Here is a 57,671-nt window from a genome sequence, read left to right as displayed (position 1 = left end):
AGTCGGTGCCGCACATGAAGGTCGATTTCCACGCGCTCGATGTCGACTACGCCGCGTTCTCCGGCCACAAGATGCTCGGTCCCTCGGGAGTGGGCGTGCTGTACGGCAAGGCTGCACTCCTCGAGGCGATGCCTCCGTTCATCACCGGCGGTTCGATGATCGAGACCGTCACCATGGAGAAGACGACGTTCGCCGCGCCCCCACAACGATTCGAGGCCGGGGTTCCGATGACCTCGCAGGTCGTCGGACTCGGGGCAGCTGTGCGGTACCTCGAAGACATCGGTATCGATGTCATCGCTGCTCACGAAAAGGCCTTGGTCGCAGCAACTCTCGCCGAGTTCGCAAAGATCGACGGTGTTCGTGTGATCGGGCCGACCGAGAACGTCGACCGCGGTTCGGCAGTGTCGTTCGTGGTCGACGGCATTCACGCCCACGACCTCGGACAGATTCTGGACGACGAGGGCGTCGCCATTCGCGTCGGGCATCACTGCGCGTGGCCCCTGCATCGTCGGTTCGGTGTGGCTGCGACAGCGCGCGCCTCGTTTGCGCTGTACAACACGGTCGAGGAAGTGCTGGTTCTCGCACAGGCGATTCGCCGCGCACAGTCGTTCTTCGGCACTACCGACCACGGCGCGGGAGGTCAGCAGTAGATGCGGATGGAACAGATGTATCAGGAAGTGATCCTCGATCACTACAAGCACCCGCACGGCCGTGGACTGCGCGCGCCTTTCGGCGCGGAGGTACACCACGTCAACCCCACCTGCGGCGACGAGGTGACTCTGCGTGTCCAGATCGAGAACGGCACCGTCGCAGACGTCTCGTACGACGGCCAGGGCTGCTCGATCAGTCAGGCGGCGACATCGGTGCTCACCGATCAGGTCGTCGGGCTGACCGTCGCCGAAGCCCTGAAGACGGTCGACTCGTTCAGCGAGATGGTGGGCAGCAGAGGTACCGTCGAGGGTGACGAGGATGTCATCGGTGATGGAATCGCATTCGCCGGTGTGGCCAAATACCCGGCCCGCGTGAAGTGCGCCCTGCTGGGATGGATGGCTTTCAAGGACGCGGTTGTTCAAGTAGTGGATGCAGATTCGACAGCCACGACGGGCGAGACCGCCCAGTCGGCATTTTCCGGAGGACAGTGATCATGACGGATACAACAGATACGACGCAGGCCGTGACAACGACATCGGAGACCACACCGGCGACTCTGACGGCCGACGAGATCAAGGTGCTCGAGGACCTCGAAGAGGCCATGCGTGACGTCGTCGACCCCGAGCTCGGTATCAACGTCGTCGACCTGGGGCTGGTGTACGACATCAAGATCGACGCCGACGACATCGTCACGGTCGACATGACGCTCACCTCGGCAGCATGCCCGTTGACCGATGTCATCGAGGATCAAGCTCGCGGCGCGCTCGTGCGCAGTGGACTGGCCGCCGACCTGAAGATCAACTGGGTCTGGATGCCGCCGTGGGGCCCGGACAAGATCACCGACGACGGTCGCGAGCAGCTCAGGGCCCTCGGCTTCACCGTCTGACGTACGGACGAGTCGGCCCCCTCACGCGCCTTTCGCTTCGTCGGCTGTGGAGTCGGCGGACTTGGCCGGGGTCGACTTCTTGGCCGCTGCCTTCTTTGCCGGGGCCTTTTTCGCAGCTGCTTTCTTGGCCGGTGCCTTCTTCGCCGGAGCCGACGTGGCTGACCCCGACTTCGCGTTCTTGCCTGCCGCCTCGACGCTGCGCTGCAAGGCCGCCACGAGATCCACGACCTCGGCGTCCTCACCGTCGTCGTCTTTTTCCGTCTCGGTGTGAATGACCTTCTCACCGCCGTTGGCGAGCGTCTCGTCGATCAGCTTGCGCAGCTCGATCTGATAGTCGTCGGTGTACTCGGTGGGATCGAATTCCGAGGACATGCTTTCCACCAGTGACGTCGCCATCTTCACTTCCTGCGGACGCGCGGACGGCGCGTCCTCGAGCGAAGGAAATTCTGCGGCCCTAACTTCGTCCGGCCACAGCAGTGTCTGGATCACCAACACGTTCTCGCGCACGCGCAGCGCGGCCAGACGGGTCTTCTGTCGCAGAGTGAAATGCACCAGCGCGGTGCGCTCGGTTTCTTCGAGAGTCTCGCGCAGCAGGACATATGCCTTCGGCGACGCGGAGTCCGGCTCGAGGAAATAGCTCTTGTCGTAGAGGATCGGATCGATCTGCTCGGTCGGCACGAATTCGAGAACCGGAATTTCGTGCTTCTCCGCCGCAGGCAGCTTGTCGAAGTCGTCGTCGGTCAGAATCACGCGTTCGCCGTCGGGGGAGTCGTAGGCCTTGTCGATGTCGGCGAACTGCACCGACTTGCCGCATTCCTGACAGATCCGGTCGTACTTGATACGACCGCCGTCCTTCGCGTGCACCTGATGGAACCGAATGTCGTGCTGCTCGGTGGCCGAGTAGACCTTCACCGGAACATTGACCAGACCGAAGGCGATCGAGCCCTTCCAAATGCTGCGCATCTGTCCATGATCGCCGACCGGGCGCCCGTGTGTCGACCGTTGGCGAGAAACTCAGCCGCGGCCCGGTGTGCGCACTATCGTCCGCGCGATCGCGAGCCTGGCGGACGCCGGGAGCGTCGGAAACATTTTCAGCATCGCGGTCATCGTCCCCAGGGCGTCGTCGTGGCCGGACAGGTACGAGCGCTGCAGTTCGACCGGGAGCGAGAAGAAGCTGGAGAAGAACTGGGGGACCATCTCGGGTTCGAGAGCCAGTGCCGTGCGCAGGCCGAGGTTGCGAAGCTTCTGGACCGTCCAGACGTGCACCGGGCGGATCGGGCGCGATCGACCGCCGCCTCGAAATCTCTCGACGAGGTGATCCGCCGATGCCAGCGACGCCGCCACGCTGTACCCCGTGGCGGGATGCATCAGATTCGAGCGAGACCCGAACAACACCGGACCGCCTCGCCCGGTGTGCAGTCGCGACCGAGGCGGCGGTTCGACCGAGAACCGCACTCTCTCGACATCCTCGTGGCCGGTCGGTTCCAGATTCCGGTGGGCCAGACGGTGGTGCAGCCGTGATCGAAGCACTGCGAGTTCCAGCGGTGGTCGGCCGACCAAACAGGTCTCTTCGAGCAGGATCCGATCCTCGTCGAGCGCCACGGCGTACAGAAAACTCGGTGCTTCACCGGGCCGAGCGTCGTTGTCGGTGCGCCAGTCCATGAACCAGGCGTCGGATCCTTCGAGGATCGGCTCGGCGCGGTGACGTTCGACGACGATGCCGTATGCCGTCTGCTGTGCGAGGTCGCGCGAGTCGAGCGTGCCTCGGGCGTCGACGACGTGACCAGCATCGACGATGGTGCCGTCGGCGGTCGTCACGCGGGAACCGGTGACGTCCGCGGCCGTCCCCGCCAGCACTCGCACGCGATCGAGGGACAAGGTCGCTTGCAGTGCAGGTGTGTCCAGCACGCAGTACGTCCGGTCGATGATCCGATGGCGATCGGTCCATACCCCCGGCTTCTGCGCAGTCGAGGCGACAGCCGTCTCGGGCAACCACGACGGCAACTCGTCTGCCCAGGCGGAATACGTCGGCGTCCACGTGCGCGACGGGTGTGGATCGAGTGCAAGCACATCGAGTCCGGCCTCGGCACATCGATGGGCGACGGCCCGCCCCGCGGGACCGAGTCCGACCACCGCGACGTCGGCCGAGTAATCGTTCACATTCCGCCGGTGGCGAGCAAACCACCGTCCACGCGCACAGTCTCGCCGGTGATCCAGGAGGACGCGTCCGACACCAGGAAGGCCACCAGGGCCGCTACGTCCTCCGGGTTTCCGAGGCGCTTCATCGGGTAGCCGGCCGCTGCCGCGTCTTCTCCGTTGGCAACGAGAGCCTCGGCGAACTTCGTCTTCACCACGCCCGGTGCCACGGCATTGACGCGAATCTTCGGACCGAGCTGCCAGGCGAGCTCCTCGGTGAGGCGGATCAGAGCGGCTTTGGATGCGCCGTACGCGGCGATCACGCCGGTGGAGCGGATGCCGGCCACGCTGGCGATGTTGACGATCGCCCCGCCGTGCTCGCCCATCCAGGCATGGAACGCCTGCTGGACGAAGCCGAGAGTACCCACGACGTTCGTCTCGAAAATCTTGCTCACGCCCGCCAGGTCGGCATCCATCAGCGAGCCGTAGACGGGATTGATGCCGGTGTTGTTGACCAGGATGTCCAGCGAACCGAAGGTCTCCACAGTGCTCGCCACCGCGTTGCGTCGGTGCTCCGGATCGCCCGCATTACCGTCGATTGCGAGCACGGAATCGCCGAGTTCTGCTGCCGCCGCAACGAGAGGTTCACGCTTGCGTGCGGTGATGGCGACGTTCGCGCCGCGAGCGAGCAGTTCCGCGGCGATGGCCTTGCCGATGCCTCGGCTGCCGCCGGTGACGAGTGCGGTGCGCCCGGTGAGGTCGGGGATCGGCGCGCTGGAAGAGCTGACTGTTTCGGGGGCGTCGGTCATCGATCAGACGTTACCGGTGTCACCGTCGTTCCTGGGTGAGGGCACGTGAATGCTGAGCTAAAATGGGGGTTTGCTGTGCCGTTCGGCGGCGCACCTGAAGTTCGCCCGTCGGTCGACGGGCAACGATCTTGTTCGGCAATCGCTAGGAGCTCACGCGTGATCACCGCCACCGACCTGGAAGTTCGTGCCGGTGTGCGGACCCTTCTGTCCACCGAGGGGCCCGCGCTCCGCGTACAGGCGGGCGACCGCATCGGATTGGTGGGTCGTAACGGCGCAGGCAAGACCACCACTCTGCGCATCCTGGCAGGCGAGGGAGAGCCGTACGCGGGCGAGGTCGTGCGCACCGGAGAGCTCGGCTACCTTCCTCAGGATCCCAAAGAAGGCGACCTCGACGTGCTGGCCAAGGATCGAGTGCTCTCGGCCCGGGGCCTCGACACTCTCTTGCACAGTATGGAGAAGCAGCAGGCGCTGATGGCCGAAGTGGCCGACGAGGCGCTCCTCGACAAGGCCGTACGCAAGTACGGCGAACTCGAAGAGCGTTTCGCCTCGCTCGGCGGCTACGAAGCCGAGAGCGAAGCGGCCCGCATCTGCAACAGCCTCGGCTTGGCCGACCGCATCCTCGGCCAACCGCTACGGACCCTGTCCGGTGGTCAGCGCCGACGCGTCGAATTGGCTCGCATTCTGTTCGCCGCGTCCGACGGCAGTGGCGGACGCTCGAACACCACATTGCTGCTCGACGAGCCCACCAACCACCTCGACGCCGATTCCATCACCTGGTTGCGCGGATTTCTGCAGAGCCACGAGGGCGGACTCATCGTGATCAGTCACGACGTCGAACTGCTCGGAGACGTGGTGAACAGGGTGTGGTTCCTCGACGCCGTGCGCGGCGAGGCCGACATCTACAACATGAACTGGAAGAAGTACCTCGACGCCCGCGCCACGGACGAGCAGCGCCGCCGCCGTGAGCGCGCCAACGCGGAGAAGAAAGCCGGGGCGCTGCGCGTGCAGGCCGCCAAGATGGGGGCGAAGGCCACGAAGGCCGTCGCGGCCCAGAACATGGCGAAGCGAGCGGACAAGCTGATGGCCAACCTCGATGCCGAACGGGTATCCGACAAGGTCGCGCACATTCGCTTCCCCGAGCCGGCCCCGTGCGGCAAGACGCCGCTGATGGCAAAGAACCTGACCAAGATGTACGGGTCGCTGGAGATCTTCGCCGGCGTCGATCTGGCTATCGACCGGGGCAGCCGCGTCGTGGTGCTCGGGCTCAACGGTGCAGGCAAGACGACGCTGCTCCGGATCCTCGCGGGCACCGAGAAGGCCGACACCGGCGAGATCGAACCCGGCCACGGCATGCGCGTCGGATATTTTGCACAGGAACACGACACCCTCGACGACCACGCGTCGGTCTGGGAGAACATCCGGCACGCGGCACCGGACACCGGCGAGCAGGAACTGCGGTCGCTCCTCGGAGCCTTCATGTTCACCGGCCCGCAACTCGATCAGCCTGCAGGAACATTGTCCGGCGGTGAGAAGACCCGCCTGGCACTCGCCGGGTTGGTGTCCTCCGCGGCGAACGTGCTGCTGCTGGACGAACCGACCAACAACCTCGACCCGATCTCCCGTGAACAGGTCCTCGACGCGCTCCGCAGCTACAAGGGCGCCGTCGTACTGGTGACCCACGATCCCGGTGCCGCCGAAGCGCTCTCACCCGAACGAGTGATTCTGCTCCCCGACGGCACCGAGGACCACTGGTCCCAGGAATACCTGGAACTGATCCAGCTCGCATGAACGGGCGGGGTCAGTCCTGCCGCCGGACCGATTCCTCGACCAGATCCAGGATCGCCGCGAGGTTGGACCTACCGTGGCCGGACGCGATCCGCGCCACCAGGCCGTCCAGCACGAGATCCAGGTAGTCGGCGAGGACGTCGTTGGGTACGTCGTCGCGCAGTCTTCCTGCGGTCTTCTGACGCTCGAGTCGCCCGAGTGTCGCGTCGGTCAGCTCTGCAGACCGTTCGGCCCAGCTGGTCCGGAAGTCCGCGTCCGTGCGCAGTCGTCGGGTGATCTCGAGCCGTGTTCCGAGCCACTCGAATTGTTCTGGTTGCGCCAGCATGTCTCGCATCACCTGCACCAGACCCTGGGTGGCCGCGACCTCGGCCATGCGTCGAGCATCTTCCTGCGCCAGCGCGAGGAAGAGTCCGTCCTTGTCCTTGAAGTGGTGGAATATGGCTCCGCGCGACAGGCCGGTGGCCTCTTCGAGACGCCGTACTGTCGCGCCCTCGTAACCGAACTCGCCGAAGCACTTACGCGCGCCGTCGAGAATTTCGCTTCGACGGGCAGCCAGGTGGTCTTCGCTGACCTTGGGCACGTGTGGGTTTCCTACTTTCGATGAGGGCCTCGACCGATACGGCGATGGGCCCGGAAACACGTTGTCGGTTCCGGGCCCATCGCCGTTCGAGGCATACGTCAGACGACGCGCACTCAGCCTCTGATCATGTTGCGCAGCACGTACTGCAGGATGCCGCCGTTGCGGTAGTAGTCCGCTTCACCCGGGGTGTCGATGCGAACCACGGCCTCGAACTCGACCTTCGAGCCGTCTTCCTTGGTGGCGATGACGGTCATCGTCTTCGGGGTGGTGCCCTCGTTCAGCTTCGCGACTCCGACGATGTCGAAGGTCTCGGTGCCGTCCAGCGTGAGCGACGAAGCGCTCTCACCGGCCGGGAACTGCAGGGGAACGACGCCCATGCCGATGAGGTTGGAGCGGTGGATGCGCTCGAACGACTCGGTGATGACGGCCTTGACGCCGAGGAGCGAGGTGCCCTTGGCCGCCCAGTCGCGCGACGATCCGCTGCCGTACTCCTTGCCGCCCAGCACGACCAGCGGGATGCCGGCCTTCTGGTAGTTCTGCGACGCGTCGTAGATGAAGGACTGCGGTCCACCGTCCTGCGTGAAGTCGCGGGTGTAGCCGCCCGAGACGTCGTCGAGGAGCTGGTTCTTGAGGCGAATGTTCGCGAATGTTCCGCGAATCATGACCTCGTGGTTTCCGCGACGCGAACCGAGCGAGTTGTAGTCCTTGCGCTCGACACCGTGCGAATCCAGGTACTGCGCGGCAGGCGTGCCTGCCTTGATGGGACCTGCCGGGCTGATGTGGTCGGTGGTGACCGAATCGCCGAGCAGAGCCAACACGCGTGCACCCGTGATGTCCTCGACGGGAGCCGGGTCCATCGTCATGCCGTCGAAGTACGGAGGCTTACGCACGTAGGTGGACTTGGGATCCCACTCGAACGTGTCACCCTCGGGGGTCGACAGGTTCTGCCAGCGGCTGTCACCGGCGAAGATGGTCTCGTAGGACTTGCTGAACATGTCCCGGCTGATCGAGGACTGGATGGTCGATTCGATCTCCTCGGCGGACGGCCAGATGTCCTTCAGGAACACGGGGTTGCCCTCGTGATCCTCGCCGAGAGCGTCGGTCTCGAAATCGAAGTCCATCGTGCCCGCCAGGCCGTAGGCGATGACCAGCGGCGGCGAAGCCAGGTAGTTCATCTTCACGTCGGGGGAGATGCGGCCTTCGAAGTTGCGGTTGCCCGACAGCACTGCGGTGACCGAGAGGTCGTTGTCGTTGATCGCCTTCGAGATCGGCTCGAGCAGCGGACCGGTGTTACCGATACACGTGGTGCAGCCGTAACCGCCGAGGTAGTAGCCGAGCTTCTCGAGGTACGGCCACAGGCCGGCCTTCTCGTAGTAGTCGGTGACGACCTGCGAGCCGGGCGCCATGTTGGTCTTGACCCAGGGCTTGGTGGACAGCCCCTTCTCCACGGCATTGCGGGCGAGCAGTGCTGCGCCGAGCATGACCGACGGGTTCGAGGTGTTGGTGCAGGAGGTGATTCCTGCAACCACGACGGCGCCGTGATCGAGCACGAATTCGCCTGCCTCGTCGGTGGTGACGCGGACCGGCTTGCTCGGACGACCCTCGGAACCGTATGCGGCAGAACGCACGTCTACGGAATCTTCTTCGGCGAAGCTCAGCGAAGCGGAGTCGCTCGCCGGGAACGATTCGTCGAGGGCCTCGTCGAGCTTGCTGTCACCCTCGTGCTTCGGGTGGTTCTCCTCGACGTAGTTGTGAATGTCCTTGCGGAACGCAACCTTGGACTCGGACAACAGGATTCGGTCCTGCGGACGCTTCGGGCCTGCGATGGACGGAACGACCGTGTTGAGGTCGAGCTCGATGTACTCGGAGTACACGGCCTCGTTCTTCGGGTCGTGCCACATGCCCTGTTCCTTGGCGTACGCCTCGACGAGCGCGAGCTGCTCATCGCTGCGGCCGGTGAGGCGCAGGTAGTTGATCGTCTCTTCGTCGATCGGGAAAATTGCTGCGGTGGAACCGAACTCGGGGCTCATGTTGCCCAGGGTGGCGCGGTTCGCGAGCGGAACCTCGGCCACACCCTCACCGTAGAACTCGACGAACTTGCCGACGACGCCGTGCTTGCGCAGCATCTCGGTCGCAGTGAGCACCACGTCGGTCGCGGTGACGCCGGGCTGGATCTCACCGGAGAGCTTGAAACCGACGACGCGGGGGATGAGCATCGAGACGGGCTGGCCGAGCATGGCCGCCTCGGCTTCGATACCGCCGACGCCCCAGCCCAAGACACCGAGGCCGTTGACCATCGTGGTGTGCGAGTCGGTGCCGACGCAGGTGTCGGGGTAGGCCTGGCCCTTGCGGGTCATGATGGTCGGTGCCAGGTACTCGATGTTGACCTGGTGCACGATGCCCATGCCCGGGGGGACGACCTTGAAGTCGTCGAACGCGCCCTGTCCCCAACGCAGGAACTGGTAGCGCTCGCCGTTGCGCTCGTACTCGAGGTCGACGTTGCGCTCGAGAGCATCGGCGCGGCCGAAGACGTCGAGGATGACCGAGTGGTCGATGACCATGTCGGCGGGGGAGAGGGGGTTGACTTTGTTGGGGTCGCCGCCCAGGGTGGTGACGGCTTCACGCATCGTGGCGAGGTCGACGATGCACGGAACGCCGGTGAAGTCCTGCATGATAACGCGCGCAGGGGTGAACTGGATTTCGAAGCTCGGCTCCGCGGACGGATCCCACGAGGCAATCGAACGAATGTGGTCGGCGGTGATGTTGGCACCGTCCTCGGTGCGAAGGAGGTTCTCCGCGAGGACCTTCAGCGCATAGGGCAATTTCTCGGCACCGGGCAAGGCCGACAGTCGGAAGATCTCGTACGAGTTCTCTCCGACTTCGAGGGTGCCCTTTGCACCGAATGAATCATTACTTGCGGTCACTTCAGCTCCACTCGTCTATGAGGCACACCGCCGACGGGGCTGTGTCGACGGTTGAAGCGAGGCGCTGACTGCGGGCCTCGGCCTCGAATCTCGGGAGCGAGAGTTCGAGGCGGACGCACGGTCAGTGTCTCGATGGAAGTCTAACAGTACGCTTGTCCTGTGAAAACCTGCGGTCGAGTTCTCGGTGGGTGTCGAGAGACCGATCCACACGACGATCCTCACGTAGTGCTCCCGGCTGCGCAATGAAGGGCGACCTCAGTAGTTGCGCCGGACCTGCGGGCCTACCAGGTACGGGCGCGACGGTGACGTAGGGTTCGACCCGACTGGTTCCTACCGACTGGACGAGAGATGCCTGAGCCGATTCACGCCGTTTCCCCACTTGCCACCGATATACCGGCAGGTCTGGACGTCGACAGCATCGTCGCCACGGTCCGCGAGTCCGGCGTCAGTGCCCCCGCCGACGAGGAAGCCGGGTTGTCCGCAGCCGTCGCGCGCGCCGAGGACCACGGCATCGATCTGAGCGTCGTGATCGTGCCGACCGAACCTCGCCACGACTCGCAACTTCGAGATCTCGCCACCGCTGTCGGAGCACGCGAGGGTGGCACGGTTCTGGTGCTCAGCCCCGGGCAAGTGGGTACGTTCAGCGACTCGATCAGTCGGGTGACCCTCGAAGCAGGTCAGGACCGTACCTACACCGGCAACCACGTCGTCGCTGCCGACAACTTCGTCGACACCCTCGTCGAGGATCAGGCACCGTGGGGTCTGCTCACGGGCGGCCTGGTTGTCGTGGTCGCCGCGGTCGCGGCTTTGACTGCTGTCGTCAAGGTCCGCAGATATCGCTCGCGTTCGGAGTCGAACGACCGCGCGCACAGCGAGTCCGTCGCCGACTGAACACGCTCGTCCGGGGGTCGTTCGACTGACCGACGCCCGCACCGTTCGACCCGGTCCCGATCGTGACCGTGAGGTCGTCCGAAAAAGTCGGAAAAATTGTTTCCGGTAAACCCCGAGTTCACGGCGTTGTGCCTGGTGGAATTACCAATGTGTCATTTGTGACTGGAGTTTCTTTAGGGTGCGAAGTGTCGTACGGTGCCATTGGCACTGCTGGGGAAGGAGTGTCGCAGAAGGCGGTTGTCATCCGTGGGGAACTCGGGAGGCCACTGCTTCGGGTGTGACTGACGTGGTTCGCACCTGTCGTATTGCTGCGTGTTTCTTTCCCGCCCGGCGAGAACGCTCACCGTCACCTGCGATCGGGGTGGAGGACGGAGAGCACCTCGACGGCACTTCGGTTCGATGCGAACCCGAGTGAATGCCGGACCCGAGGGAGACATTTGTGAGCCGACGTCAAGTCCGCGGAACTCACCGCCGTGCACTCGTCCGTACCCGATTCGTGCTGGTGGGCGCAGGCCTCGTTGTCGCGTTGATGGCGACCCTTCCCGGGGTTGCCGCCGCGGTACCACCGCCACCGCCCAACCCCTCGGACACCGACCTCGCCGCCGCGGGCAGCGCCGTCGACTCGAGCCTGGGTCAGGTAGGTCAGCTGATCGACGCGATCGCCTCGGCCAACCAACAGCTCGCCCAACTCGACGACGAGGTCGCGTCGAAGCGAGAAGGCGTCAACAAGGCCCTGGTCGATCTGCAGAATGCACGTGACGCGGCCGACGTCGCTGCCGCACTCGTCGGCGCCGCGCAGCAGGCTCTCGTCGATGCAGGCACCCAGATCCAGGCAGCCCAGACCAAGTTCGACGAGTTCGCCAAATCCAGCTACACACAGGGCTCGGGCGTTGCCTCGATGGCGTCGTTCCTGGGGTCAAGCGGACCGGACGACGTCCTGGACCGCGCCCAGGTCCTGAAGGTTCTCTCCAACAGTCAGAACGCAGTACTCGACGGCTTGCAGCGGGCCCGTACCGAGCAGGCGAACCGCGATTCGGCGGCCCGTGAGTCCAAGCAGCAGGCCGACGCGGCCGCCTCGGAAGCCGAGTCCAAGAAGGCGGAGGCCGAGCAGGCCATCGCCGAGGCGCAGGCAGCGCTGCAGGCAGAGGCCGACCGGAAGGCCACGATCGAATCGCAGCGTGACTCGGCGCAGACCGAACTCGATGCCGCCCGCAGCAACGTCGCCGGTCTGCAGGATCAGCGAGCCGCGTACGGCGACTGGGAGTCGCAGAAGGCGGCCGAGGATGCGGCCATCGCCGCCGCCACGGCCGCAGCGAAGGAAGCTGCTGTACAGGCAGCTGCGCGAGTATCGGCAAACCTGGCGGCGCAGCAGCGGGCGGCGGCCATTGCCGAGGGCCAGCGTTCGCATGTGGACGTGGACGACGATTCGAGCGCATCGACCGACTCGGACAGCTCGACCGCGACCACCCCCACCACGCCGAAGACACCCACCACACCGAAGACACCCACCACACCGAAGACGTCCACGACCCCGTCGGTCACCGGAAGCGCAGCCGTCGAGTTGGCGATCGACCGCGGAATGAGCCAACTCGGCGTGCCGTACTCCTGGGGCGGCGGCGACGAGAACGGACCGACCAAAGGCATCAGGGACGGCGGAGTCGCAGACAGCTACGGCGACTACAACAAGGTCGGCTTCGACTGCTCGGGGCTGATGATCTACGCCTTCGCAGGACTGGGTATCTCGCTGCCGCACTACACCGGCTACCAGTACACAGCGGGCAAGCAGGTGCCGTCTTCGGAGATGAAGCGTGGCGACATGATCTTCTACGGACCCAACGCCAGCCAACACGTTGCGCTCTACCTCGGCGACGGCAAGATGCTCGAGGCCCCGAAATCGGGTTCGGTGGTCAAGGTGTCCGACGTGCGATACAGCGGAATGACGCCGTACGCCGTGCGCATGGTGTCCTGAGCGCGATCCGGCGCGCCTCTCCGGGCTCTCGAGTCGTTCCGCAGGCTCAACTCCGGCCTCGCGTCGGGGGTGCCTTTCGGCGCGCATACCGATCACCTGGAATAGTTGATTGCGGCGGTACGAAACGAGCCCGACGACGATCGACTGAAAGCGGTGAATTCTTGGTGACATCACGTGACGGCCGGATTTCGAACGACGAGGGGTCGACGCGAGTCGAGTCTCCGACTCCGAATCCACCGGGTGTGGAGCCGAAGCGGGTGGACAGTCCGGCCCTGGCCGAGGACGTCCAGCTCCTCGAGAAGGCCGTGTACGAGGTCAAGCGCGTGATCGTCGGTCAGGACCGGCTGGTCGAACGCATCCTGGTGGGGTTGCTCGCCCGCGGCCACGTGTTGCTCGAGGGCGTCCCCGGGGTCGCCAAGACCCTTGCCGTCGAGACCTTCGCACGGGTGGTGGGTGGATCGTTCTCGCGAGTTCAGTTCACTCCCGACCTGGTGCCGACGGACCTCGTCGGCACCCGCATCTACCGTCAGGGCCGTGAGGAGTTCGACACCGAGCTCGGACCCGTCGTGGCCAACTTCGTGCTGGCCGACGAGATCAACCGTGCGCCGGCGAAGGTGCAGTCCGCTCTGCTCGAGGTCATGGCAGAACGCCACGTGACCATCGGCGGCAAGACGTTCCCGATGCCCGATCCGTTTCTGGTGATGGCAACACAGAACCCCATCGAGAACGAGGGTGTGTATCCCCTCCCCGAAGCTCAGCGCGACCGATTCCTGTTCAAGATCGTCGTCGACTACCCGACGGTCGAGGAGGAACGCGAGATCGTCTACCGCATGGGCATCAAGGCCCCCGAGCCCAAGCAGATCCTCGACCCTGTCGAGTTGGTTCGCCTGCAGAATCTGGCCAGCTCGGTGTTCGTGCACCACGCGCTCGTCGACTACGTGGTGCGGGTCATCGCTGCTACCCGAACGCCCGAGCAGTTCGGTATGGACGACGTGGCCAGCTGGATCGCCTACGGTGCATCGCCTCGTGCGACGCTCGGCATCATCGCGGCCTCCCGCGCACTGGCGCTGCTCCGGGGTCGCGACTACGTCGTTCCCCAGGACGTTCTCGAGGTCATTCCCGACGTGCTCCGGCACCGTCTCGTGCTGTCCTACGACGCTTTGGCCGACGAGGTGACCCCCGAGACGGTCATCTCCCGGGTGCTGCAGACCGTCGGGTTGCCGCAGGTGTCGCCGCAGGCGGTACCGGTGCCGCAGAGCAACGGAGCGGGTCCGGACGGGCCGCACTTCGACGGACGTCAGCCGCAGGGGCCGTACCCGACCCAGGGGCAGTTTACGGCCCCAGGACAGTTTCCCGGTCAGGGCCAACCGCTTGCGCCCCAGCAGCCCGGGCCCCAGCCCCATCCGCAAGCCGGGCAGTACGGCCAGCCCACACCGTCTCTGCAGAAGCCGTCCGGTGACGGATCATCGATCGGTACGCCGGGGCAGTGAGTGGATCCGACACCGCCTCCGCGACCGCAGGCCGAGCCGTCGTAGCCCGGCCACCGTCGTTCCGCTCGGGTGAGCTGCGTGATCCGAAGCTGGCCGCAGCACTGCGGACCTTGGAACTGACGGTGCGTCGACGGCTGGACGGGGTGCTGCACGGCGACCATCTCGGATTGATTCCCGGTCCTGGATCGGAGCCGGGCGACGCCAGGGAGTACCAGCCGGGCGACGATGTCCGTCAGATGGACTGGTCGGTCACCGCGCGTACGACGCATCCACACGTGCGGCAGTCCGTGGCCGACCGCGAGCTGGAGACCTGGCTCGTGGTCGACTTGTCGGCCAGCCTCGACTTCGGCACCACCGGGTGCGAGAAGCGCGATCTCGCGGTCGCGGCCTCGGCTGCCATCACGCATCTGTCCGGCGGTGGCGGAAATCGAATCGGCGCGGTGGTGGCCACCGGTTCCGACACCAACCGCATTCCGGCACGGGGCGGCCGCGTGCACACTCAGTCGATGCTCCGGGCCATTGCCACCACGCCGGCTGCGGCCGACGGTGTTCGCGGTGACCTGCGCGCTGCCATAGAAGCGCTGCGACGGCCCGAACGTCGCCGCGGGATGGCTGTGGTGATCAGCGACTTTCTCGGTCCGATCGATTGGGAGCGCTCGCTCCGGGCCATCTCCGCTCGACACGACGTGCTGGCCGTCGAGGTACTCGACCCACGTGATCTGGAACTGCCCGACGTCGGTGACGTCGTTCTCCACGATCCGGAATCCGGTCGTACTCGCGAGTTCAGTACGACGCCGCGGCTGCGTGCAGATTTCGCGCGCGCAGCAGCAGCACATCGCGACGACGTGGAGAAGGCGCTGCGGCGGTGCGGTGCACCTCGATTGACGCTTCGCACCGACGGTGACTGGATCGCGGACGTCGTACGGTTCGTGACCGCACGCAGGCACACCATCGGGTCCGGGTTCACCAACACCGCGCGGGCACGGCGATGAGCCTGACCGATTTCGCCTCGCCGTGGTGGCTGGGCTTCCTCGTCGTGGTCATCGCACTGACGGTCGGCTACGTCTGGATCCAGCGGCGCAAACAGAAGCACGTATTGCGGTTCTCCAACATGGAACTGCTCGAGTCCGTCGCGCCCGATCGGCCCAATCGGCTGCGGCACCTGCCGACGGCTCTCGTTCTGGTCGGCCTGATGTTCCTGACCGTCGCGTTGGCCGGTCCCACGGCCGACCAACGCGTGCCGCGGAACCGGGCGACCGTCATGCTCGTGATCGACGTGTCGCTGTCCATGGAGGCCACCGACGTCGAGCCGACTCGGTTGGCGGCCGCGCAGGAAGCAGCCAAATCCTTCGCCGACGGTCTGACGCCCGGCATCAATCTCGGATTGGTGGCGTTCGCCGGTACGGCGTCGGTTCTGGTGTCGCCCACGGCCAACCGCGAAGCCACCAAGTCCGCCATCGACAAGTTGCAGCTCAGCGAGCGAACGGCCACCGGCGAGTCGATCTTCACCTCGCTCCAGTCGATCGACACTCTCGGAGCGATACTCGGCGGCGGCGACGCTGCACCGCCTGCGCGCATCGTGCTGCTTTCGGACGGTAAGCAGACCGTCCCGCAGAACCTCGACGACCCACGCGGCGGGTACACCGCGGCGCGTGCCGCCAAGGACAAGAACGTGCCCATCTCCACCATCTCCTTCGGCACAAGCTATGGCTCGGTCGAAATCGAGGACGAGAACGGCGTAGAACGAGTCCCCGTACCGGTCGACGATCCGTCGTTGCGGGAGATCGCGAATCTGTCCGGTGGCAGCTTCTTCTCCGCGTCGTCGCTCGAGGATCTCAGAGACGTCTACGACACCCTCGAGGAGCAGATCGGGTTCGAGATCACGCGCGGCGACGCCTCGCGTCCCTGGCTGATACTCGGTGTCCTGTGCGTCTCGGTCGGCCTCGGTTCGGCGTTGGTGATGAGGCAACGTCTTCCGTGATCGCTGTTATTACTCACCAGTAAGTTTCGCTTTGTCTTTCCAGGACGAACAGATAGGTTGCTAGGCATGTCCACACCTGACTTCATCGCGCGATCGGTACTCGTCACCGGAGGTAACCGGGGTATCGGTCTTGCCATCGCCCAGCGACTCGCAGCCGACGGCCACAAGGTGGCCGTCACCCACCGCGGCTCCGGCGCTCCCGACGGGCTGTTCGGGGTCGTCTGCGACGTCACCGACTCCGCCTCGGTGGACGCGGCCTTCAAGGAGGTCGAAGAGAAGCAGGGACCGGTCGAGGTGCTCGTGGCCAACGCCGGCATCACCGACGACACGCTGCTGATGCGCATGACCGAGGACCAGTTCCAGCGTGTCATCGACGCGAACCTGACCGGAGCCTTCCGGGTCGCCAAGCGAGCCAACCGTGCCATGCTCCGCGCCCGCTGGGGCCGCATGATATTCCTGAGCTCGGTTGTCGCTCTCGCCGGCGGACCGGGACAGATCAACTACGCAGCATCGAAAGCCGGTGTCATCGGCATGGCGAGGTCGATCACTCGCGAGCTCGGATCGCGCTCGATCACCGCGAACGTGGTGTCACCCGGATTCATCGAGACCGACATGACTGCAGACCTGCCGGACGAATTGCGCGGCAAGGCCAAGGAATTCATCCCGCTTCAGCGTCTGGGTCAGCCCGAGGACGTCGCGGCAGTGGTGAGCTTCCTGGCGAGCCCCGACTCCTCCTACGTGTCCGGTGCCGTGATCCCCGTCGACGGCGGCATGGGCATGGGTCACTGAGAGTCGCTCTCGCACAATATTTTTCAGTTCGATGTCATTGATTTCATCTTCGAAAGCAAGGAACACAGCACTATGGGCGGATTGCTCGAAGGCAAGACCATTCTCATCACCGGCATCATCACCGATGCCTCGATCGCGTTCCACGCCGCTGCCATGGCGCAGGAGCAGGGTGCCAAGGTGATCATCACCGGGTTCGATCGGCTTCGGCTCATCGACCGCATCGCGCAGCGTTTGCCCAAGGAGGTGCCACCGGCGATCGAACTCGATGCCACCAACGAGGAGCACCTCGCGGCTCTGGCCGACCGGGTGCGCGAAGTGGCACCCGAGGGTATCGACGGCGTCCTGCACTCGATCGCATTCGCGCCCCGCACCTTGATGGGCCCGGACGCCAAGCCGTTCCTCGAGGGCCCAGGTCCCGATGCTGCCAGGGCGTTCGAGATCTCTGCGTGGAGCTACGCATCTCTGGCGCGCGCCGTTCTGCCGGTCATGAACGAGGGCGGTTCGATCGTCGGAATGGATTTCGATCCCCGCACATCGATGCCGTACTACAACTGGATGGGTGTGGCCAAGGCTGCACTCGAATCCGTCAACCGCTACGTTGCCCGGGAAGTGGGCGCGGCCAAGCGTATTCGCTCCAATCTCGTTGCTGCCGGCCCCATCAGGACCCTTGCAGCCAAGGCCATCGCGGGTACGGCGACCGGTGATGCAGCCAAGATGGACCAGCTGAACGTCTACTGGGACGGTGCCGCTCCGATCGGTTGGGACGTCAACGACCCGACCGTCGTAGCCAAGTCCATCGTCGCGTTGCTCTCGGATTGGCTGCCCGGGACCACCGGATCCATCGTGTACGTCGACGGCGGAGCCAGCCACAACACTTACCTGCCCGAGAACATGTGATGCCGCGGTGGGCGGAACCGCACGTGGTTTCGCCCACCGACAGGTTTCGTTCGCCGATCGGACCCCCGCCGGGGCCGGTCTGCGACGGGGGCACAATGGAATACATGACCACCCCTGGAGACTTCGACGCATTGTTGGTGCTCTCGTTCGGCGGGCCGGAACAGCCCGCCGACGTGCGCCCGTTCCTGGAGAACGTCACTCGCGGACGTGGAGTGCCACCCGAGCGGCTCGACGCCGTCGTCGAGCACTACATGCACTTCGGTGGCGTCTCGCCGATCAACCGGCTCAACAGAGACATCATCGATGCGCTCCGCAGCGAATTCGATTCCGCCGGAGTCGATCTGCCGATCTATTTCGGAAACCGCAACTGGCATCCGATGATCGAGGACACCGTCGCGACCATGAAGTCGGACGGAATCAGGAACGCACTCGTGTTTCCGACCTCCGCGTGGGGCGGATACTCCGGATGCAGGCAGTACCACGAGGACATCGCGCGGGCCCGCGCCGCCGTCGGTGACGATGCTCCGCATCTGCTCAAGATCCGGCAGTACTACGACCACCCGCTCATGGTCGACGCGTTCAGCGACGCCGTCGCCTCGGCACGAGCCTCACTGCCCGAGCAGCACCGCGCCGGAGCACGTCTGGTGTTCACCGCACACTCCATCCCCTCGGCGGCCGACGCCAACGCAGGTCCGCCAGAGGAGGGCGGTCACCTCTACAGCCGTCAAGTGGCCGAGGCATCGAGGCTCGTCGCAGCCGCGTCGGGTGTCGACGACTTCGACCTGGTGTGGCAGTCCCGGTCCGGACCCCCGCAGGTGCCGTGGCTCGACCCCGACATCTGTGATCACCTCGAAGCGCTGTCGAAGAAATCCGTCGAGGCCGTGATCGTGTGTCCGATCGGATTCGTGTCCGACCATCTCGAGGTCGTGTGGGATCTCGACACCGAAGCGGAGGAGAAGGCCCGCGAACTCGGAATGGCCTTCGCTCGCGCGGGCACGCCCGGATCCGACGCGCGTTTCCCGCAGATGATTCGCGAGCTCGTGGACGAATACCGAGTCGGTGGCCGGTGCCGCGGACTCGGCAGTGTGCCCGGCTTCGGTTCGACACTGGACGGCAGTCGTTGCGCAGTCGGCTGCTGTGAGCAGCCCACCCGCCCCTCCAGGCCCGCCGCCGCCACGTCGTGAAAGTCTCTGCCTGACACCCGCTTCCCGATGGGGTGTCAGGCGGAATGCATCGCCGCTTCGATGCTCGTCGCGACAGCGATGGTGCGCGCGGTGCGCACTGCAGCCCACAGCGGTCGAACGAGTTCTTCACGTGCTGCGGCTGCCGACGCGGTGGGTGCCTCCGACGGAGCCGATCCCGCCGCGACCGTCAGAATGGCGGCGACCCGATCCGCCGATTCGAGAACGCGGAACGCCCTGTCGGACATTTCTGCGGGGTAGCGATGCCGTGCCGCGTCGGCGATCAATGCGGCAATACGGGTACGCGGATCGGCGTCGAGGGTTCGGGTGGGTAGCGACTGCATCTGCGCGAGAGCGTCCGCCGCGCCGCGCACGGCCTCACGCATCTCGTACTCGGCCTCACCCAACCCTTGATCCCGATGACCGTGCTCGGGGACGACGATCGAATACACGGTCCAGCGCAACACATCCGGTCCCTCCACGACGGGTACCAACCCGATCCCGGCATTGCCCGAGGTCCCGATCACCACCGCCTGACCGGTGTCGAGGGCAGCTCGGGAGAAGTCCGTGTTCGCGGGGAGGCCGTTCACCGCACCGGGAGCAGGCAGAACCAGCTTGACCCGATCGTCCCCTGCCGCGGGCGTCGACGCCGTTGAAGCCGCTCTGATCGCGTGTAGCAAGCCCGCGATTCCATCGGCGTAGCCGGGATACTCCAGCCCGAAATTCTCGGCCGCGTCCGCATCGCCCGCGCCCACGAGATGCATCGGCGCCCACTCGGACATGGCGTCGATGACGTCGTCGGGCGAGCTGGCACCGGCCAGCCAGGAACCGGCCCACAGGGCGAGACTTGTACTAGAGGAACACACGACTCACGAGCATAGGTCGGCGTGGCGAACCGTGCTCGGGACGCCGGTGTCGCTAGCGTTGGTCGCCGTGAACGACATGTACGGCGGAGACATTCTCAGAGGGCACAGTCGCATGCGCAAGGTTCCGGCACCGGAGGTGTCGGCGGAGCGCGGATTGGTCGTCGAAGATGCCGGCACCGGGTACTGCGGTGCCGTGGTCGGCTTCGAGCGCACCTACGATGGAGATTTCGTCCGGCTCGAGGACGGTGCCCGCACGACGCGGCTGTTCGCCTTGCGCGAGGCAGCATTCCTGATCGACGGACGTCGGGTCACCTTGGTTCGGCCCAAGCCTGCGGCGGCCGCGGCGGCACCGACGCGCTCCGCATCCGGTTCGACCAAAGTCGAGGGCCTGCGCGCGCGGACGGCCCGCGCGAGCCGCATCTGGGTCGAGGGCGTGCACGACGCGGCCCTGGTGGAAAGTGTGTGGGGACACGATCTTCGGGTGGAGGGCGTGGTCGTCGAGCATCTCGAGGGCCTGGACAATCTGGGGGAGCGGTTGGCGGATTTCGGTCCTGGCCCCGGCCGTCGCGTCGGAGTGCTGGTCGACCATTTGGTGACCGGGTCCAAGGAGTCGAAGTTGACGAGGTCGCTGGGCGAGCACGTCCTGGTCACCGGCCATCCGTTCATCGACGTCTGGGAGGCGGTCAAGCCCGCTGCTGTCGGCATCGAGGCCTGGCCGAAGATCCCGCGGGGTGAGGATTGGAAGACCGGAATCTGTCGAGAGCTGGGGTGGGGTAGTCCGCGGGAGGGGTGGCGTCGGGTGTATTCGTCGGTCTCGAGCTTCCGTGATCTCGAAGCACCGCTGATCGGAGCCGTCGAACAATTGGTCGACTTCGTCACCGAGTAGGGCTGTGTCCAGCAACGCACCGGCAATTGTCCGATTCGTGCTTGGATGGAGGCTGTGGCAGCGATCATTTGGCTCATAGCGGCAGTGGTACTCGCCGGTGCCGAGGCACTGACGGGCGACTTCTTTCTTCTGATGATCGCCGGCGGCGCGCTCGGCACCGCCGGCGTCTCGGCTCTGACCGATTTTCCTGTGTGGGCCGATGCGATCGTCTTCGGTGTCCTGTCGTTGGCACTGGTTCTCGGTGTTCGCCCGATTCTGTTGCGGCGCTTCGCAAATCCGCCCGATACCCCGATGGGGATGGCCGCTCTCACCGGCAAGAGTGCGGTCGTTCTGGAACAGGTCACTGCCCACGAAGGCCAGATCAAGCTCGGTGGTGAGGTGTGGACCGCTCGTCCACTCGACGAGACCGAAGTGTATACCCCGGGTACCACCGTGACCGTGATGGAAATAGACGGCGCAACCGCCGTCGTATGGAAGGGACCGTAGCCAGTGGAAGCACTCATCGCACTGGCTGTCATCGTCGTGTTCGTCGCGGTGTTGATGGCCAAGTCCATCTCGATCGTCCCGCAAGCCGAGGCCGCCGTGATAGAGCGGCTCGGCCGCTACACGCGCACCGTGTCCGGTCAGCTCACGATCCTCGTGCCGTTCGTCGACCGCATCCGGGCCAAGGTCGACCTGCGCGAGCGGGTCGTGTCGTTTCCGCCGCAGCCGGTGATCACCAAGGACAACCTGACGGTGTCCATCGACACCGTCGTCTACTTTCAGGTGACCAACCCGCAGTCGGCGGTGTACGAGATCAACAATTACATCGTCGGTGTCGAGCAGTTGACCACCACCACTCTGCGCAACGTCGTCGGCGGAATGACGCTGGAGGAGACCCTCACCTCGCGTGATTCGATCAACGGCCAACTGCGCGTCGTGCTGGACGAGGCGACCGGCCGCTGGGGCCTGCGCGTAGCCCGAGTCGAGCTCAAGAGCATCGACCCGCCGCCCTCGATCCAGGAATCGATGGAGAAGCAGATGAAGGCCGATCGCGAGAAACGAGCGACCATCCTCACTGCCGAGGGTCATCGAGAGTCGGCGATCAAGACGGCCGAGGGAGACAAGCAGAGCCGGATTCTCGCGGCCGAGGGCGGCAAGCAGGCAGCCATCCTCACCGCCGAAGGCGAGCGGCAGTCTCGCATCCTGCGTGCGCAGGGCGACCGCGCCGCGAAGTACCTCGAAGCTCAGGGCCAGGCCAAGGCCATCGAGAAGGTGTTCGGCGCCATCAAGGCCGGCAAGCCGACGCCCGAGTTGCTGGCATACCAGTACATGCAGACGCTGCCGCAGATGGCGCAGGGCGACGCGAACAAGGTGTGGATGATTCCGAGCGATTTCGGTGACGCTCTCAAGGGGTTCGCCAAGACACTCGGTGCGCCCGGCGAAGACGGTGTGTTCCGGTACGAGCCCAACGAGTCGGCCGGCAACGAGCCCAAGCCCGAGGACGACTCGGACGAGGTTGCCGAATGGTTCGAGACCAAGACGGATCCGGCGGTCGCCGAGGCGGTCAAGGCTGCAGAAGCGGTGGCGCGCAAGCCGGTCGACACGTCGCTGGCGTCCGCACCCGAGCTGTCGAAGGGGTTCGACGTCGGTGCCCTGTCTGCGTCGCCGGAGGCGGAGCCGGAACAGCGCTGAGGTCTGCCCTGATCAGCTGATCAGGGCCGTTCCGACCCCGGCGGCGGCCAGGGCCCACAGGACGCTGGCGAAGGTGCCGATGATGAACTGTTCGGAGGCATGGGATTCGCGCAGTTCGGGATAGCGCGCCAGTCCCTTGACCGCCAGCACGATGGCGATGCCTTCCGGCCAGCCGGCGAGAATCGACACGGCGACGGCCACGCGTTCGAGGATGCCGATGGTCAGTCCACCACGAAGCGGCTCGACCGGATCGTCTCCGGTCGAGTCGCTTCGTCGTCGTGCGACGCGAAACACGGTGGGTACCGACGCTGTTCCACCCAGGGCCGCGGCGACGACGCTCAGGACGACTCCGACGGCATGGCCGAGACCGTAGGCCGGTCCGGCCACCGTGGCCAGGACTGCCGCTGCCGCAAGCAGACTCGACGCGGCGACGGTGGGCAACCATTGGCGAATTCCGGTGCCGACGGGCGCGGTAGCAGCAACTGCGGTCAGTGCCAGTAGCACCAGGGTGGCGACGATCATGGCCGGTGGTTTCCCGTCGTGTTCGCGGTGTCGAGCAATCGAGTCGCCAGGGTGCGGCCTGCGTTCTCGACGTGCCAGCCGGCTACCGAGAGTCGTTGCGACATGGCCTGTTTGCTGATCTTCAATCGTTCGGCCGCGTCGGTCTGCGACAACCCGGCAGCCATGAGTTCGACCGCTTCTCTGCCCTGGTCCGAGCGTCTGATGACGAGCAGCGCAACCAGGGTCGATGCTGTCTCCGCGTCCTCGGCGGCAGCGGCGTCGGGGCCACTGACGGCGAGTGCGGCCGGGGCGTTCTTGGCTCTGGTCACGGCGTCTCGGGCTGCCTCGAACGCCGGTCCGCGTCCGGCGCGCGTCGTCTCGGGTAACGGGAGTTCGACGGAGCCGATGCCTATGCCGACGCTCCAGTGCGGGGTGGAGACCAGTTCGAGGGCGATCGAGACGACGGTGGCTGCGTCCTCGCAGACGGCTTGCACTTCGTCTCCTGCGGTGCGCTCGAAGGGCCGCATCAGTTCGTGGTCGCGATAGCGACCGAGCAGTTCGGGCACGCGATCGATATCGCGTCTACTGCGGCGTTGGTCCACGGTCAGCACGAACATTGGACAAGGCTAGATCGTTGATGTAGGCCAGTCAAGCTTCAAGGCTTGATTCGTCGGAATCAAGGTTACCGACCTGTCGATCGCCCACGGGCGCAGGCTCGGAACGCGAACCGCGCGAGAGACGCCAATCCACGACCAGCCCACTCAGACCGATCGCAATACAGACCGCAGACAACACCAGCAGCGCCGGATGTGTCTCGCCTCCGATCGCTCCGCCGATCACGACGATTCCGAGAGTGCCCGGCAGCATCCCGACGGCCGTCGCCAGCGCGAACGGGACGGGCCGAACCGCCGACACACCACACGCGTAGTTCACCAACGAGAACGGCACCGGCGCAATCAGGCGCAGAGAGCCGACGGCCAGCCAGCCTCGTCGGCGCAGACTCTCGTCCACCGAATCCAGAGCCGAGTGGGACATTCGCGCTGCCACGGCTTCGCGACCGATCGCACGGACCAACAGCAGCGCCAGAATGGCACTGACCGTCGACGCGCCGATGGTGACCGCCAGACCGGTCAGGGGCCCGAACAGCACTCCTGCACTGAGCGTGAACAGTGTTCTCGGGACAGGCGCGACGGTCACGATCGCGTGCACGACGAAGAACACGAGCGGGAATGTCGGGCCGACGGAGGTGCCCCAATCACGAATCTGTTCGACACTCGGATGGGGTGCGAACACCGCTACGAGAGCGAAGACGGCAATCACCGCCAGCAGCGCGATCAGTCGAACGTCACGCAGGTGCCGGGTCACGAGAGGCCAGCGTACCGGCGCGAGACGACACCTCGCCGTTTCCCGAGTTCGAGAGCCGAGCTGCACGACCGAACGTGAGGTGATCCTCACGATAACCTGCAATGCGGTGGGGTTAGCATCACTTCAAGTCGGGCGCAGGACTACCCGCCGAACCGAGGGAGCAGCACACGTGTCCATCGCGTCGCACGAAGATGCCGCACGCAGCGCTCATGCGGCCTGGCAGAAGGCAGTGGCCGGTGTCCTGGCCAAATCTCGTCGGGTCGAGGTGGCCGATCTGCCGGACGATGCCGAACATCTACTCGATTCCACTACGTACGACGGGATCACCGTGTCCCCGCTGTACACCGCATTCGACGAGCGACCGGAAGGTCCACTGCCCGGGCAGTTTCCCTACCTGCGGGGCCGCGACCCGCACCGCGACGTCAACGCGGGCTGGAAGGTGTGCACCCGCCACGGCTCGGTCCGCGGCGAGGGCGCCGACGACGCGTCGACACTCAACACCCAGATAATCGATTCGCTCTCCAACGGCACCAGCGCACTGTGGTTGACGGTCGGCGACGGTGGCGTCGATCCGAATGCTCTGCCGGAGGTTCTGCGTGGAGTGTTTCTCGAGCTCGCACCGCTGACGCTCGATGCGCGCGGAGATGTTCGCGCAGCGGCAGCCGCGGTGTTCGGGGTGCTCGACTCGGCCGATATCGACGAGCGCGCCGCAGTCGACATCCGGCTCGGCGTGTCCACTCTCACAGCAGGGCTGGGCGGAACCGAGTCGATCGAGATGGCCGAGGCGCTCGAGTTGGTTCGTGAGTCGATCGGTCGCACCGAGACGGTTCGTGCGATCACGGTCGACGGCACCGTGTTCCACAATCTCGGTGGCGGCGACGCACAGGAGCTCGGTGCGGCGATCGCCGCAGGCCTCGAGTACCTCCGGTCCATGACCGATGCCGGTATCGGCATCGCCGACGCCCTGCGACAGATCGAGTTCCGGTTCTCCGCCACCGACGACCAGTTCCAGACCATCGCCAAGTTCCGGGCCGCTCGCACGCTGTGGGCGCGCATCGCGCAGGTCTGCGGAGCCCCCGACGCCGGTGACGCTCCTCAGCATGCCGTGACCTCGGAAGCGATGATGTCGCAGCGGGATCCGTGGGTGAACATGCTGCGGACCACGCTGGCGTCGTTCGGAGCGGGAGTGGGCGGTGCCGATGCGGTGACCGTGCTCCCGTTCGATGCGGCACTCGACGGCGGCGCGGCCGGGGTGTCGAAGACGTTCGCGGCCCGCATCGCCCGAAACACCCAGCTGCTGCTGCTCGAAGAAGCGCATCTCGGACGGGTCCTGGATCCGGGTGCCGGGTCCTGGTACATCGAAGAACTGACGGCAGCGGTCGCCGCGAAGGCCTGGGAGTTCTTCCAGAATGTAGAAGCGTCGGGTGGCTTCCGCGCCGCCGTCGACGACGGTTCGCTCGTGGCCGCGATCGAGAAGACCCGCGCCGAACGCGATTCCGACATCGCTCACCGAGTGACCCCGCTGACGGGCGTCAACGAATTTCCCAACCTGGCCGAGGCTCCGCTGAGTCCGGAACGAACCGCGCCGCAGGGTTCGACCACGGTGTATCGGTACGGCCGGGCATTCGAGTCGCTGCGAGACCGGTCGGATGCCTATCTGGCCGAGCACGATGCGCGACCCGCAGTGCTCCTGGTGCCGCTGGGCAGCGTCGCCGAGCACAACGTCCGAACGACGTTCGCGTCGAATCTGTTGGCGTCGGGCGGAATCGAGGCCGTCAATCCCGGTCCGTTGACCATCGACGCTGTTGGCGGGGCAGTGGAGTCGTCCGGAGCTCACACAGCGGTGGTGTGCGGCACCGACAAGCGATACGCCGACGAGGCCGCCACTGCTGTGGACGCGCTCCGGGCCGCAGGCGTCACGCAAGTTCTGCTCGCCGGCCCCGAGAAGATCTTCACCGGCATCGAGGGCACCTCGCGTCCCGATGGATTCCTCACCGCGAAGGTCGACGCCGTCGCAGTGCTGACCGAACTTCTCGACACCCTGGGAGCTTGAGATGAGCAACGACGAGCGCAGAATCTCGCACACCATCGGAAGTTTCGCCGAGGTGCCACTGGTCGATCCCGACGAGCCGACGCCGACGCCGCCGTCGACCGAGGACGTCACCGCCCATGTGCAGCAGGGTGCGAAGGCCAACTTCTACACGCCCGAGCAGGTGGTGTGGTCCACCCCCGAGGGCATCGACGTCAAGCCGGTGTTCACCGAGGCCGATCGCGCCGCCGCCGAGGCCGAGGGCTACCCGCTGCACAGCTACCCGGGTGCCCCGCCGTTTCTCCGCGGGCCGTATCCCACGATGTACGTCAATCAGCCGTGGACCATTCGTCAGTACGCCGGCTTCTCCACGGCAGCCGAGTCCAACGCGTTCTACCGCCGGAACCTCGCGGCGGGCCAGAAGGGTCTGTCGGTTGCGTTCGACCTGGCCACCCACCGCGGCTACGACTCCGATCACCCCCGAGTACAAGGTGACGTCGGAATGGCCGGAGTCGCCATCGATTCCATCTACGACATGCGGCAACTGTTCGACGGCATCGACCTGGGCAGCGTCTCGGTCTCGATGACCATGAACGGTGCAGTGCTGCCGATCCTGGCGCTGTACGTCGCGGCCGCCGAGGAGCAGGGCGTCGGGCCGGAGCAGCTCGCCGGCACCATCCAGAACGACATTCTCAAAGAGTTCATGGTGCGCAACACCTACATCTATCCGCCGAAGCCGTCGATGCGCATCATCTCGGACATCTTCGCGTACACCAGCGAGAAGATGCCCAAGTACAACTCGATCTCCATCTCCGGCTACCACATCCAAGAAGCCGGTGCCACAGCCGATCTCGAACTCGCCTACACCCTCGCCGATGGCGTCGAGTACATCCGGGCCGGTCTCGATGCCGGCATGGACATCGATACGTTCGCACCGCGGCTGTCGTTCTTCTGGGCCATCGGAATGAACTTCTTCATGGAGGTCGCCAAGCTGCGTGCCGGGCGTCTGCTGTGGGCCGAGCTCGTCCAGCAGTTCGAGCCCAAGAGCGCCAAATCCCGTTCGCTGCGCACTCATTCGCAGACGTCGGGTTGGTCGTTGACGGCACAGGACGTGTTCAACAACGTCGCTCGCACCTGTGTGGAGGCGATGGCGGCCACCCAGGGGCACACCCAGTCGCTGCACACCAACGCCCTCGACGAGGCACTCGCCCTGCCGACGGACTTCTCGGCGCGGATCGCACGCAACACCCAGCTGCTCATCGCTCAGGAGTCCAACACCGTTCGCCCGATCGATCCGTGGGGCGGCTCGCACTACGTCGAATGGCTCACCCATCAGCTGGCGAATCGGGCCCGGGCACACATCGCCGAGGTCGAGGAAGCAGGCGGCATGGCCCAGGCCATCGGCGAGGGCATCCCCAAACTGCGCATTGAGGAGGCGGCAGCCCGCACCCAGGCGCGCATCGACTCCGGCCGTCAGCCCCTGGTGGGCGTCAACAAGTACGTGCCCGACGAGCCCGACACCATCGAGGTGCTCAAGGTCGAGAACTCCAAGGTTCGGCGTGAGCAGATCGAGAAGCTCGAGCGACTGCGGGCCGAGCGGGACACCGCCGAGGTCGAGGCCGCCCTGGCGAACTTGACCAGAGCTGCGGCGTCGGATCAGCCCGGGATGGAGAACAACCTCCTGGCCCTCGCCATCGACGCGGCACGCAAGATGGCCACTGTCGGTGAGATCTCCGACGCGCTCGAGAAGGTCTACGGGCGCCATCAGGCCGAAATCCGGACAATCAGTGGTGTGTACCGCGACGAGGCAGGCAAATCCGAGAACATCACCCGCGCCACCGCGCTGGTCGAGCAGTTCGCCGAGGACGAGGGCCGTCGGCCTCGCGTCCTGGTGTGCAAGATGGGTCAGGACGGGCACGACCGTGGTCAGAAGGTCATCGCCACGGCGTTCGCGGACATCGGCTTCGACGTGGACGTCGGCCCGCTGTTCCAGACCCCCGAGGAGGTGGCCCGCCAGGCCGCCGACAACGACGTTCACGTCGTCGGAGTGTCGTCGCTAGCGGCAGGCCATCTGACGCTGGTGCCCGCCCTGCGACAGGCCTTGGCCGACGTCGGCCGCGAGGACATCATGATCGTCGTCGGTGGCGTCATCCCGCCCGGCGATTTCGACGAGCTCTACGCGGCGGGAGCCGCGGCGATCTTCCCTCCGGGCACCGTCATCGCCGACGCCGCGATCGGCCTGGTGGAGAAGCTGTCCGTCGCGCTCGGGCACGCACCACGCGAGGCCAACTCCTGAGTATGGGTTCTCCGAACGACAACACGAGTTCCTCGACCGGAGCAGCGTCGCCGAGAGGCCGGATCATCGACGTCGATGCGGTGGCCGACTCGGTCCGAGCGAACGAGCGATCCGGGCTTGCTCGTGCCATCACCCTGGTCGAGTCCACCCGCTCGGATCATCGTGATCTGGCTCAGCAGCTACTGCTGCGGGTGCTGCCCGATGCAGGCGGTTCCCATCGAGTCGGCATCACCGGCGTGCCGGGCGTCGGCAAGTCGACATTCATCGACGCGCTGGGGATGCGGTTGATCGAGAAGGGGCACCGGGTCGCGGTGCTCGCCGTCGATCCGTCGTCGACGCGGACCGGTGGTTCCATCCTGGGTGACAAGACCCGGATGTCGCGGCTCGCGGTGCAGGAACACGCGTACATTCGGCCGTCTCCGACGTCGGGAACCCTCGGCGGAGTGGCGCGTGCGACGCGAGAGACGATCGTGCTCCTCGAAGCGGCAGGCTTCGACGTCATTCTGGTGGAGACGGTGGGCGTCGGGCAGTCCGAGGTGACGGTGGCGAACATGGTCGACTGCTTCACGTTCCTGACGCTCGCGCGCACCGGAGACCAGTTGCAGGGCATCAAGAAGGGCGTTCTCGAGCTCGCCGATCTGGTGGCCGTCAACAAGGCCGACGGCAAGCACGCGACCGATGCGAAGAACGCCGCGCGGGAGTTGGCGGGCGCGCTGCGGCTGATCTACCCGCACGATGCGATCTGGAAGCCCCCGGTGTTGACGATGAGCGCCATCGAGGGCACCGGACTCGACGAGTACTGGGACACCGTGCTTCGGCACCAGCAAGTGCTCAGCGACGCAGGCGAATTCGCAGAGAAGCGTCGTAAGCAGCAGGTCGATTGGACGTGGACGATGGTCAACGATCAACTGTTGCGCCGGCTGGCGCAGAATCCATCCGTCAAGGCGATTCGCGGCGACGTCGAAGCCCGTGTGCGCGACGGTTCTCTGACGGCCGCGTTGGCCGCCCAGGAGCTACTCGACGCCTTCGATTCCTGACTCTGCCTCGGCGGCCGGGATCGCGGGGTAGAGCCGGGCCGCGAGTGCTCCGACCCGTTCGATCAGTCGGTCGAAGAATGCTTCGGGATCGGTGTGCGTGGCGACCGCCGCATTGGGGGCCTTGCCCCACATGCCGCGCCAGTCCGCGACGGTCGTTCCCCGCGTGAGGGTTCCGACGAGTTCGACGTCGACGGTCGCATGTCGATACTTGGCGATGTCCGTTTGCAGTGCCACAGCCGCCGCGAAGGGATCGTGCATGTGCGCCAGGAAACCCTGATCGTGATCACGATGGAATTCCATGTAGAACCGCACCGCGTCGGAGAAGTGCCGCACGATCGGGTTCGACGCGATCGATCGAACACCCGGTGCGTCGTCGGTGGAGATCGACTCCACCGGAAGGCTTTCCGCTCGCGCGGCCAGTCGACGGATGTGTTCGGGGGTCATTTCGATGGTCTCGGTGACGTCGAGCGCGCAGACGATGGGATGTCGTTCCGGCGGTAGTCCGGAGAAGGCCGCGAACACTTCTGCGGCGGCCTCGGGGTCGACGGCAATGTTCCATTCGCTGGTCGGTGTCGTGTTGCCTTGGTGCTGAAATGCGCCACCCATCAACACCAGTCGCTTCAGCAGTCGAGGTAGCTCAGGATCCCGACGGATCGCGAGAGCGAGATTGGTCAGCGGACCGGTGACCAGCCCGGTGATCTCGCCCGGCCGCGAACGAACCAGCTCCACCCACATCGTGGTGGCGTCCCGGTGGGACAGCGGCCGCGTCGACACCGGAAGCTCCGCGTACCCGATGCCCTGCGGCCCGTGGGTGTCCTCGGTGGTCATCAGCGGTGCTACGAGGGGTACCTGCGCGCCGAGCGAGACCTCGACATCGCCCGCGCGGCACAGGTCCAGCCAGGCGAGATTGTTCGCGGCAACCTGGTTCACCGGCACATTGCCCGCGGTGGATGCGATGCCGAGGATCTCGGCATCCTCGCTGGCCAGCAGGTACAGCAGGGCGAGAGAATCGTCGATTCCGGTGTCCACGTCGACGATCAAGGGGACGGTCACGACGCCACCTCCGTCGTCGGGGTGTGCCGCACCGGGAAGTTGACCGATCGCGCGATGAAGCACTTCGACGACGCGGACGCGTGCAGTTTCTCGGCGCGCGGCACCATCGATGGGTCCGCCACCGTCACGAGCGGTGTCAGTGTGACCTCGACGAACTGACCCGAACCATCGGATTGCTCGGTCATCACTCCGGTGGGGGAGTCGGTGTAATCGGTCACGACAACACCCGATGCAGCGGCGAGCCCGAGGTACCACAGCATGTGGCAACTGGACAGCGAGGCGACGAGCAACTCCTCGGGATTCCAGCGTTCGGGATTGCCGCGAAAGCTCGGATCGGAGCTCGCGTCGAGGTCGGGCTTCCCGGGCGCCGAGACGATGTGATCGCGGTCGTAGGCTGCGGCACCGGTGGTACCGACGCCGCGGTTGCCCGTCCAGTTCACCGTGAGTCCGTAGTTGTGAGTCGGCACGGGACCATCGTGCCAGTTCCCGGCCGTTCGGTGACAATAGGCCGTGGAAGCAACTGTCCACAATGACCGTAATGCCTCGATTGTCAACACGGTGTGGCACATTCGTCGTTGCGTCTGTCCACCTGGGCGTTCGTGGAGCTGTGAGCGTCGATCTGCACCGTTGCCGTTTGAAAACAAATCGTTTGTCTGGCTAACGTTGAACGAATGACATCAGCGCCCAGTCTCGAACCGGACCGAGAGCAGTCCGCGTGGGGACGCCGCCACGTCCAGCATCTTCGACGCGACGCGTTCTCGAAACGAATGCGCACGAAGCCGGCGCTCTCGGAGGAGAGCATCACCGTCGTCGATCAGCCGATGCTCAAGCGCGCCGTATCGGCAGCTGCGCTCGGTAACACGATGGAGTGGTTCGACTTCGGTGTCTACGGCTACTTGGCCGCGACGTTGGGCAAGGTGTTCTATCCCGATGCCACGCCTGCGGTGCAGCTCATCTCGACGTTCGCCACGTTCGCGGCAGCGTTCGTCGTTCGTCCGCTCGGCGGTCTGTTCTTCGGCCCTCTCGGTGACCGGATCGGTCGGCAGAAGGTACTGGCCGCCACCATGATCATGATGGCGATCGGCACTCTGGCCGTCGGCCTCATCCCCAGTTACGCGACCATCGGCATCTGGGCACCGATTCTTCTACTCGTCGCGCGACTGGTACAGGGGTTCTCCACCGGTGGAGAGTACGGCGGGGCCACGACGTTCATCGCCGAGTACTCACCGGACAAGCGTCGCGGGTTCCTCGGGAGTTGGCTCGATTTCGGAACGTTCGTCGGGTACGCGATGGGCTCCGGCTTGGTGACGATTCTCAACGCGGTGTTGGGCGATGCCACCATGGTCGAATGGGGTTGGCGCATACCGTTCTTCATCGCCGGTCCGATGGGTCTCATCGGGTTATATCTTCGGTTGAAGCTCGAGGACACTCCGGCGTTCCGCAAGCAACTCGACGAACACGACAGCAAGGTCAAGGCGCACGAGAGCGGTCGCAGCTCGATCGGGAAGATCGTCACCGACCATTGGCGGGCGTTGTTGATCTGTATGGGAATCGTCCTGTTGTACAACGTGACCAACTACATGGTGACGTCGTATCTACCCACGTACTTCACCGAAGTAGTCGGCCGCAGTCAGCTCAGTGCAGATCTTCTCGTGCTCTCGGCGATGGTGGTCGTAGTGACGATCATCGTTGCCGTCGGACGACTGACGGATCGCATAGGTCGCAAACCGGTGTTCGTATTCGGTGCTATCGGCCAGATCGTACTGGCTGTGCCGTGCTTCCTGTTGATGCAACACAGCGGGTGGATGGGGCCACTGATCGCGTGCCTGCTGCTCGGCCTCGTCCTGGCCTGCTTCGCGGCACCGAGCGCATCGACGCTGCCTGCGCTGTTTCCCACTCGGATTCGCTACGCCGCACTCTCGATCGGCTTCAACCTGTCGGTGTCCATCTTCGGCGGTACCACGCCGTTGGTGACCTCGGCCTTGGTCAGCTCGACCGGGAGCCCGATGATCCCCGCGTACTACCTCATCGTCAGCGGGGTGGTCGGCCTCGTTGCCGTCGGATTCCTGCGCGAGTCGGCAACCCAACCGTTGGAAGGTTCACCGCCACAGGTCGACTCGACCGAGGAAGCCAAGGAGCTCTACGCCGAGGTGTCCTCGGCCTCCCCGCGGTCGTAGCGGCCCGCCGTCGATCAGTTCCGCTTGGCCCAGATCTCCATTCCGGCAGCATTGAGACGATCCACGAGAACGTCGCCGATCGCAGTGGCGGGAGTGAGAACTCCGCTGGCCTTCGGCAGGGCGTCGCCGCCGTATACGAGCGCGAGTGCCGACTCGGCCAGCATGATTGCGGTGGCCTTGTAGCCGGGGTCTCCCGAGGCCTTGACCCGGGCCCGGTAGCGAGCCCCCGACGTGGTGAGGGTGTACAGGTCGACCGTGAAATGTCCCTTCTCACGGGCTTTTTCACTGGGGCCGGTGCCCGGCTTGGGTAGAATGCGGTCGAGCACCTTGGCCGGAAGCACAGTCATGGCGGACACACCGACGAACAGCCCCGCAGACAGTGCACCGGCGAGGACGGGGCTCGCGAACGACGAGCCGACACTCATCACCTCGCTGTAGCGGAACTGCTTTCCGTAGGCCCAGTCGCGAAGTGCGTTGGTGCGCCGGACGACTCGCGTGTTGTACGAGGCCATCACGAAGGGGGCTTTCCAGCCGCGCAGGCTGGGGTCGATCTTCTTGCCGTCGATCAGCACGGTGTCGAGCTGGCGACCGAGTTGCGGCTCGAGGCCGCGATCGGGACTGAGCGAGTACGGCCGCGCGGCGATGCGTCGGGCCCGCTTGTCCTTCTTCATCGCCTCGATCTGCCCACGCAGCGAGTCGATGGTGCCGCCGCTGACCCCACCGGACATCGACGTGACCACCAGGGTCGTGTCGGTCAGCTCACCGGCGTCGTCCGCGGTCACGGCCTCGTACAGGGCGTGTACCCCGATGTCGGACGGGATGGAATCGAAACCGCACGAGTGGACGATGCGGGCCCCGGTGCGCTGAGCGATCTCGTGGTTGGTATCGATGCTCTCGCGGGCGAACAGGACCTCGCCCGTGAGGTCGACGTAGTCCGTCCCGGCCTCGGCGCACGCCGTTGCCAGTTCCAAGCCGTACTTGGCGTAGGGACCGACCGTGGTGATGACGACTCGGGTCGATCGGGCCATGGCCTCGAGTGATGCGACGTCGGTGGCGTCGGCCTCGAGAACGGACCACTGCTGAGCCCTGGCGCCCAGTTCCTTCCTGGCGGCCTCCACCCGCGCCGTCGAGCGCCCTGCGAGGGCGATTCGGGTGTCGGCCGGTGCGTGCTCGGCAAGGTACTTCGCCGTCAATTTCCCGACGAAGCCGGTGACGCCGTAGACGACGATGTCGTGAGTGCGATCGGGGCCGATGGTCGAGTCGGATGCAGGCGAGTTCATACCAGCGACACTAACGCGGGTCACCCCGGCGAGTCGACGCGCCGTCAGTTCGTCCAGGTGTGCACGGGTTCGCCGGCATTCATGAGGGTGACGTAATCACCCAGCATTCCTGCGAGCGCGCGATCGCGCTTCTCACCGGCGCGTTCACGGGCGACGACGGCGTTTCGCTGCCACACCGAGCCGGACTGCTTGGCCAGGCACCGAGCTTCGATCACCCCGAGATACCGGTCGCGGACGGACGCGTCCACGCCGTAGGCGGCCAACCCGGCGTCGGCCAGTGGCAGCAGTCGACGCAACACCAGTTCCTGCGGACTCACCCAGCCCACCTCGGGCCAGTAGAGCATCGAATCGAACCCGCTGCGGGCGGCGGAGTGCACGTTCTCCTCGGCGGCGTCGAACGACATCTGGGACCACAGCGGGCGGTCGGCATCGGCCAGCGCGCGGACGGTGCCGTAGTAGAACGCTGCGTCGGCGAGAGTGTCGACCACCGACGGTCCGGCCGGGAGTACACGATTCTCGAGTCGGATGTGGTGGCCGTCGCCGGATCGGTCGTAAATCGGCCGGTTCCACCGGTAGACCGTTCCGTTGTGCATGCGCAGCTCGGACAGCGACGGTGTCTTGCCCTCGGCCAGCGCAGCCTTGGGGTCCTCTTCGCTGCAGACGGGCAGCAACGCAGGGAAGTAGCGCGAATTCTCCTCGAACAGATCGAAGATCGAGGTTATCCACCGTTCGCCGAACCATACCCGCGGTCGGACACCCTGATTCTTGAGCTCCTGCGGCCTGGTGTCGGTGGCCTGCTCGAACAGCGGAATGCGAGTCTCGTGCCACAGCGCGCGACCGGCGAAGAACGGCGAGTTGGCGGCGAGTGCCACCTGTACGCCCGAAAGAGCTTGCGCTGCATTCCAATACGACGCGAACTCGTCCGGAGCCACCTGCAGGTGCAGCTGAACCGAGGTGCAGGCCGCCTCGGGGAGGATCGTGTCGGTCACGATGTCGAGGTCCTCGGCGGCAGCGGCACCGGGGAGCCGAACTCCGCCGATCTTCAGTTCGATGTCCTCACCGCGCGCGGCGAAGATCTGTTGATTGAGGAGGTCGTAGCGCGGATTCGCCGACAGCCACCGGTGCTCGAAGTGCTCCTCGTCCAAAGTCGGGAGCATGCCGATCATGGCGAGACGACTACCCGAGGTGCGGGCGCGTTCGTCCGCTGCATTCAGCGATCTGCGCAGGTCCGCCTCCAACTCGGCGATCGAGGTGCCGCGCAGTGGCCGAGGGTCGACGTTGATCTCGATGTTGAACTGGCCGAGCTCGGTTTGATAGTCGGGGTCGGCGATGGCGTCGAGCACCGCTGCGTTGGCCATCGACGGCTCCATGTCGTCGTCGACGAGATTGAGCTCGATCTCCATACCGATCTGCGGTTCACCGACGTGGAAGGTCTCGTCGGCCAACATGATCGCCAGGGCATCGAGACAGTCCTGAACCTTCTGGCGAAACTCGTGCCGATCCTGCCTGGTGAACTTACGGCGCTCGACGTCCTCGCCCATGGTGACCGCCTATCGGTGCGTCAGAAAGGCCGTTCGCTCACGCGAACAGCTTCGGATTTTCCGAGTATCGCAGTCCGCGTTCGCCGAGGGGGACGCACGCGAAAATCACCACGGTGACGGCTGATAATCCTTGAGGAAGGAGCCGTGCAGATCGATTCCGAGTTCTCCCTGCACGATCGGGTCGTACACCCGAGCGGCGCCGTCCACCAGGTCGAGCGGAGCGTGGAATCCCTCGTCGGCCAGCCGCATCTTGGTGGGGTGCGGGCGCTCGTCGGTGATCCAACCGGTGTCGACGGCGGTCATCAGAATTCCGCTCTCGAGCATCTCCTTCGCGCTGGTGCGCGTCAGCATGTTCAACGCGGCCTTGGCCATGTTGGTGTGCGGATGGCCCGGCCCCTTGTATGCGCGGCCGAACTGGCCCTCCATGGCCGAGACGTTCACGACGTACTTGCGACGCGCGTCCGATGCCTCCATCGCGGTGCGCAATCGCGAGACCAGGATGAAGGGTGCGACGGAATTGCAGAGCTGCACCTCGAGCAGTTCGACGGGGTCGACCTGCTCGACGGTGTGGATCCAGCTGTTGGTCTCGGCGAGATCGGGCACCAGGCCGCCGGCATCGATGGCGAGCCCGCTCTCGATCCGCTCGGCCGTGACCGAGCCGGCGACCATGGCCAGCGAGGCCACGTCGTCGGCAGTCAGGGCAGCGGCCGACCTGCCGCCGATCGCGGTGGCGGGCAACGAACTCGCCAGCGACGCGGGGTGCGCATCGCTGGTCTTGCCGAACGTGATGCGCTCCGGTCCTGCGCCCTCGGTCAGCGCCGCAGGCAGAGGTTCGGCTTCGGCGTCGGCCAGCGCGCTGTAGGAACCGGGGGAGCGCTTGACGGTCTGCGCGGCGTTGTTGATCAGTATGTCCAGAGGCCCCTCGGCCGCGACGGAATCGGCAAGTGCCACAACCTGAGCCGGATCGCGAAGATCGATACCGACGACGCGCAGACGGTGCAACCACTGGTCGCTGTCGTCCATCGCTGCGAACCGACGTACGGCATCGTTGGGAAAGCGAGTGGTGATCGTGGTGTGGGCACCGTCGCGGAGCAGTCGAAGTGCGATGTACATGCCGATCTTCGCCCGACCACCGGTCAGCAACGCCCGCCGGCCGGACAGGTCGGTTCGAGCGTTCCGCTTGCCGCGATTGAGCGTCGCGCACTCCGGGCACAGCTGGTGATAGAACGAGTCGACGTGGGTGTAGCGCTGCTTGCAGATGTAGCAGGGGCGGGCCTTGATCAGCGTGCCTGCGATGTCTCCCTCGGCGCGGGAGGTGAGGGACAGTCCTGCTGTCTCGTCGTCGATCCGGTCCGGGGATCCCGTTGCGGTGGCGGCGACGACGGCACGGTCGGCCGCGTTGACGGCATTGCGCGCGGCGACGCGTCGAGCACGCTTGAGGTCTTTGAACATGGCACCGGACGCGCGCTGCACAGCGATCGAATCCGGATGATTCTTGTCCAGCTCTGCGGCCTGCTTCAGTACACGCAGGCACGTCGCGAGATCGGTCGGGTCGATCGCGTCCATCGTCAGTCTCCTAGCATCGGCCCCTTCGAGCCGAAAGAAGCGAGTGCAGAACGAAAAAGACCCCGATTCCGAAGAATCAGGGTCCGTTTCGTCTGTCTCAACTCAGATCTGTGAAAATCTCTGTCTGCGTACATCTTTCAGACGGTGTCCGAGGGGGGACTTGAACCCCCACGTCCGTTAATAGGACACTAGCACCTCAAGCTAGCGCGTCTGCCATTCCGCCACTCGGACAAGTGCGACCGCTGCCGCATATTCTTTTGTTGCTTTCACAGCCGGCCGCTGTGTGCTGCGTAAGATTATCCGACGGGTTCCCGATAACCCAAATCCCCACGTCAGTTCATGCTCCAGGCCGTTTCTCATGGTGCCCGGAGCGGATTCTGGTGGTAGGAACGACGTGTGCCCAACGATGTGAGCAACCCCGGAAACCCAAGCGATATCGATGCCACCGTTGCCCTCGACGAAGTCGTGGATCTCGTCAGTTCCCTCATCCGTTTCGACACCTCGAACACGGGGGAGCTCGACACCACGGTCGGTGAGAAGGAATGCGCCGAATGGGTGGCGAGCAAGCTCGAGGAGGTGGGGTACGAGACGGAGTACGTCGAGTCCGGTGCCCCCGGTCGAGGAAACGTGTTCGCCTGGCTGCGCGGAGCGGACTCCTCTCGCGGCGCGCTGCTGGTTCACGGACACCTGGACGTCGTGCCCGCCGAACCCGCCGACTGGAGCGTGCATCCGTTCTCCGGGGCGGTCGAGGACGGGTACGTGTGGGGCCGGGGCGCGGTGGACATGAAGGACATGGTCGGCATGGCTCTCGCGCTGGCCCGCCAGTTCAAGTCCAACGGAACCGTCCCACCCCGCGACATCCTGTTCGCCTTCCTGGCCGACGAGGAGGCAGGTGGCAAGTACGGATCCCACTGGTTGGTCGACAATCGACCCGATCTGTTCGAGGGCGTCACCGAGGCGGTCGGCGAGGTCGGTGGGTTCTCATTGACCGTCGCGCGCCCGGACGGCACCGAGAAGCGGCTCTACATGGTCGAGACGGCGGAGAAGAGCCTGGCGTGGATGCGACTGACGGCCAAGGCGCGGGCCGGGCACGGATCGTTCCTGCACGACGACAACGCCGTGACGTACCTCGCCGAGGCAGTGGCCAAACTGGGCAATCACACGTTTCCGTTGGTGCTCACCGAATCGGTCTCGCAGTTTCTGCAGGCGGTCTCGGAGGAATCTGGGCTCGATTTCGACCCGACGTCACCGGACATCGACGGCACCCTGCTCAAGCTCGGCAGCATCGCCCGCATCGTCGGAGCGACCCTGCGTGACACCGCGAACCCGACGATGCTCTCGGCCGGCTACAAGGCCAACGTGATTCCGCAGACGGCGACGGCAGTGGTGGACTGCCGAGTGTTGCCGGGACGGCAGGCGGCCTTCGAGAAGGAGGTCGACGAGTTGATCGGCCCGAACGTCGAACGCGAGTGGATCACGAAACTCGAACCGTACGAGACCACCTTCGACGGCGATCTCGTCGATGCGATGAACGACGCCGTCTTGGCACACGACCCGAACGGTCGAACCGTTCCCTACATGCTGTCCGGTGGCACCGACGCAAAAGCGTTCGCGCGCATCGGTATTCGCTGCTTCGGCTTCGCCCCGCTGAAGTTGCCACCGGAACTGGATTTCGCGGCGTTGTTTCACGGCATCGACGAACGAGTACCCGTGGAATCGTTGGAGTTCGGTACACAGGTACTCGAACACTTCTTGCTGCACAGCTGATACGAAAGGAACCATCGTGGCGTACAACCCATACGACTCGCTTCCGGACCTACCGTCCTTCGAGTTGACGTCCGAGGACGTCGAGGACGGCAAGACATTGGCCGCTCAGCAGGTCAGTGGGATCATGGGAGCCGGTGGGCACGACAACTCTCCGCAGCTGTCCTGGTCCGGATTCCCCGAGGGCACCAAGAGCTTCGCCGTCACCGTCTATGACCCCGACGCGCCGACTGCATCCGGCTTCTGGCACTGGGCAGTGGCGAACATCCCCGTCGAGACGACCACATTGGTGTCCGGCGCGGGCGACGACGGCGGGACCGGGGTTCCCAGCACCGCGGTGACGCTCAAGAACGACGCCGGTCTGTTCCGCTACATCGGTGCTGCTCCGCCCGCAGGCCACGGCCCGCACCGCTACTTCATCGTGGTTCACGCGGTGGACGTCGAACGGCTCGAAGTGGACGAGACGGCGACCCCGGCCTACCTCGGCTTCAATCTGTTCTCGCACGCCATCGGTCGTGCGGTCCTCACCGGCATCTACGAGGCCTGAGCTCGATCGTCGGGTGCCGGAAGACTCGTTTCCGACACCCGACGGTTCAGGGCCTGTTCGCCGAGCCCACCGCCTCGGCGATCGTGGCGAACCCGTGTTCCTCGAGCCGAGCTGCCAGTCCCCGGTGAATGTTCTTGATCCACAGCGGGCCGCCGTAGATGAACCCGGTGTAGCCCTGCACCAGTGACGCGCCCGCGGTGATGCGCTCCCATGCCTGCGCCTCGGTCTCGATACCGCCGACGGAGATCAGCGTCAGACGCGTACCCACTCGGCGGTACAGGCGTAGCAGTACCTCGAGCGAGCGGTCCGCAAGCGGAGCACCGGACAGTCCGCCTGCTCCTGCTGCGGTGACCACGTCGGCGTCGGTGCGCAAACCGGTGCGGGAGATCGTCGTGTTGGTGGCCACGATCCCGTCGAGACCGAGTTCGACGGCCAGATCGGCCACGGCGTCGATGTCCTCGTCGGACAGGTCGGGGGCGATCTTGACCAGTACCGGGACCGCCACTACCGACTGAACCGCCACCAGAATCGGCCGCAGCGATTCGACGGCCTGAAGGTCACGTAGTCCAGGGGTGTTGGGGGAGCTGACGTTGACGACCACGAAGTCCGCCAACGGGCCCAGAAGCCGGGCGCTGGCCGTGTAGTCCGCGGCAGCACCGTCCGGCTCGACGATCTTGGTCTTGCCGATGTTGGCACCGATCGGGATACCGGTGCGCCTGGCACGGACACGCTGGGCAGCGTGCTCGGCACCGTGGTTGTTGAAGCCCATGCGGTTGACGATGGCGCGGTCAAGAGGCAACCGGAACAGTCGCGGCGTCGGATTACCCGGTTGGCTCTGCGCTGTCACGGTGCCGATCTCGGCGAAACCGAATCCTATGGGCCCCCACGCATCGATTCCGTCGGCATTCTTGTCGAAGCCGGCCGCGAGACCGAGCGGAGCCGGGAAGTCGACGCCGAACACCGTCGAGCGCAGTCGCGGATCATCGACCACGAACATCTTCTCGGCCAGGTAGCGGAGCGGCGGCACGACGGCGACGGCGCGGAGCACCCCGAACGCCAGGTGGTGAATCCTCTCCGGTGGAACGAGGAACATCAGGCGCAACAGGACGCGGTACAGACGGTCTCCCACGGTCTTCTCTCCGGTCGATCTGGCTCGGTCGAACTCATGCTGGGTCTCGACGATCGTGCGGTCGAACAGTACTGCGAAGTGCTCAGATTCCGGGCTCAGGGATGTGATGCGCGGTCTTCTTGCGTTTGAGCAGCACACGCCTGCTGCCGTCGGTGTAGAGCCGAACCCGCGACAGTTCCCAGCCGCCGAACTCCGCCTGAATCGCCAGACGCATCGAGGCCGTCACACGAGTCACATCCGGCGGCAGCCGCAACGGCACGTACTCCCAATCGTCGGACGGCGACACTTCCCATCCGACGGGCATCTTCGCGCGGCCCGGTGCCGAACTCTCATGTGCGTTCACATGCCTCCTTGCCATTCACTCCAGGTCAACGACCCGCAGCGGGGATGCGCTGCAGGCCGTCACCGGTTGCCGATCCCACGTACAGGTCGCCGGTGTCGGCGTCGACAGCAACCGAATTGGGCTGCCGCACAGTGGCCAACCGCCTGGCCTCGACCGGAATTCCGGTATCGAGTGTGTACCCGACCACCTCGTTGAGAGCGGGCAGCGTCACCCATGCGACACCGGACTGCTCATCGTAGGCGATCGCCCACGGCTGCGACCCGACCGGAAACCGTTGCCGCATCAGCAGTTCGTGCGAGGTGAAGACGAGCAACTCGGTCCCGGTGGAATCGGTGACCAGCAGGCGGCCGAACTCGTCGCTGGTCATCTCCGCGGCACCTTCGCCTGCGCGCAAGGCCACTCCGAGGGTGCCGTCGTCCAGATCCAGGTCGGTCACCGACGTCTGACGACGATCGAGAACCGAGACGCCGTTCGGTGTACTGGCCAGAGAATCGGCAGAGGTCACGCTGCCGCCGGAGACCGTTGCGGTGACCTGACCGTTCGTGTCGAGTACGCGCACCGTTCCGGTGTCGTCGCCGACGGCCGTCGTGCCGTCGGGCAGGTCTGCTGCGGACAGTGCGTCGGCGTCGACCGTCAGGTCGGTGCGCTGTCCGTCTGCTACGGCGATCCTCGCGACAGCACCGTCCATGGGGACGAGCACAGTCGAGTCCCGTCCGGCGACGAGTTCTGCTCCAGTGGAGCCCAGGTCGACCACGCGGGTCTCGGCCGTGGCTCCGTCGCGGACCAGGGTCACCGTTGTCGATGCGTCGGTCAGCGCCACCAGGGTGCGAGTGACGGGGTCGAAAGTGAGGGCGTCCACGGGCGCGAACGCGCTGACGGTTCCGGCGGGGGTCACGGTCGCCTCGGGGGACTCGGCCGGCGGTCGGGGTTCTACGGAGATGTCGTCGGCGTTCTCGTCGTCGCTGGAACACCCACCGATCGACAGGACTGTGACGACGGCGAGCGCGGGCGCGACTGCCGCTCGAATCGAACGAGCCGACGGTGTTCGCATGAGGCCGAACCTACTTCCTCGAGAAGACGCTGCCTGTGGAGGCGCTGCCACATCTGTACCAGCGTGCAGCGATCTCGGCGAAATCGACCGCGCCGGATCGGTTGTCGTCCGGTCGCGTCCGAAGAAGCGGTAGCGTGTTCGTCCGAGGTGAGTGCACGACATGGGAGTGGACGTGGGAACCGAGGAAACACACTTCGTGGTCGAGGAAGTGAACGCCGGAACGCATCCGAACGGCTTCGGACGAACCGACGACGGCCGAGCGTTCGCGTTTCGTGTGCATCGAAGCACCCTGTACGTGGAGATATACCGTGCCGATGTGCAATCTCCGGTACCGGACCGGTCCGAGGTCGAAGCGGTTGCCGAGCATTCGGTCACCGAGGTCGATCTGACGGACGAGCGCAGCATCGTCGGTGTGGTGCGTGATGCGGTCGCCCATGCGCAGCAGTTGTCCGATGCGTCACAGCGGGACACCACAGCAGTTCGGGCCTTCTTCAACCGGGTCAATTCCGTGCTGGAGGGATTCTGACACGGTGGGGAACCACCAACTGTTCGCCCGTGTCGGGATGATCGAACACGTCGACGGGGTGTCGGTATACCCGGGCCAGCCGCTCGGCGGTGAGCACCTCTCGCGGCGGACCGGTGGCGATCAGTTCACCCGAGTCCAGGATCGCGACGCGGTCGGCGTAGGCCGCCGCGAGGCCGAGATCGTGCAGCACGACGACCACGGCACGGCCCGCGGCAGCGAGTGAGCGCACCACGGCCATCACCGACTCCTGATGTCCCAGGTCGAGCGCTGCAGTGGGCTCGTCCAGCATGATCGTCGCGGTGTCCTGGGCCATGACGCGCGCCAGCGCGACCCGGGCCTGCTCGCCGCCGGAGAGCGATGCGAACGGTCGATGCGAGAACTGCGCCACATCGCACGCGGACATGGCTGCGGCGACGCGGTCGTCGTCCTCGCGTGCCGCCGACGTACCGATCCAGGGGGCTCGACCCATCCGGACGATCTGTCCGGCCGTGAACGCGAACCCGACGCTGTGTTGCTGTGGCAGCACAGCGCGTCGCCTGGCCACGTCGACAGTGCGGATGCGGGTCAGCGGTTCGTCGCCCAGGAGAACCGTTCCGGCGCTGGGCTCGGTGTCTCCCGCCAGGACCGACAGCAGCGTCGATTTGCCCGCGCCGTTGGGGCCCACGAGTGCCAGTATCTCGCCGGCCACCACGTCGAGGTGGACGTCGGACAACACCGTCGCGTCCCCGCGCCGTGCGGAGACTCCGCGGGCGACGAGGGTGTTCGAACCCGGTTCAGGGGTGGCCGGGATGTCGCGCCGCGCCGTGCCGATCCACCTCGTCATGCCCAGCCGCCCTGGCGAGCACGGGTACGGCGGAGCAGCCAGAAGAAGAACGGGGCACCCGCCAGCGAGGTCACCATGCCGAGAGGGAGGTCGACGTTCGCGACGAGGGTCCGCGTGACGAGATCGGCAGCGAGCAGCACGACGGCCCCGGCGAGGGCGCTGGCCGGGATGAGGAGTCGATGTGCGGGGCCGAGCACCATCCGCATGGCGTGAGGAACCACCAGACCCACGAACAGGATGATTCCGGTGAAAGCGACTCCGGACGCGACGAGAAGGGCGACGACCACGATGGCGAACTGTCTGAGTCGTTCGACGTTCACGCCCAGATGGCGTGCCACGTTCTCGCCGAGCGCAAGGAGGTCGAGTCGGCGGGCGATCGCCAGGGAGGCTCCGATTCCGAGCAGAGCGAGCGGTCCGACCACGGACACCGACTGCCAGGTTGCGCCCGCGAGCGACCCCAGTTGCCAGAACACGATCTGATCGCGGGCGGCGGGACTGGCGACGAAGGTGAAGAACGCGATGACACCGCCGGCGAAGGCATTGACTGCAACGCCGGTGAGGATGAGGGTCACCACTTCGGTGCGGCCTGCGCTGCGAGCGAGGAAATACACGGCGATCGTGGTGACGAGTCCGCCGACGAATGCTGCGAACGCCACGCTCCAGACTCCGGCGAAGCTGCCGCCGAGCACGATGACCGAGCTGGCCCCGACGGCCGCGCCCGAGGAGACCCCCACGACACCCGGCTCGGCCAGCGGATTGGCGAACACCCCCTGGAGCAGCGCACCCGCGCAGCCCAGACACGCGCCCACGACGATGGCCAGCGTCAGCCGCGGGAATCGGACCTGCCACAGCGTCACCTCGCCGCTGGGATGTGCTGGCATCGGGCCGATGTCGAGTCCCACCCGATGCGCGAGGCTGCCCAGCACTTCCAACGGAGTCGTCGGCACCTGCCCGACGACGGCCGAGATCAAAGCCAGGCCAACCAATGCCAGGCCAAGGGCTCCGAATGTTGCAAGAACCCGTCGTCTGCCAGTGCGCGGTTCGGCGAGTGTGCGGTCGGTCATGACGCCGGGTCGTACACGGCCTTCGACAGTGCGCCCAACACCTTTCCTGTGTTCGGGCCGAAACTGAGGATGGTGCCGTCGTCCATGTCCACCACCCGGCGTTCTTTGCCTGCGGGGGTCTGAGCGATTCCGGGGATCTGCTCGAGACCTTCGATTCCGCCGATCGATTCCAGGCCCTTGGTCATCATCAGAATGACGTCGGGTGCTGCGGCGATCAACGCTTCACTGGTGACCGGCACGAATTGCTCGGTCAGACCTGATTCGACACCGGCGTCTCTGGCACCGAGTGCCTCGATCAGTGCATCCGCTCCCGAGCCGGGCCCGGCGAGCATCTTGATCGCCGGCCCGCGCATGTACAGAAACGCGATCTTCAGCGGTTCGGTGGATTCGGGTGTGTCGTTCGCTGCTTTCGATATCTCGGTGTTCGTTCGTTCGGCGAGGGCAGTGCCGGTCTCGGGCACACCCAGGGCGGCTGCCACGGCCTCGATCTGGGTCGCGACGCCGGCCAGAGTGCGCGTGGGATCGAAGTACACGACAGGAATGCCCGCGGCTCGGATCTGATCCTGTACAGCGCGTGGACCGATGCTGGTATCGGTCAGGACGACGGTCGGCGACAGAGCCAGAATTCCTTCGGCGCTCAGAGAATGGCCGGTCGGGGTGACATCGGGCACGTTCTCGGCCGCGGGAAATGCAGCAGAGGTGTCACGCCCGACGAGGTTGTCACCGAGTCCGAGCGCAAAGACGGTCTCGGCCAGCGTGCCGTACTGGTCGGCCGCGACGATGCGGCTGTTGTCCGTCACCGTGACGGCGACGCCGTCGTATCCGGTCACTGTCACCGGAAGTACCTCAGCCGGATCGTCGGTGACGGGTTCCGGATTCGGATCGTCGACGACGGCGGTGCGGGGGCCGACGGAGTCCGAGGATCCTGCGCCGGGGGTGTTCGCCGAGCAGGCGACCAGGAGTCCGGCGACGAAGAGCACGGCGGCGAGACGGTTGACGGTCACAACGGAAGGTTAGCCTGTCCGATGTTTGCGGGCGATCAGGCGCTGACGTCGTCCAGGGCCGACGCGATCGCGGGCGGCAGCTCGAGTTCCTCGGCCATCAGTGCGCCCATCAATTGCGCGAGGTCCCGCGCTCCCACGATGGCGCTGCTCACTCCTGGTCGGTCCCGCGCCCACGCGAGTGCGACCACCAGGGGAGAAGTGGCCAGCCCGTCGGCAGCGGTGACAGCCGCGTCGACGACGCCCACAGCGGAATCGGTCAGGTACGCGTGCACTGCCTCGGCGTGCAGCTCGTCGGCCCCACGGGAGTCCGCGGGCACGCCGTTGCGGTATTTGCCCGTCAGGACGCCGCCTGCCAGGGGCACCGCCGCGAGGATGCCGATGCCGTGGTGGTGCGCGGCGGGAACCAGCTCGTCCTCGATTCCGCGCGCGAGCAGTGAGTACTCCGCCTGAGTGGCCACGATGTGTCCGGTACCGGCTGCGCCTGCCGCCGTCGCCAGTTGCCAGCCGAGGTATCCGCGGGCTCCGGTGTAGCGGACCCGCCCGCTGGTCACGGCGTAGTCGAGCGTGGCGGCGACCTCGTCGACCGGCGTCATCGGGTCCCAGGTCGCCACCTGCCACAGGTCGAGGTAGTCGGTTCCCAGTTCGCGCAGCGTGGCGTCGAGTTGGCCGAGCAGTCCGCGCCTCGAGCAGTCCACGTGATAGCGGCCGTAGCGCGAACTCAGGCCCGCTGCGCTGCTGATCACCAATTCATGCCGCGGGACCACGTCGTCGAGCAACTCGGCGAGCACTCGTTGCGCGCGTCCGTCCCCGTACGCCGGAGACGTGTCGACGAGCGTGCCGCCTGCCTCGGCGAACGCCGACAACTGTGCTGCGGCGTCGTCACCGTCGGTTCCGCTTCCCCATCCGAGGGTGCCGAGGCCGAGTCTGGAGACTCGGAGTCCGCTGGTGCCGACCGATCTCTGCTTCATATGTGCCGATTGTCCTTTTACGTGTGATCGTCGGTGTCGAACTGCACTGCCGCCAGTGCACAGTAGTGCGCCGCGCCGCTCGGTGCGTACGTGCCGCGCCGGGTACGGTCGTGCCCGTGAATCGCGAATTCAGGGGGCAGGCCGACGGCCGCGCATCGCTAGTGAACAGTCCATCGACACCGATCTCGGAGGGTGACGCCGCATGATCGACATGACGTGGCTCCAGGCGATCATCCTCGGCGCAGTTCAGGGCCTGACCGAATTCCTGCCGATCTCCTCCTCCGGGCACCTGCGCATCGTGTCCAGTGTGTTCTGGAACGAGGACGCCGGTGCCTCCTTCACTGCGGTGACCCAGCTCGGCACCGAAGCCGCTGTGCTGCTGTTCTTCTGGCGAGACATCGTCAGAATCGTCAAGGCCTGGTTCGTCGGCCTGACTAAGAAGGACGAACGCGGACTCGATTACCGCATGGGGTGGTACGTGATCATCGCCACCATTCCCATCGGCATTCTCGGCCTCCTGTTCAAGGACCAGATCCGAACCGGTGCCCGAAACCTGTACCTCATCGCGTTCATGCTGATCGCCTTCGCCATCGTCATCGCGATCGCGGAGAAGGTGGGTCGGAAGGAACGTCCCCTCGAGAAGTTGACCACCCGGGACGGCATCGTCATGGGTCTGGCGCAGTGCCTCGCCCTGATCCCGGGTGTGTCCCGTTCCGGCGCGACGACCAGCGCCGGACTCTTCCTCGGGCTCGAACGCGAGGCAGCAGTGCGATTCTCGTTCCTGCTCGCCATCCCGGCGGTGACGGCCTCCGGTCTGTTCTCGCTGCCCGACGCCTTCGAGCCCGTCGGCTCGGGACTGGCCGCGTCGGGCCCGCAGCTGCTGGTGGCCACGATCATCGCCTTCGTGCTCGGCTACGCCTCGATCGCCTGGCTGCTGAAGTTCGTCGCGAACCACTCGCTGTACTGGTTCGTGGGATACCGCATCGTGCTGGGTGTCGTGGTGCTCGGTCTGCTGGCCGGCGGGGTCGTGTCCGCCACCTGAGCCCCACTAGGCTCGGTCCAATGACAGTCATCTTGCTTCGGCACGGCCGCTCGACGTCGAACACCGCAGGCACACTCGCGGGTCGAAGCGCGGGAGTCGAGCTCGATGATCGTGGGCGCGAGCAGGCGCAGGCGGTGGCTGATCGTCTCGGCGAGCTTCCCGTGTCCGAGATCGTGCGCTCGCCGTTGCTGCGGTGCGAGCAGACGGTCGAGCCGTTGGCTGCCAAGCTCGGGCTCTCGCCGGTGGTCGAGGATCGATTGGTGGAGGTCGACTACGGGCAGTGGACCGGCCGGACGATTAAGGAGTTGCTGGCCGAGCCGCTGTGGAAAGTGGTGCAGCAGCATCCGTCGGCTGCGGTGTTCCCGGAGGGCGAGGGCTTGGCAACGGTGCAGCAACGCGCGGTTCAGGCCGTGCGCGAGCACGACGCCCGGTTGGCCGCGCAGCACGGCCGCGACGTGTTGTGGGTGGCGTGCTCGCACGGTGACGTCATCAAGTCGGTGCTCTCGGACGCGATGGGTGCCCACCTCGATTCCTTCCAGCGCATCGTCGCCGACCCGGCATCGATCAGTGTCGTTCGCTACACCTCGACGCGTCCTTTCGTGCTGCGGACCAACGACACCGGGTCCGATCTGAGTGCGTTCGTGCCGAAGGCCGAGGAGCCCAGCACGCCGGAATCGGGCAACGCGGACTCTTCCGACGCGGTTGTCGGTGGTGGGGCAGGCAGCTAGAGCGCCGATTCGGCGCCGACACCCCGATCGGTGGCAGGCTGGAGGGCAAGCAATACCGTCCATGGTCGATCTGTGGCCGATAATGAAAGTTCCGAGAATTGCTTCGCGGAGCTGTTCGAGTCGTTAGGAGGTGCAATGCCGCGCGCTATACACGTTTTTCGCACCCCTGATCGTTTCGTTGCCGGGACCGTTGGGGAACCGGGCGACCGAACGTTCTTCCTCCAGGCGGTGCACGACGCCCGCGTGGTGTCGGTCGCCTTGGAGAAGCAGCAGGTCCAGGTACTCGCCGACAGGATGGGGCTGCTCCTCGAAGAAGTGCACCGCCGCTTCGGAGCCGACGTTCCGGCCGAGGAGACCGATTCGGTCGACACCAGTCCGTTGCTGACTCCGATCGACACCGAGTTCCGCGTCGGAACGATGGGGCTCGGTTGGGATGCCGACGCCAACGCCGTCGTGGTGGAACTTCTCGCCGTCAGCGAAGTCGAGGTGGACGAATCGGTCGTTCTCGACGACACCGACGAGGGCCCGGATGCCGTCCGGGTGTTCCTCACTCCAGTGCAGGCCCGCGAATTCGCGGTGCGGTCCGAGCGGGTCATCGCGGCCGGCCGTGCGCCGTGCCCGCTGTGCGGACAGCCACTGGCACCCGAGGGACACGTCTGCATCAGGACCAACGGCTACCGCCGCGGTGCGACGTTCGGACCGGTGACCGAGGTCGACGAGTCTTGACCGTCGAACTGCCGCCGTTCGAGGGCCGCGAAACCATGGAGACCGGCGACCTGACCGTCGTCGGTCGGGTGGTGTCGGCCAGCAACGCGACGCTGGTGTGCGAGGCGGGCGAGGGCGACTCGGCCGTGCGGTGCGTCTACAAACCCGTTCGTGGTGAAGTGCCGCTCTGGGATTTCCCGGACGGCACTCTCGCGGGCCGAGAAGTGGCGTCCTACGAAATCTCCGAGGCCCTCGGTTGGGGCGTCATCCCACCGACGGTCCTGCGCGACGGGCCGTTCGGTCCCGGCATGGTGCAGAAGTGGATAGACACGCCCGATGATCACGCCGAGGGACGCGTCGACCTCGTCGATATCTGCCGTCCCGATCTCGTGCCTGCGGGATGGATTCCGGTACTGCAGGCGTACGACGGCGAGGGTGAGGAGATCGCGCTGATCCACGCCGACGATCCGCGGCTGCAGCGGATGGCGGTTCTCGACGTGATCCTCAACAACGCCGATCGCAAGGGCGGGCACGCACTCGAAGGTCTCGACGGCTACGTGTACGGAGTCGATCACGGCATCTGCCTGCACGCCGAGAACAAGCTGCGCACGGTGCTGTGGGGGTGGGCAGGCCAGGCTGTGGACGACGCGTTGATGACCGATGTGGTCAGGTTCGTCGAGACGTTCGACACCGTCACTGCACCACGATTGGTCGACAAGATCACCTTGACCGAAACGGTCGCAGTGCTCGACCGAGCGCAGGAGCTGATCGCCCGCCCCGTCATGCCGGAGCCCCGCTCGAGCAGACCCATACCCTGGCCCGCCTTCTGATCGGGCTCCGATAGGCTCGGATGCATGCATTCTTGGTCGAGCCCGGAGATCCCGACAATTCCAGGACAGGGTCCAGCGCTTCGATTGTTCGATACCGCCGACCGCCAGGTCCGTCCCGTCACCCCCGGTTCGACGGCTCGGATGTACGTCTGCGGAATCACCCCGTACGACGCCACCCACCTCGGGCACGCGGCGACGTACCTGACGTTCGACTTGATCTACCGGCTGTGGCTGGACGCGGGCACGGACGTGCATTACGTGCAGAACGTCACCGATGTCGACGATCCACTGTTCGAGCGCGCCGACCGCGACGGCGAGGACTGGCGCGATCTGGGAGCTCGTGAGATCGAACTCTTCCGCGCCGACATGGAAGCGCTCCGGGTGCTCCCTCCGCGCGACTACATCGGTGCCGTCGAGTCCGTCGACGAGGTCGTCGAACTGGTGGAGAAGCTCGTCGCGTCCGGTGCCGCATACGGTGTCGACGATGCCGAATACCCGGATGTGTATTTCCGTGCCGATGCCACCGAGCAGTTCGGCTACGAGTCCGGTTACGACCGCGCCACGATGAACACGTTCTTCGCCGAACGCGGGGGCGACCCCGATCGGGTCGGTAAGCGGGATCCACTCGATGCGTTGCTCTGGCGCGCGGTGCGGCCGGGCGAGCCGTCGTGGCCGTCGCCGTGGGGTCCGGGTCGGCCCGGGTGGCACATCGAATGCGCTGCGATCGCACTCAACCGCATCGGTACCGGCTTCGACATCCAGGGCGGCGGAAGCGATCTCATCTTCCCGCACCACGAATTCTCCGCCGCCCACGCCGAGGCGGCGACCGGTGATCCGCGCTTCGCCCGGCACTACGTGCACACCGGAATGATCGGGCTCGACGGCGAGAAGATGTCCAAGAGCCGCGGCAACCTGGTGTTCGTCTCCACACTCCGCGCCGAGAACGTCGACCCCGCAGCTGTGCGACTCGGCCTGCTCGCCGGGCACTACCGGCAGGATCGACCGTGGTCCGACGAGGTTCTCGAACGGGCTCACACCCGGCTCGCACTGTGGCGCCGAGCAGCGGCTGTGCAGAGCGCAGCGTCGGCCGACGAGGTGATCAATCGGTTGCGGCAGCATCTGGCCGACGATCTGGACACCCCCAAGGCCCTCGATGCGCTCGACGCGTGGGCGAGTTTCGCGGTCGAGCGCGGCGGATCGGATGCGGGCGCACCAGGTGCCTTCGCCGATGCGGTCGACGCACTGCTCGGAGTGCCGCTGCGCTGATCGTTGCCCGAACTAGGTCGCAGGTCCCAGCCGCAGATCCGTCAGCAGATCCGGGATCAGTCGTTCTTCCATGACTGCTCGGCCCGAGTCGCGAAGGGCAGCAGCCAGTTCCGGGTCCCACGGACTGTCCGTCGGATGGCCCTTGAGCGGTTCGGAATTCCGTGCATCGAGCGCGTGCCGGTAGGAGTCGACGTCCATGCGCCACGGCGCCGCGTCGTATCGGGAGAGTGCTCGGGTGACCATGTGCACTCCGGCCCAGTCGAAGTCGGCACGCCATTCGATCGTGGTCCCGGGCGCGCGGGAGGCCAGCAGCCGGTGCACCGCTGCGGAGGGCTGACCGTCGGTGCAGATCAGGCTCGCGCAGTTCGAGCCGAGGGTGCGGGCTGCGGCGGCGAGCACGGCCACGTTCTCGCAGACGAACACTGTCGACGAGCTGTTGGTGAGTGGGCCGCGCGAGAGCATGTCCACGGTGACGGGGAAGGGGATGCCCTCGTCTGCTGCATCGTTCAGCCAACGTGCCACCGTGTGGGTCTCGTCGACGCGATAGCCGAGCACGAGCACCCGGCTGGACAACGGATCGACGGACACACCCGCGGTCTCCCACAACGCCCTGATGCCGACCGGATCGACGGGTCGAGGCACGTTCTCACGCAACGACAATGCGTCGAGGACGAGTTTCGGGGCACCGCCGCCCGAGAGCGCCTTCGTATCACCGCAGGCCAGTTCCGCGAGTTCGGTCAGCGACATCCCGTCCACCGGGAGCAGCGCCAGGACCTGTGTCGCCACCGTGAGCGCATCGACGGCGACGCGGCCCCCGAGGGTGCCGTCCTGATTGAGCAGCGACGCGATCCAGTGCTCGATCCACTCACGATCGGTACCGCCGCCGAGAACCTCCCTGGCGCGATCGAGTGCATCGGCACGCACCTGAGCCTTGTCGGCGGCGATCCGTTTCTTGTCCTGCAACGGGGCCTGCCGGGTGAGGGTGTCGATCAGTCCGAGGCCACAGTTGAGCGGATGGCTCAGCCACGCGTCGAACCGTTCGAGGTCGAGCCTGGTGCTCCGCGCCCGAGAATGCAGACTGGAGTTGGACCGTGAGATCGCGCTGCACAGACGCCACAGTTCCGGGGCGTCGCTCAGATCGACGGTGATGTTGCCGCCGACGCGAAGCCAGTTGGACTCCAGCTTCTTTCGTGCCGCATCGAGCAGCGCATCCAATTCGACGCTGCCGCGCCATTCGCTGTTACCGCTCAAACTCCAGCCCACCTTCGGTTCGGGTCGGCACCCGGCGCGTCAGCGGTGACCCGAGTGCGGCAGCGAGGTCGGTACCGTCGTGCTCGGCGAACAGTTCACCGTTCTCCCACACCAGAAGTGCTGCGCTGACGGTGTTCTCGGCTGTCGAATGCGCCAGGTCGTAGTGCGCGCAGCCGGGGACGTCGCCGTAGGTGATCCACAGGTCGTATCCGGTCATGAACAGGTCGAGATCGAATTGCACACTCAGGCCGAGCAATTCGCTACGGCCGTTGTCGTCGACACCGGCGAATGCCTCGTCCAGCGCCAGCAGCCGAGGAGAATGTGGATCGGCGGAGGAGAGCATCACGTGCGCGGCGGCGAACAGTGGCAGGTGCAGCGACACCGATTGCTCACCGCCCGAGAGCGCACTGTGACGTGCGACGGTGAGACGATCCTCGTTGCCGTCACCGCTGATGAGCGTGAAGGCGAACACGCGCCAGCGGCGATAGTCCAGTGTCGTGGACAGGATCTCGGGGTAGGACCGTTCCGGATGTGCCGCGCGAGCGATCCTGATCTCCGACGCGAAGTGGGCTCGCATCGCGGCCAGGTCGTCCTGGTTCAACGCCGAGGCGTCGCGGTCGAGCAGTTTGGACACCGCTCGGGCCCCGTCGTCGAGGTTGTCCGCGAGCACCCAGTGCACACCGATCGTGTTGCCCGAGGACATCCGGCGCTGCTTCATCTCGGCGGACATCTGTGCGATCAGCTCGCGTGCATCGACGGTGCGCTCGTGAATCTGCTGCGCCAGGCCGGTCAGCAATGCGTCTTCGAGAATTCGGCGCTCCTGCTCGGTCAGCAGCAACTCCTGATCGGCTCTCGCCGCACCGATTCGGTCGGCGAAATCTCCGACCGACGAGTAGCCCTGCTCGTCCTGAACGCGGACCACGGTCAAACCGTCCGGCGCATCCCACTGCAGGCGGTAGTCCTGACCCGATGCGGCGAGTTGCGAGTCGAACTCCTGCAGCGCACTCGTCAGCGCCGTCCGGGTCGACTTTCGGCTCGAGTCACTGACTTTCACCGTCGCCGTCGCCGCATCGAGTGCCGAATGCAGCGCGCGGACCACCGACGGAAGTACCGGAACCTCGTCGTCGGGACCGTCGGCCTGCTGGACTCGATACAGAATCTGCTCCACGCTCAGCCACGCCGAGTCGCTGGCCGGCCAGGTGTACGCCTCGTGGACGCCGAGGATGCCGAGTAGGTCCTTGCGAGCGTAGGGCGCGAGCCGCACGGCGTCGCCCAGGGTTTCGGTGACAGCACCGCGCAGGCTTTCCAGTGCTGTGTTGCAGGCACCTTCGGCCTTGCCGATCGCTTCGCCGGCTTCCTTGTCCGCTTTACGCGCGGCCCGCTGCTCGGCGCGGCATTTCTCGATGCGTTCGCGTGCGTTCTCGAGATCGGTGTCGATCTGTTCGGCGGTGGCACCGAGCTTCTCGCTCAGGAGCTCGAGGCGTTGGACCTGCTGCCGGTAGTTCTCGTCGGCTATCGCGGCTTCCTCGGCGAGCTCCTCGGCCAGGCCGCTCGCTTCGTCGAGTCGGTTGGTTGCTTCGCGGGCGCGTTCTGCTTCGCGCGTGTGATCGCCGCGCTTGCGGATCACCACCGAGCCCTGATGCTCGAAATGCCGAATCGCTGCGGCGAGGGCATCGATGTCTCGACCGATGTGTGGGGTGCGATGAGCCACGGCGACGGTGCGCAGCTGCTTCTCTTTCGCCGACAGGTCTGCGATCGCCTGGTCGAACTCGCGGTCCGCCGCTGCAGACCCCTCCTTCGAGGTGCGCAGCGCCCCGGCGGCGGCAGTGACGGCGCGTTGCGCTTTCACGATGGCCGAGACACGGGGAAGTTGTTTGGCGGCAGCGGTGAGCGCCTGCACCGATTCGCGTGCAGCCCGCTCATCGGCCGTCGCGTTCTCCAGCGCCGCGGTCGCGGTATCGATCGCGGCGCCGAGCTCGGCGATGCGTTGCTCTCGCCGACGCGCCCGCGCCGTCGCGCCGATGTACTCGGCATCGGTTTTGGTGTGACGACCCTGCTGCACACCCTGCCAGTACCGACCGTCGACGCCGATCGAGACGGGACTGCCCGAGAGGGAATCCTGGTCCTGTTGCAGTGCAACTGAATTCAGTAAGTCGAGTATGCGCGATTCCGATACGGCGGTACCGGGCTCGGGTTCGAGGACGGACGCCAACGTGGTCCCGGTCGGCCTCGAGGCCTCCGGCAGCGGCGACAGATACTGCTCCGAGCTCGAGTCGACGGGAAAGTCCGCGACCGGGTGGATCCAGCCGTCGAGCAGATTCGCTGCCTGCAGCGCGGATTCGATCCCCGCCGCGTCGGCAGGGGAGACCGAGTCCGCAAACCGAACCAGCTGCCACAGTGGGGCACCCGAGAGTTCGGCGCGAGAGTCGGTTCGTGCCGCGAACGGCGGCGGCGCGTCATCGTGTTCGGCGCGCACCAGGGACAGTTCGTCGCGCAGCGCGTTCAGCTCGGTAGTGCGGGTCGACACGTCGACGCGTGCCTGCGCCTGCCGGGCGCGAAGCGCGTCGACCCCGTCCGCGGTCTGTTCCGCCAGCACCGATTCCAGGCTCGGAGCGTCGTCGTCCCCGATGCCTGCCAACGCCGCGTCGAGGGCCTCGAACGCCGCGGACGTGATTCCCGCAGAGGAGTAGAGCGCCGAATTGGCCGACCACCAGGCCCGCAGTCCCGAAGCGAACTGTGCCTTCTCCAGGTCGACGGTCGCCTCGGCCTCGGTGACCGCAGCCGACGCCGCCTCGAGCATCTCGCGAGCCCTCGAAGCGGCCTTCTCCGCACGAGCACGTTCGGTCGACGCCTTCTCGACGGTTCCCAGCGCCTCGCGAACCGCCCGCACGTCGCCGTCGCGCTCCTCGGCATGGCCACGCAGAGCGGTGCTGATCTGATCGCTGCGGGCTGTTCCTGGCAGTGGTGTCCAGACGATGCCCGCATCCTCTGCTGCAGTCTGCAGTTCCTCCTCGGCGCGTGTAACCCCCGCAACGGAGTCCCGGAGTGCGGAATCGGCCCGAGCCGCCTCGGTGGTGCGCTGTTCCAGTTCGGCGTGCGCCTTGCGTGCGCGGTCGGCCTGCTGGGCGGTCGAGATCTCCAGCTTCGCAGCGGATTCGGCCAGGTCGTCCAGTTGCTGCTTGCCCTCGTACGCGCTCGAGCGTTGTAGGGTCTCACGGTCTGCAACGGCCTGATCCAGTGCGCGTTCGGCCTCGTCGAATCGGGTTTCCGCAGCCGCTCGTTCCAGCAGACGCCGGTCCTTCAGAGCGGCAGCGGCGAAGTGTGCTGTGGTCGCATGAGTCACTGCCTCGAGCCGACGCGAAACCTGCTCGACATCCGAACGGGTTTGCACCCGAAGGTATTTGGAGTACACCGAGACGAAGTTCTTGGCGGCGTGATCGGCCTGCGCCAGCCCCTCGAGCGCCCGTCCCACCTCCTCCATATCGCTGAAGGAGCGCGCTGCCTCGAGGACCAGCTGCTCGTCCAACGGACGCAGGCCGTCGGTCAACGCCTGCGAGAGCCCCTTGGGGTCGAGGTTCTTCGCCAATTGCGGGCGGCGAAGCGTCAGAATGAGATTGATCAGCTGGTCGTAGCGCTGCGCGCCCAGCCCGAACATGCGGGCATCGATCGCGGCGCGATAGTCCACCGGGCGATCGGTCAACGCGTCGGTACCCAGCTGCTCACCGAGCTGCTTCTTCGTCAACGGCCGGTCGTCGGAACCCAACAACGAAAAATCGACGCCCACTCGGCCGTCGGCCACGAAGTACCAGCGGGTCACCTTGTCGTTGTGGCGGCTCGCCCGCATTCCGATTCCGACCGTCACCGATTCGGGGTCTGCGCGTGAACCGCGGCCGAACTCCATCCACACGTACGAGTGCGCGCTCTCCTGCCCTCGGTAGAGCAGGTTGGATTTCATCGTCCGCTCTTCTCCGGCAAACGGATTGAGTCGGCGCGGTTCGATGCGGCCGTCCAGGACGAAGGGAAACAGCACTTCGAGTGCCTTGGTCTTGCCGGATCCGTTGGGGCCACGCAGTACCAGGCGACCGTCGGCGAAGGAGAACTCCTGATCGCGGTAGTCCCACAGGTTGACGATCCCTGCTCGCGTCGGCCGAAAGCGTGTCGAGTGTGCGGTCATCTACAAGGCCTCTACTTCGGATGGATCGGTACTGGGGGCTTGTTCGGTGCCGAACAGTGAGTCCTGAGGGGTCCGGTCGCGAACGCTGACCATCACGTCGCGGTAGCGCGCGATCACCGGCAGCACCAGCACGCCGCCGGACACGCTGTGTAGCAGTCGAAGTCGGTGCAACAGAGCAATCGCCCGTAACCGCAGGCCGTCGCGATCGGTCTGCCACTGAGCCGCGAAGGTGCGGCCGAAGCGTTCGACGAGATCATCGACGACCGTTGTCAACCAACTGTCCTCGATCAACGGATACCGCTTCTTCTCTTCCGCAGCCTCGAATGCCGTTGCATCGGAATCGAACCCGAATTCGGCGAGATCGCCGAAGATCCCGCCGTCGGGAATGGCGCTGTCCAACTGCTCGATCAGGGCGTCACCGTCGAGAAGGGGGTAGGTCGCCAGCGCGGGTGCATCCGGATCGATCACCCGGTCCGAGATTTCGCCCGCAATCAACAGTGCGACCTGGGCAATGGTTCCGGTGCTGGGGAATCGGTAATCCGAGAGCCGTCCCGAGGTGTCGATGAGGGCTACTCCCTCGGAGCGACGCTCGGCAACGAGGCCGGTCAGCAACTCGACGTCGGCAACGGTGCGCGACGCGGCCAGGGCGGTGCGGCCGTCCAGAACGAGATCGTCGAGATAGACGACCGGTTGCTCGACCAACGCTCGGCGTACCGCACGGAGCGTTTCCTTCGGGTCTGCCTCACGTCCGGAATCGGTGTGTCCCGGTTCGGAATCCTCGGGATCGGTCGGGGCGTCCGAGCCGGCCAGCAGACCGCGGATCGATCGCAGATGCTGCACGGCGCGGGGCGGCCGGAACATGGCGACGACGACGGGACGGTCGATGTCGTAGAGCGCCTCGCCTGCGGACGGGTTGTTCGCCCAGCCGGTCGCGTCACCGTCGGCCAACGCGATGGCGCCCCGTGTCGCGAGCCAGCCGATCGCGTCGACGAACGCATCTCGGTCGCTTGCCCGGTCGGTCGTCAGCTCGACACCGTCGACCTGACTCGCCTCGGCCGCAACGTGATCGGCGAGTTCGGACAGAGTGATCTGGTTGCCCGCCCGGCCGAGTGCCGCCAGTGCCAGCGCCAGGTACGCGTACCTGCGGCGGTCGAAGATGCGGTCGGTGGACGTTCGCGCGGGTTGGCTGTCGTCGAGTGCGTCGATCACCGGGAAC

General features: G+C 65.8%; 51 protein-coding genes and 1 tRNA gene (2 of these 52 only partly in view). 27 read left to right on the top strand and 25 right to left on the bottom strand.

Features of this window, described 5'->3' with window-relative positions; all coding sequences use genetic code 11:
* The 3 genes in view from R4P57_RS16345 to R4P57_RS16335 are tightly spaced (at most 2 nt apart) and all read left to right on the top strand, a layout consistent with a single transcriptional unit that may run on beyond the window.
* Positions 1–650 carry the 3' portion of a cysteine desulfurase gene (locus R4P57_RS16345; RefSeq protein ID WP_317803854.1) on the top strand. 643 nt of this gene lie to the left of the window's left edge, so 650 of the gene's 1,293 nt are visible here — the last part of the coding sequence; its start codon lies off the left edge, out of view; it ends in the stop codon at positions 648–650.
* Positions 651–1,142, top strand: coding sequence for a Fe-S cluster assembly sulfur transfer protein SufU (sufU, locus tag R4P57_RS16340; RefSeq protein ID WP_317803853.1), 492 nt, complete (start codon positions 651–653; stop codon positions 1,140–1,142).
* Positions 1,143–1,144: 2 nt separating this feature from the next.
* A complete protein-coding gene (locus R4P57_RS16335) occupies positions 1,145–1,537 on the top strand; it encodes a metal-sulfur cluster assembly factor (RefSeq protein ID WP_317803852.1) in 393 nt (130 codons plus the stop codon).
* A gap of 21 nt (positions 1,538–1,558) precedes the next feature.
* Here R4P57_RS16335 and R4P57_RS16330 read toward each other — a convergent pair whose 3' ends face one another.
* Genes R4P57_RS16330 through R4P57_RS16320 form a run of 3 tightly spaced genes read right to left on the bottom strand, consistent with a single transcriptional unit; the run spans position 1,559 to position 4,482 of the window.
* A complete protein-coding gene (locus R4P57_RS16330; RefSeq protein WP_317803851.1) occupies positions 1,559–2,500 on the bottom strand; it encodes a Ku protein in 942 nt (313 codons plus the stop codon).
* Between the two features lie 51 nt (positions 2,501–2,551).
* Positions 2,552–3,697 (bottom strand): lycopene cyclase family protein, encoded by a 1,146-nt coding sequence (locus R4P57_RS16325; protein WP_317803850.1) that lies wholly within the window; start codon positions 3,695–3,697, stop codon positions 2,552–2,554.
* Entirely contained in the window at positions 3,694–4,482 is a 789-nt protein-coding gene (locus R4P57_RS16320; protein WP_317803849.1) for an SDR family oxidoreductase, read from the bottom strand. Before R4P57_RS16320 ends, R4P57_RS16325 begins: the two co-directional genes overlap by 4 nt.
* Positions 4,483–4,638: 156 nt before the next feature.
* Here R4P57_RS16320 and R4P57_RS16315 point away from each other — a divergent pair, with 156 nt between their 5' ends.
* Positions 4,639–6,270 carry an ABC-F family ATP-binding cassette domain-containing protein gene (locus tag R4P57_RS16315; protein ID WP_317803848.1) on the top strand — a complete coding sequence of 544 codons (1,632 nt, stop codon included), beginning with the start codon at positions 4,639–4,641 and terminating at the stop codon, positions 6,268–6,270.
* A 10-nt stretch (positions 6,271–6,280) separates the two neighbouring features.
* Here the strand turns inward: R4P57_RS16315 and R4P57_RS16310 are convergent, their stop codons facing one another.
* Both R4P57_RS16310 and R4P57_RS16305 read right to left on the bottom strand, forming a co-directional pair.
* Positions 6,281–6,847 carry a helix-turn-helix domain-containing protein gene (locus tag R4P57_RS16310; protein WP_314144191.1) on the bottom strand — a complete coding sequence of 189 codons (567 nt, stop codon included), beginning with the start codon at positions 6,845–6,847 and terminating at the stop codon, positions 6,281–6,283.
* A gap of 113 nt (positions 6,848–6,960) precedes the next feature.
* Positions 6,961–9,771 carry an aconitate hydratase gene (locus R4P57_RS16305; RefSeq protein ID WP_317803847.1) on the bottom strand — a complete coding sequence of 937 codons (2,811 nt, stop codon included), beginning with the start codon at positions 9,769–9,771 and terminating at the stop codon, positions 6,961–6,963.
* A 348-nt stretch (positions 9,772–10,119) separates the two neighbouring features.
* Between R4P57_RS16305 and R4P57_RS16300 the strand changes: the two genes are divergently transcribed.
* From R4P57_RS16300 to R4P57_RS16265, 8 genes are all read left to right on the top strand, one after another.
* Positions 10,120–10,662 (top strand): DUF6676 family protein, encoded by a 543-nt coding sequence (locus tag R4P57_RS16300; RefSeq protein WP_317803846.1) that lies wholly within the window; start codon positions 10,120–10,122, stop codon positions 10,660–10,662.
* Between the two features lie 439 nt (positions 10,663–11,101).
* Positions 11,102–12,631, top strand: coding sequence for an NlpC/P60 family protein (locus R4P57_RS16295; protein ID WP_411742377.1), 1,530 nt, complete (start codon positions 11,102–11,104; stop codon positions 12,629–12,631).
* A gap of 242 nt (positions 12,632–12,873) precedes the next feature.
* Positions 12,874–14,121: an AAA family ATPase gene (locus tag R4P57_RS16290; protein WP_411742384.1), complete on the top strand. Its 1,248-nt coding sequence runs from the start codon at positions 12,874–12,876 to the stop codon at positions 14,119–14,121.
* On the top strand, positions 14,118–15,113 hold the full coding sequence (locus R4P57_RS16285; RefSeq protein WP_317803845.1) for a DUF58 domain-containing protein: 996 nt from the start codon (positions 14,118–14,120) through the stop codon (positions 15,111–15,113). The genes R4P57_RS16290 and R4P57_RS16285 overlap by 4 nt, the downstream gene beginning before the upstream one ends.
* Positions 15,110–16,102, top strand: a complete 993-nt coding sequence (locus R4P57_RS16280; protein ID WP_317803844.1) for a VWA domain-containing protein — start codon at positions 15,110–15,112, stop codon at positions 16,100–16,102. Before R4P57_RS16285 ends, R4P57_RS16280 begins: the two co-directional genes overlap by 4 nt.
* A 66-nt stretch (positions 16,103–16,168) precedes the next feature.
* A complete protein-coding gene (fabG1, locus tag R4P57_RS16275; protein ID WP_317803843.1) occupies positions 16,169–16,891 on the top strand; it encodes a 3-oxoacyl-ACP reductase FabG1 in 723 nt (240 codons plus the stop codon).
* 72 nt (positions 16,892–16,963) lie between these two features.
* A complete protein-coding gene (inhA, locus tag R4P57_RS16270) occupies positions 16,964–17,788 on the top strand; it encodes an NADH-dependent enoyl-ACP reductase InhA (protein ID WP_057478707.1) in 825 nt (274 codons plus the stop codon).
* Between the two features lie 104 nt (positions 17,789–17,892).
* Positions 17,893–18,972: a ferrochelatase gene (locus R4P57_RS16265; protein WP_317803842.1), complete on the top strand. Its 1,080-nt coding sequence runs from the start codon at positions 17,893–17,895 to the stop codon at positions 18,970–18,972.
* A 35-nt stretch (positions 18,973–19,007) separates the two neighbouring features.
* Here R4P57_RS16265 and R4P57_RS16260 read toward each other — a convergent pair whose 3' ends face one another.
* The gene (locus tag R4P57_RS16260) at positions 19,008–19,835 is read right to left on the bottom strand and encodes a hypothetical protein (RefSeq protein ID WP_317803841.1); all 828 of its coding nucleotides are present in this window, start codon (positions 19,833–19,835) and stop codon (positions 19,008–19,010) included.
* Positions 19,836–19,911: 76 nt separating this feature from the next.
* Here R4P57_RS16260 and R4P57_RS16255 point away from each other — a divergent pair, with 76 nt between their 5' ends.
* From R4P57_RS16255 to R4P57_RS16245, 3 genes are read left to right on the top strand one after another with little or no spacing between them, the layout of a single operon-like run.
* Positions 19,912–20,721, top strand: a complete 810-nt coding sequence (locus tag R4P57_RS16255; RefSeq protein ID WP_317803955.1) for a DUF3097 domain-containing protein — start codon at positions 19,912–19,914, stop codon at positions 20,719–20,721.
* A 54-nt stretch (positions 20,722–20,775) separates the two neighbouring features.
* The gene (locus tag R4P57_RS16250) at positions 20,776–21,207 is read left to right on the top strand and encodes an NfeD family protein (protein ID WP_317803840.1); all 432 of its coding nucleotides are present in this window, start codon (positions 20,776–20,778) and stop codon (positions 21,205–21,207) included.
* Positions 21,208–21,210: 3 nt separating this feature from the next.
* Complete coding sequence (locus tag R4P57_RS16245; RefSeq protein WP_317803839.1) at positions 21,211–22,395, top strand: SPFH domain-containing protein; 1,185 nt, start codon at positions 21,211–21,213, stop codon at positions 22,393–22,395.
* 12 nt (positions 22,396–22,407) lie between these two features.
* On the opposite strand, the gene R4P57_RS16240 is transcribed toward R4P57_RS16245, so the two are convergent.
* The 3 genes from R4P57_RS16240 to R4P57_RS16230 are packed head-to-tail and all read right to left on the bottom strand — an operon-like array spanning position 22,408 to position 24,261.
* The gene (locus tag R4P57_RS16240) at positions 22,408–22,917 is read right to left on the bottom strand and encodes a hypothetical protein (RefSeq protein ID WP_317803838.1); all 510 of its coding nucleotides are present in this window, start codon (positions 22,915–22,917) and stop codon (positions 22,408–22,410) included.
* Entirely contained in the window at positions 22,914–23,513 is a 600-nt protein-coding gene (locus tag R4P57_RS16235) for a hypothetical protein (RefSeq protein ID WP_317803837.1), read from the bottom strand. The genes R4P57_RS16240 and R4P57_RS16235 overlap by 4 nt, the downstream gene beginning before the upstream one ends.
* Before the next feature lie 31 nt (positions 23,514–23,544).
* On the bottom strand, positions 23,545–24,261 hold the full coding sequence (locus R4P57_RS16230; protein ID WP_317803836.1) for a TVP38/TMEM64 family protein: 717 nt from the start codon (positions 24,259–24,261) through the stop codon (positions 23,545–23,547).
* A 169-nt stretch (positions 24,262–24,430) separates the two neighbouring features.
* Between R4P57_RS16230 and mutA the strand changes: the two genes are divergently transcribed.
* The 3 genes from mutA to meaB are packed head-to-tail and all read left to right on the top strand — an operon-like array spanning position 24,431 to position 29,623.
* The gene (mutA, locus tag R4P57_RS16225; RefSeq protein WP_317803835.1) at positions 24,431–26,314 is read left to right on the top strand and encodes a methylmalonyl-CoA mutase small subunit; all 1,884 of its coding nucleotides are present in this window, start codon (positions 24,431–24,433) and stop codon (positions 26,312–26,314) included.
* Between the two features lies 1 nt (position 26,315).
* On the top strand, positions 26,316–28,586 hold the full coding sequence (gene scpA / locus R4P57_RS16220; protein WP_317803834.1) for a methylmalonyl-CoA mutase: 2,271 nt from the start codon (positions 26,316–26,318) through the stop codon (positions 28,584–28,586).
* A 2-nt stretch (positions 28,587–28,588) separates the two neighbouring features.
* A complete protein-coding gene (gene meaB / locus R4P57_RS16215) occupies positions 28,589–29,623 on the top strand; it encodes a methylmalonyl Co-A mutase-associated GTPase MeaB (protein WP_317803833.1) in 1,035 nt (344 codons plus the stop codon).
* Here the strand turns inward: meaB and R4P57_RS16210 are convergent.
* Together R4P57_RS16210 and R4P57_RS16205 are read right to left on the bottom strand one after the other, a co-directional pair.
* The gene (locus tag R4P57_RS16210; RefSeq protein WP_317803832.1) at positions 29,600–30,676 is read right to left on the bottom strand and encodes a nucleoside hydrolase; all 1,077 of its coding nucleotides are present in this window, start codon (positions 30,674–30,676) and stop codon (positions 29,600–29,602) included. The genes meaB and R4P57_RS16210 overlap by 24 nt on opposite strands.
* On the bottom strand, positions 30,673–31,143 hold the full coding sequence (locus R4P57_RS16205; protein WP_317803831.1) for an OsmC family protein: 471 nt from the start codon (positions 31,141–31,143) through the stop codon (positions 30,673–30,675). The genes R4P57_RS16210 and R4P57_RS16205 overlap by 4 nt, the downstream gene beginning before the upstream one ends.
* Positions 31,144–31,347: 204 nt before the next feature.
* On the opposite strand from R4P57_RS16205, the gene proP reads away from it, so the two are divergent.
* Entirely contained in the window at positions 31,348–32,853 is a 1,506-nt protein-coding gene (gene proP, locus R4P57_RS16200; RefSeq protein ID WP_317803830.1) for a glycine betaine/L-proline transporter ProP, read from the top strand.
* A 14-nt stretch (positions 32,854–32,867) separates the two neighbouring features.
* Here proP and R4P57_RS16195 read toward each other — a convergent pair whose 3' ends face one another.
* The 4 genes from R4P57_RS16195 to R4P57_RS16180 all read right to left on the bottom strand — a co-directional run bounded on the left by R4P57_RS16195 (position 32,868) and on the right by R4P57_RS16180 (position 37,471).
* Positions 32,868–34,133, bottom strand: coding sequence for a saccharopine dehydrogenase family protein (locus tag R4P57_RS16195; protein ID WP_317803829.1), 1,266 nt, complete (start codon positions 34,131–34,133; stop codon positions 32,868–32,870).
* 44 nt (positions 34,134–34,177) lie between these two features.
* Positions 34,178–35,674: a glutamate-cysteine ligase family protein gene (locus R4P57_RS16190; protein WP_317803828.1), complete on the bottom strand. Its 1,497-nt coding sequence runs from the start codon at positions 35,672–35,674 to the stop codon at positions 34,178–34,180.
* 105 nt (positions 35,675–35,779) lie between these two features.
* Positions 35,780–37,240, bottom strand: coding sequence for an SDR family NAD(P)-dependent oxidoreductase (locus R4P57_RS16185; RefSeq protein ID WP_317803827.1), 1,461 nt, complete (start codon positions 37,238–37,240; stop codon positions 35,780–35,782).
* 145 nt (positions 37,241–37,385) lie between these two features.
* A tRNA-Leu gene (locus tag R4P57_RS16180) sits at positions 37,386–37,471 on the bottom strand.
* Between the two features lie 204 nt (positions 37,472–37,675).
* On the opposite strand from R4P57_RS16180, the gene R4P57_RS16175 reads away from it, so the two are divergent.
* Complete coding sequence (locus R4P57_RS16175) at positions 37,676–39,007, top strand: M20/M25/M40 family metallo-hydrolase (RefSeq protein ID WP_082898618.1); 1,332 nt, start codon at positions 37,676–37,678, stop codon at positions 39,005–39,007.
* 16 nt (positions 39,008–39,023) lie between these two features.
* Entirely contained in the window at positions 39,024–39,551 is a 528-nt protein-coding gene (locus tag R4P57_RS16170) for a YbhB/YbcL family Raf kinase inhibitor-like protein (RefSeq protein ID WP_317803826.1), read from the top strand.
* 46 nt (positions 39,552–39,597) lie between these two features.
* Here the strand turns inward: R4P57_RS16170 and R4P57_RS16165 are convergent, their stop codons facing one another.
* The 3 genes from R4P57_RS16165 to R4P57_RS16155 all read right to left on the bottom strand — a co-directional run bounded on the left by R4P57_RS16165 (position 39,598) and on the right by R4P57_RS16155 (position 42,074).
* Complete coding sequence (locus R4P57_RS16165; RefSeq protein ID WP_317803954.1) at positions 39,598–40,668, bottom strand: quinone-dependent dihydroorotate dehydrogenase; 1,071 nt, start codon at positions 40,666–40,668, stop codon at positions 39,598–39,600.
* Between the two features lie 94 nt (positions 40,669–40,762).
* A complete protein-coding gene (locus R4P57_RS16160; protein ID WP_121869895.1) occupies positions 40,763–41,038 on the bottom strand; it encodes a DUF5703 family protein in 276 nt (91 codons plus the stop codon).
* 10 nt (positions 41,039–41,048) lie between these two features.
* The gene (locus R4P57_RS16155) at positions 41,049–42,074 is read right to left on the bottom strand and encodes a hypothetical protein (protein WP_317803825.1); all 1,026 of its coding nucleotides are present in this window, start codon (positions 42,072–42,074) and stop codon (positions 41,049–41,051) included.
* A gap of 160 nt (positions 42,075–42,234) precedes the next feature.
* On the opposite strand from R4P57_RS16155, the gene R4P57_RS16150 reads away from it, so the two are divergent.
* Positions 42,235–42,600: a hypothetical protein gene (locus tag R4P57_RS16150; protein ID WP_149405801.1), complete on the top strand. Its 366-nt coding sequence runs from the start codon at positions 42,235–42,237 to the stop codon at positions 42,598–42,600.
* Here the strand turns inward: R4P57_RS16150 and R4P57_RS16145 are convergent.
* The 4 genes from R4P57_RS16145 to R4P57_RS16130 all read right to left on the bottom strand — a co-directional run bounded on the left by R4P57_RS16145 (position 42,575) and on the right by R4P57_RS16130 (position 46,459).
* Positions 42,575–43,423, bottom strand: coding sequence for a heme ABC transporter ATP-binding protein (locus tag R4P57_RS16145; RefSeq protein WP_317803824.1), 849 nt, complete (start codon positions 43,421–43,423; stop codon positions 42,575–42,577). The two genes, R4P57_RS16150 and R4P57_RS16145, sit on opposite strands and share 26 nt — an antisense overlap.
* On the bottom strand, positions 43,420–44,487 hold the full coding sequence (locus R4P57_RS16140; protein WP_317803823.1) for an iron ABC transporter permease: 1,068 nt from the start codon (positions 44,485–44,487) through the stop codon (positions 43,420–43,422). Before R4P57_RS16140 ends, R4P57_RS16145 begins: the two co-directional genes overlap by 4 nt.
* Positions 44,484–45,446, bottom strand: a complete 963-nt coding sequence (locus R4P57_RS16135) for a hemin ABC transporter substrate-binding protein (protein ID WP_317803953.1) — start codon at positions 45,444–45,446, stop codon at positions 44,484–44,486. The genes R4P57_RS16140 and R4P57_RS16135 overlap by 4 nt, the downstream gene beginning before the upstream one ends.
* Before the next feature lie 80 nt (positions 45,447–45,526).
* Positions 45,527–46,459 (bottom strand): aldo/keto reductase, encoded by a 933-nt coding sequence (locus R4P57_RS16130; RefSeq protein ID WP_037189329.1) that lies wholly within the window; start codon positions 46,457–46,459, stop codon positions 45,527–45,529.
* 211 nt (positions 46,460–46,670) lie between these two features.
* On the opposite strand from R4P57_RS16130, the gene R4P57_RS16125 reads away from it, so the two are divergent.
* The 5 genes from R4P57_RS16125 (at position 46,671) to mshC (ending at position 51,030) form a co-directional block, all read left to right on the top strand.
* Complete coding sequence (locus tag R4P57_RS16125) at positions 46,671–47,501, top strand: undecaprenyl-diphosphate phosphatase (RefSeq protein ID WP_411742383.1); 831 nt, start codon at positions 46,671–46,673, stop codon at positions 47,499–47,501.
* A 20-nt stretch (positions 47,502–47,521) separates the two neighbouring features.
* Positions 47,522–48,229 carry a histidine phosphatase family protein gene (locus R4P57_RS16120; RefSeq protein ID WP_317803821.1) on the top strand — a complete coding sequence of 236 codons (708 nt, stop codon included), beginning with the start codon at positions 47,522–47,524 and terminating at the stop codon, positions 48,227–48,229.
* Between the two features lie 135 nt (positions 48,230–48,364).
* Entirely contained in the window at positions 48,365–48,955 is a 591-nt protein-coding gene (locus R4P57_RS16115) for a DUF3090 domain-containing protein (RefSeq protein WP_269594121.1), read from the top strand.
* A gap of 35 nt (positions 48,956–48,990) precedes the next feature.
* Entirely contained in the window at positions 48,991–49,764 is a 774-nt protein-coding gene (locus tag R4P57_RS16110) for an SCO1664 family protein (protein WP_317803952.1), read from the top strand.
* A 24-nt stretch (positions 49,765–49,788) separates the two neighbouring features.
* Positions 49,789–51,030: a cysteine--1-D-myo-inosityl 2-amino-2-deoxy-alpha-D-glucopyranoside ligase gene (mshC, locus tag R4P57_RS16105; RefSeq protein ID WP_317803820.1), complete on the top strand. Its 1,242-nt coding sequence runs from the start codon at positions 49,789–49,791 to the stop codon at positions 51,028–51,030.
* Between the two features lie 12 nt (positions 51,031–51,042).
* Here mshC and R4P57_RS16100 read toward each other — a convergent pair whose 3' ends face one another.
* The 3 genes in view from R4P57_RS16100 to R4P57_RS16090 are tightly spaced (each overlapping or abutting the next) and all read right to left on the bottom strand, a layout consistent with a single transcriptional unit that may run on beyond the window.
* Complete coding sequence (locus R4P57_RS16100) at positions 51,043–52,281, bottom strand: DUF2399 domain-containing protein (RefSeq protein WP_317803819.1); 1,239 nt, start codon at positions 52,279–52,281, stop codon at positions 51,043–51,045.
* The gene (locus tag R4P57_RS16095) at positions 52,271–56,455 is read right to left on the bottom strand and encodes a TIGR02680 family protein (protein WP_317803818.1); all 4,185 of its coding nucleotides are present in this window, start codon (positions 56,453–56,455) and stop codon (positions 52,271–52,273) included. Before R4P57_RS16095 ends, R4P57_RS16100 begins: the two co-directional genes overlap by 11 nt.
* A protein-coding gene (locus R4P57_RS16090; RefSeq protein WP_317803817.1) for a DUF2398 family protein crosses the window boundary here: on the bottom strand, positions 56,456–57,671 show its 3' portion. Its footprint extends 203 nt past the window's final position; only the last 1,216 of its 1,419 coding nucleotides appear in the window; the start codon falls outside the window, past its right edge; it ends in the stop codon at positions 56,456–56,458.

The organism is Rhodococcus sp. IEGM 1330, from assembly GCF_033142445.1.
GTDB lineage: Bacteria > Actinomycetota > Actinomycetes > Mycobacteriales > Mycobacteriaceae > Rhodococcoides.
This window is presented reverse-complemented; position numbering and strand designations above follow the sequence as displayed.

Excerpts from the sequence above, each read along its gene's own strand:
- sufU (WP_317803853.1), top strand. The coding sequence starts at position 651 with ATGCGGATGGAACAGATGTATCAGGAAGTGATCCTCGATCACTACAAG.
- R4P57_RS16335 (WP_317803852.1), top strand. The coding sequence starts at position 1,145 with ATGACGGATACAACAGATACGACGCAGGCCGTGACAACGACATCGGAG.
- R4P57_RS16330 (WP_317803851.1), bottom strand. The coding sequence starts at position 2,500 with ATGCGCAGCATTTGGAAGGGCTCGATCGCCTTCGGTCTGGTCAATGTT.
- R4P57_RS16320 (WP_317803849.1), bottom strand. The coding sequence starts at position 4,482 with ATGACCGACGCCCCCGAAACAGTCAGCTCTTCCAGCGCGCCGATCCCC.
- R4P57_RS16300 (WP_317803846.1), top strand. The coding sequence starts at position 10,120 with ATGCCTGAGCCGATTCACGCCGTTTCCCCACTTGCCACCGATATACCG.
- R4P57_RS16280 (WP_317803844.1), top strand. The coding sequence starts at position 15,110 with ATGAGCCTGACCGATTTCGCCTCGCCGTGGTGGCTGGGCTTCCTCGTC.
- fabG1 (WP_317803843.1), top strand. The coding sequence starts at position 16,169 with ATGTCCACACCTGACTTCATCGCGCGATCGGTACTCGTCACCGGAGGT.
- inhA (WP_057478707.1), top strand. The coding sequence starts at position 16,964 with ATGGGCGGATTGCTCGAAGGCAAGACCATTCTCATCACCGGCATCATC.
- R4P57_RS16265 (WP_317803842.1), top strand. The coding sequence starts at position 17,893 with ATGACCACCCCTGGAGACTTCGACGCATTGTTGGTGCTCTCGTTCGGC.
- R4P57_RS16255 (WP_317803955.1), top strand. The coding sequence starts at position 19,912 with ATGTACGGCGGAGACATTCTCAGAGGGCACAGTCGCATGCGCAAGGTT.
- R4P57_RS16240 (WP_317803838.1), bottom strand. The coding sequence starts at position 22,917 with ATGATCGTCGCCACCCTGGTGCTACTGGCACTGACCGCAGTTGCTGCT.
- R4P57_RS16235 (WP_317803837.1), bottom strand. The coding sequence starts at position 23,513 with ATGTTCGTGCTGACCGTGGACCAACGCCGCAGTAGACGCGATATCGAT.
- scpA (WP_317803834.1), top strand. The coding sequence starts at position 26,316 with ATGAGCAACGACGAGCGCAGAATCTCGCACACCATCGGAAGTTTCGCC.
- meaB (WP_317803833.1), top strand. The coding sequence starts at position 28,589 with ATGGGTTCTCCGAACGACAACACGAGTTCCTCGACCGGAGCAGCGTCG.
- proP (WP_317803830.1), top strand. The coding sequence starts at position 31,348 with ATGACATCAGCGCCCAGTCTCGAACCGGACCGAGAGCAGTCCGCGTGG.
- R4P57_RS16195 (WP_317803829.1), bottom strand. The coding sequence starts at position 34,133 with ATGAACTCGCCTGCATCCGACTCGACCATCGGCCCCGATCGCACTCAC.
- R4P57_RS16190 (WP_317803828.1), bottom strand. The coding sequence starts at position 35,674 with ATGGGCGAGGACGTCGAGCGCCGTAAGTTCACCAGGCAGGATCGGCAC.
- R4P57_RS16185 (WP_317803827.1), bottom strand. The coding sequence starts at position 37,240 with ATGGACGCGATCGACCCGACCGATCTCGCGACGTGCCTGCGTGTACTG.
- R4P57_RS16160 (WP_121869895.1), bottom strand. The coding sequence starts at position 41,038 with ATGGCAAGGAGGCATGTGAACGCACATGAGAGTTCGGCACCGGGCCGC.
- R4P57_RS16155 (WP_317803825.1), bottom strand. The coding sequence starts at position 42,074 with ATGCGAACACCGTCGGCTCGTTCGATTCGAGCGGCAGTCGCGCCCGCG.
- R4P57_RS16150 (WP_149405801.1), top strand. The coding sequence starts at position 42,235 with ATGGGAGTGGACGTGGGAACCGAGGAAACACACTTCGTGGTCGAGGAA.
- R4P57_RS16145 (WP_317803824.1), bottom strand. The coding sequence starts at position 43,423 with ATGACGAGGTGGATCGGCACGGCGCGGCGCGACATCCCGGCCACCCCT.
- R4P57_RS16140 (WP_317803823.1), bottom strand. The coding sequence starts at position 44,487 with ATGACCGACCGCACACTCGCCGAACCGCGCACTGGCAGACGACGGGTT.
- R4P57_RS16130 (WP_037189329.1), bottom strand. The coding sequence starts at position 46,459 with ATGAAGCAGAGATCGGTCGGCACCAGCGGACTCCGAGTCTCCAGACTC.
- R4P57_RS16125 (WP_411742383.1), top strand. The coding sequence starts at position 46,671 with ATGACGTGGCTCCAGGCGATCATCCTCGGCGCAGTTCAGGGCCTGACC.
- R4P57_RS16120 (WP_317803821.1), top strand. The coding sequence starts at position 47,522 with ATGACAGTCATCTTGCTTCGGCACGGCCGCTCGACGTCGAACACCGCA.
- R4P57_RS16115 (WP_269594121.1), top strand. The coding sequence starts at position 48,365 with ATGCCGCGCGCTATACACGTTTTTCGCACCCCTGATCGTTTCGTTGCC.
- R4P57_RS16110 (WP_317803952.1), top strand. The coding sequence starts at position 48,991 with ATGGAGACCGGCGACCTGACCGTCGTCGGTCGGGTGGTGTCGGCCAGC.
- mshC (WP_317803820.1), top strand. The coding sequence starts at position 49,789 with ATGCATTCTTGGTCGAGCCCGGAGATCCCGACAATTCCAGGACAGGGT.
- R4P57_RS16095 (WP_317803818.1), bottom strand. The coding sequence starts at position 56,455 with ATGACCGCACACTCGACACGCTTTCGGCCGACGCGAGCAGGGATCGTC.